The sequence below is a fragment of the Streptomyces sp. NPDC001880 genome (genome assembly GCF_053594575.1).
On sequence record NZ_JBSFET010000033.1, the window covers coordinates 1 to 56,393 of the forward strand.

A 56,393-nucleotide genomic window follows, 5' to 3' on the forward strand; every position below is an offset into this window, starting at 1 on the left:
GTCCATCGTGACGTTGGTGGCGAGGTCGCCCTTCCACCAGCCCTGCTCGTCCTGCCTGCCGAGGAGGTGCTCAACCGAGCGTTCCGCGGCCCGCCGCGCGGTGGTGAACACATCGTCCGCGGCGACGGTTGTGTCGGTCGGTTCACTGGCCGAGGCTGCGCGGGGGTTCACGGCCCCGGTGCTTCCGTCGGTCGTCGCTGTCATGGCTTCCCCTTCGTGCAGTCAGGTCCTCTGCTGTGCTGGGGTCTCCGTCGGCCGGTGCCTGATACGGGCACCGGCCGGCGACTGCGAGTCATATGAAGCAGATAGTGATCATCTCTTTCGTACGACGACGAAGTCCGCGAGCGCCGTGAGCTGCGCCCGCACGGTCTGCGGCATGTCGACGCGGTGCAGTGCCTCGATGGCGACCTCATGCTGCCGACGTGCCTCCTGGGCGGTCCAATCGCGGCCGCCCGCCTCCTCGATGAGTGCCGCACGAGCGGCGAACTCCTCTTCGGAGAAGCTGTCGAATTCACTGCTCTTGGCGTCGGCCGCGAGCAGCTCGCCCAGGCGCTCCGATGCTCGGCCGCCCGCGGCGAGCGCGGCGACGACCGGCAGGGACTTCTTGCGCTGGCGCAGGTCGCTCCAGGTCTGCTTGCCGGTGGCCTCGGGGTCGCCCCAGATTCCGAGCAGATCGTCGACGGCCTGGAAGGCGAGGCCCAGGTGGTGTCCGTACGCCTCCAGGGTGTCGGCGGTCCGGTCGTCGGCGCCGCCGAGGACCGCGCCGATGGAGCAGGCGCAGGCGAGCAGGGCGCCCGTCTTGTTGCCCTCCATCTCCAGGCACTCCTCGACGGTGACCCGCTCGCGGTGCTCGTAGGAGATGTCCTGGGCCTGCCCGTCGATGAGCTTGCGGCTGGCCACGGTCAGCCTGCGCGTCGCGCGGCCCGCCTCGGCCGTGCCGAGCTCCAGCAGGACCTCGTTGGCCAGGGCGAAGAGCGCGTCGCCGACCAGGATCGCCTGCGCGGGGCCGTGCACCTTCCAGACGGTGTCGCGGTGGCGGCGCTGTTCGTCGCCGTCCATCAGGTCGTCGTGCAGCAGCGAGAAGTTGTGCACGAGTTCCACGGCCACGGCGCCGGGGACGCCGGCCTCGGCCGCTGCGCCCGCTGCCTCCGCGGACAGCAGGGCGAGGGCCGGGCGGACGGCCTTGCCGCCGTCGCCGTCTGCGGGCTGTCCCTGGGCGTCGATCCAGCCGAAGTGGTAGGCGGCGACGGTGTCCATGGGCGGTGCGAGCCGGTCAACGGCGGCCCGGAGCACCGGCGTGGAAAGGGCCCGTCCGCGCTCCAGAAGCGCGGTGACGTCCGTGGGGTCGGCCACGGTGTCGAAAGCCGGATTCGCCGGGGTCACTGACTCTCCTCTTGTTCCGGTGGTACTGCTCATGCCGCCTCCTGCAGCGGATGTTCATGGGAGCGGCCGAGCGCCCGGAGCGCGGCGTCCGCCGCGCTGAACCCGCTGCGGACGGCACCCTCCATCGTCGCGGGCCAGCCGGTGGCCGTCCACGCCCCGGCCAGACAGAGGCCGGGAAGACGGGTACGGGCCCTCGGCCGCAGCCGGCCGACGCCGGGGGCGGGGGCGAAGGTCGCCGCACGCTCCCGGGTGACGAAGAAATCCCTGATACCGGCCCCGCGGGCGGTCGGCAACAGCCGCTCCAGCTCGGGCAGATAGCGGGCACGCAGCTCGGCGACGGGAAGGTCGATCTCCTCGTCGGCGGCGGACTGGGACACGGCGAGGTACTGCCCGGGGCCGGTGAGTCCCGAGGCGTCCGTGCGGTCGAAGACCCACTGGACCGGGGAGCCGAGCGCGGTGAAGAACGGGCGGCGCAGCACCGTGCGGTCGTAGACGACGTGCACATTGAGGATCGGCGACGTGCCGATGCCGAGCAGCCGCCCGGGCTCGTCGAGCGCACCCTCGGGCAGCAGGCCGTGGGTCTCACGCTGCGGGACGGCGAGGACGACGGCATCCGCCTCGATCCGTTCGGCGCCGGTGTCCACGGCCCAGCGGCCGTCCTCCGTACGGGTTAGGGAGGTGGCCTTCGTGCGCAGTTCGGTACGGACCGAGGCGGAGTCGAGGACCTTGCGGGCCAGCGTGTCGTGGATCTCGCCGAGGGGCACGCTCGCCCAGCCGATGTCGGCGGCGCCGGGCTCGGAGAGGAGTCCGGTCTTGAAGACCTTCGCCGCCAGGGCCAGCGAGGAGTTCGGCGCGGTGGCGTTGAGCGTGGCGACGCCGACCAGGTCCCAGAGCGCCTCGACGGTGCGCGGCGACTGGCCGTGCCGGGCGAGCCAGCTGCCGAAGTCCACGGCGTCGAGTGCGGGATCGTCGGGGTCCAGGCGGCCGAGTGCCAGTGCGGCTCGGCCCACGCCCGCCCGCTCGGCGAGCGAGAGGTGCGGATAGCCGGCCAGTCCGGCGGCGAGGTGGAAGGGCACCGGCAGCCCGTTGCGGCGCAGCCGTCCCAGCCGGGGGCCCGAGGGGCGCGCGACATCGAGAACGGGCACATCCAAACGGTTCTGCAGGGGCGCCAGGTGGGCCCCGCCGACACGGTCGAGGAACCAGCGGTAGGCGGTGCAGCAGCGCAGATAGACATGATGTCCGTTGTCGACCGTCAGTTCGCCGCGCCGGAAGGAGAAGGCGAGGCCGCCGAGTCGGGGCCTGCCTTCGAGCAGGGTCACGTCGATCCCGGCGTCGGCGAGGCGCAGCGCCGAGGTGATTCCGGCGAGGCCGCCGCCGATCACGACCGCGCGGGAGGAGCGCGGGGCGTCGTCCGTCATGCGTCCTCCTTTCGCCGGCTCACTTCAGTCTGGGACGCGTCGGCGCGGCGCGGGGTTGATCGCCGGCCGGATCGGGGCTCCGTTTTGCACATGGTGCGCGAGATGTCCTCATGGCGCATCAGGCACGCCCCCTCGTGGTGCGCCGGGAGATGTACCGGGCATCGAGACCCGACAGGCCGCGCACCGCGACATACGCCTTCTCGTGGCCCGGCAGCGAGACCCGGCGGCGCAGCACCGCCTCGGGCTCGCGCTCGATCCGGTCGAGCAGCCGGCGGTAGATCCCTGCCATGGCCGCGACACAGGCTCCGCTGCGCCGGTCCAGCATGGGCAGCAGCCGGTACCCCTCGGCGAACAGGGTGCGGGCGCGTCGCACCTCGAAGTGGACGAGGCCGGCGAAGTCGGCGCCGGGCGGTGGTACGGCCCGGTGGAAGCCGGCCGAGCAGCCGAACTTGGCGAGGTCGTCGGCGGGCAGATACGTACGCCCGTTGCCCGCGTCCTCGCGGACGTCGCGCAGGATGTTGGTCAGCTGGAGGGCGAGGCCGAGCGTGTCGGCGTACTCCGCGGCCCGGTCGGCCCCCGGGGCGCCGGGCTCGGTACCGAAGACCCCCAGGCTGAGGCGGCCGATGGCACCCGCGACACAGCGGCAGTAGACCTTGAGGTCGTCCCAGGTCTCGTAGGTCGCGCCGCGCACGTCCATCAGCACGCCGTCGATGAGCTCGTCGAGCCCGCCGAGCGGGAGCGGGAATCTGCGCGCGGCGTCGGCCAGCGCGACGGCCACCGGGTCGGTGTCGTCCTCGTCGACCGCTCCGTCCCGGATCCGGTCCAGGACGGTACGGGTGCTCTCCAGGCGGGCCCGCTTGGTGTCCGCGTCCAGCTCGCCGTCGCCGATGTCGTCGACGCGCCGGGAGAAGGCGTACAGCGCCGACATGGCCTGTCGCTTCTCGGCCGGCAGCAGCCTGATGCCGTACGCGAAGTTACGCGCCTGCTGTCCGGTGACCGCCTCGCAGTAACTGTATGCGGCCTGCACTGGTGCCGACATGTACGTCGTCTGTCCCTCCACGGTCCGGCTCACCCCTCTCTACGCGCTCTTCGCAGGACAACTCCCACCTCGCGCAGCAGGCTGGGCTTGGTGGGCTTGGGGGGTCCGGGCAGTACGTCGAACCCGGCGGCCGCGATCGCGGTGAGGGCGGCGCGCCCCCCTCCCACGAATCCGGCGAGAAGCAGCCTGAGCCTGCCGTGGACGCTACCCACCAGGGGGGTGCCTTCATTCAGCAGTTCCCGAGCGCGTTCCGCCTCGTACGCAACCAGTGAACGCACCGATGCGCTCGCCGAGGGAGCGGCGAGATCGGTTTCGTCGACGCGGAACCGCGCCATGTCGTCGGCGGGGAGATAGATCCGGTCGCGGCCGAGGTCCTCGGTGACGTCCTGGAGGTGCTCGACGATCTGGAGGGCGGTGCAGACCGCGTCCGAACGGCGGATGCGTTCGGGGCTGGCGGTCCCGGTGATCTGCAGGACCAGCCGGCCCACGGGGTTGGCGGAGAGCTCGCAGTAGGCCAGGAGCTCCTCGTACGTCCCGTAGCGGCGGACCTTCTGGTCCTGCCGGTTCGCCTCGATGAGGCCGAGGAAGGGTTCGGGGGTGAGCGCGCAGCGCCGCACCGTGGGGCACAGGGCACGCAGCAGGGGGTGGCCAGGGCCGTCGCCCGCGGTGTCGAAGACCCGGTGCAGATCGGCCTCGAAGGCGTCGAGCACGGCGAGCCGGTCGTCGGCCCGCGCGGGATCGACGCCGAGGTGGCGGGCGTCGGCGCCGCCGGGGGCGAGGTCGCCGTCGCCGATGTCGTCGACGAGGCGGGCGAAACCGTAGACGGCCATGAGGTCGTCGCGCCAGGCGCGGGGCAGGAAGAAGGGGGCTACGGGGAAGTTCTCGTCCGCGGCCTTGTCGAGGGTGCTGGGCACGACGTCATCGGGGTGCGTCTGCCGGGTACGGGTCACCAGGGACCGCCCGGCGCTGGGACGGCGTGAGCACCTCGGAGCTGGAGACTTTCCGTCATGGCCGTCACATCTCCCGTTCTACACTGCTGACCCAAAACATCCCATTCCGGACACGCCGCCCGCTCTGCCGAGTGCGGAGCGCTGCCTACGGGCCGTGCCCTGGGCGCGATCGCCCCTACTTGCCTCGAATCAGCACCGCTACAGCTTACGTTGTACAACCCTCATCCATACGGCGGGGTGTTGAGCGCGCCGCAGCAACGCTTCCCGCCCCGCCAACCTTCCTCGTACACAAAGCAATTGGCGTCATCCGTCGGGACGAGATCCGGTGCGGGACATACCGCCGGGCGTGGAGAGCGCCGGTGGTGGTCCACGATCGGGACACCACCGCGGCCCCTGCCGGAGTACCGGCAAGGGCCGCCTTGGCGTCGTGGGACCGGGAGGGCCGCTACTTGCCGGTCTCGCGCTCGTACGCCTTGAGCACCTCGTCCGTCGGGCCGTCCATCAGCAGCTCGCCCTTCTCCAGCCACAGCACCCGGTCACAGGTGTCCCTGATGGACTTGTTGCTGTGGCTGACCAGGAAGACGGTGCCGGCCTCCTTGCGGAGCTCCCTGATGCGCTTCTCGGAGCGGATCTGGAACTTGCGGTCACCGGTGGCCAGCGCCTCGTCGATCATGAGGACGTCGTGGTTCTTGGCGGCGGCGATGGAGAAGCGCAGGCGCGCGGCCATGCCGGAGGAATACGTGCGCATCGGCAGGGTGATGAAGTCGCCCTTCTCGTTGATTCCGGAGAAGTCGACGATCCCCTGGTAGCGGTCGCGGATCTCCTCGCGGGACATGCCCATCGCGAGGCCGCCGAGGACCACGTTGCGCTCGCCGGTCAGATCGCTCATCAGCGCGGCGTTCACCCCGAGCAGCGAGGGCTGCCCGTCGGTGTAGACCTTGCCGTGCTCGGTCGGCAGCAGGCCGGCGATGGCCCGCAGCAGCGTCGACTTGCCGGAACCGTTGGTCCCGATGAGGCCGATCGCCTCGCCCCGGTAGGCGGTGAAGGAGACCCCGCGGACGGCGTGCACCTTGCGCACACCGCGCGATTCGCCCTTGCCGCGGCGCAGGATCCGGCTCAGCGCCGCGGTGGCGCTGCCCTTGCCGCCTCCGGCGCCGTTGACGCGGTACACGATGTGCACATCGTCGGCGATGACGGTGGGAACGCGCCCCGGATTCTTGTCGTCAGCCACGGCCGTACCGTTCCTCTGCCTTCCAGAAGTACACGAAGCCCACGATGCCGATGAGAAGCGCCCAGGCGAGCGCCACGATCCAGACGTGCGCCGGCAGGTTCTCCGCGCCGTACCCGTCGATCAGCGCGAAGCGGATCAGGTCCATGTAGACGGCCGCCGGGTTGTACTGCAGCACGTTGGTGATCCAGTCCGGCTTGTCCTCGAGCATCACCGGGATGGAGAACATGACGCCCGAGGCGTACATCCAGGTCCGCATGACGAACGGCATCAGCTGGGCGAGGTCGGGGGTCTTGCTGCCGAGCCTGGCCATGATCAGCGCCAGACCGGTGTTGAAGACGAACTGCATGACCAGCGCCGGAAGGATCAGCAGCCAGGACAGGCTCGGGTAGCTGCCGAAGGCGACGGCCACGGCCGCGAGCACGATCATCGAGTACAGCAGCTGCTGGAGCTGCTGGAGCGAGAACGAGATCGGCAGCGAGGCACGCGGGAAGTGCAGTGCCCGGACCAGGCCCAGATTGCCGGAGATGGCCCGTACGCCCGCCATCACCGAACTCTGGGTGAAGGTGAAGACGAAGACGCCGGTCACCAGGAACGGGATGAAGACCTCCTGGGTCATTCCCCTCCGGGTGCCCAGGATCAGCCCGAAGATCAAGTAGTAGACCAGGGCGTTCAGCAGCGGTGTGGCCACCTGCCACAGCTGGCCGAGCTTCGCCTGGCTGTACTGGGCAGTCAGCTTCGCCCTGGAGAACGCCATGATGAAGTGGCGCCGGCCCCAGAGCTGCCGGATGTACTCGAAGAGCCCCGGCCGGGCGCCGCTCACCGTCAGACCGTACTTGGCGGCCAGCTCGGCCGGGCTCAGGCCGTCGTCGGCGAATGGTGGGGTGCTCAATGCCACCGCACCATCAGGGGTTGTGTCACTCACCAGATGAAACTCTCGTATTCAAGATGCGCAGCCGGTCGGGGGCGCGGCTCGGAGCGGACAGGTCCCGTGGAGAAAACGTACGTCCCATGCTCTCAGAGGTGAGCCTCTCAGATCACGGGAGGTCGGCCGAGTCTGGTCAGCCGCCACACCGTGCGCCATTTCATCGGACGGCGGGTTCCGCACGGCGTGGACCAGCCTTCCCGAAAGCCGCCGAACCAGGCCTTCAGCGCGGGGCCCGAGGGCTTGCGGAGCAGGGTCAGCAGCAGCCACACACCCGGGTAGACCGGCACCAGGGGGGCGGGCAGATTGCGGCGGGCCAGCCAGACCCGGTTGCGGGCCACCATGCGGTGGTACACCGCATGCCGCGAAGGGGCGGTCGTCGGGTGGTCGAGGACCATGTCCGCGCGGTAGTCGATCATCCAGCCGGCGTCCAGCGCCCGCCAGGCGAGATCGGTCTCCTCGTGCGCGTAGAAGAACCGGCCGGGCAGCGGCCCGACCTCGGCGAAGACCTTGGTGCGTACGGCGTTGGCGCCGCCGAGGAACGTCGTCACGCGTGAGGAGCGCATCGGATCGGAGGCACGCAGCCGCGGTACGTGGCGGCGCTGGGTGACACCGGTGTCCGGGTCGGCGATGCGGAAGCTGATGATGCCCAGTTCGGGATCGGTCTCGAAGGCCTGCCGGCACAGCTCGGCGGTGTCGGCGAGCGGCAGCAGTCCGTCGTCGTCCAGGAAGAGCAGGGCGTCCACGTCGGCGCCGGACGGGCCGAAGGCCTCGATCCCGGCATTGCGGCCGCCGGGGATGCCCAGGTTCTCGGGCAGTTCGACGGTCCGCACACCTGCGGGGACGTCCGGTACGGGGGCGCCGTTGCCGACGACCACCACCTCGATCCGGTCGCCGTCCTGCCCGGCGACCGAATCGAGGAGGGCCCGGAGCTCTTCGGGACGGTTGCCCATCGTGATGACGACCGCGCCGAGCTTCATGGGCGTGCTCACTTCAGCCTGCTCGACGCCAGGATCGACACCAGGTGCAGGAGCGTCTGGAGCAGTGCGATGCCGGCCAGCACCGCGACCATGAGGCGGCTGAAGAACAGGTCGTCACGGACTGCGTCGAGAACGGCGGCCGCCAGGACGACCAGTGACGCCTCGACCCCGAGGATCAGCCGGTGGAACTTGAGCGCGCCGGCGGCCCGGCGGGCGAGCGCCATCCCGGAGGAGCGCGGCTCCGAGGCGGCCTCCTTGACGGGCGGCAGCCCGCCCTGGTGACGGGCGACGCCGACCAGGTCGGTCTCGGCCTTGATCAGGATGGCGCCGAGGGCCGCGAGCGTGCCCAGGAAGGCCCAGAGCCAGTCGATCCGCCCGGTGCCCCACAGGTCGGCGGCGCGCAGGCCGAAGCCGACCAGCACGGCCGCGTCGCAGAGGTACGCGCCGACCCGGTCCAGATAGACCCCGCCGAGCGAGAACTGCTTCTTCCAGCGGGCCACCTCGCCGTCGACGCAGTCGAGCAGGAGGTAGAGCTGGACCATGAGCACCCCGAGCAGCGCGCCGGGGATGCCCGGGACGAGCAGGGCCGGCGCGGAGAGCACTCCGGCGACCGTCATCACGTAGGTCAGCTGGTTGGGGGTGACCTTGGTGTTCACCAGGTGCCGGTCGATGCGCAGCGAGATCTCGCGCATGTAGAGCCGACCAGCCCAGTGCTCACCGCTGCGCCGGTCCTTGACACCCGGGGGGTGCACGACCGGACGGAGTTCAGCTATGGATGGCTTTTGCATAGTCGGCGTACGCGTCCCTGATCTGGTCGGTGGACAGGTTGAGGTGTTCCAGGACGGTGAACCGCCCCGGGCGGGTCTGCGGGGCGTAGTCGACGGCCTGGACGAATTCGTCGGCGCTGAAGCCGATCTCGCCGGGCAGGACCGGCAGGCCGTGCCGGCGCAGGGTGGCCGCCATGAGCAGCGACTCCTCGCACGCGCCGCGCAGGTGCATGGCGAAGCAGGCGCCGAGGCCGACCTGCTCGCCGTGGCTGGCCGCGCGCTTGGGGTACAGCAGGTCGAAGGCGTGGTTGATCTCGTGGCAGGCGCCCGAGGCCGGCCGGGAGTCCCCGGCGACGGACATCGAGATGCCGGTCAGCACGAGGCCCTCGGCCAGCACCTTGAGGAAGGCGTCGTCGCCGATCCCGCCGGGGTGGCGGAGCACGGCCTCGCCGGCCTGGCGGGCCATGGCCGCAGCGAGTCCGTCGATCTCCTCGCCCTTGACCTCGTGGGCGAGTTCCCAGTCGGCCACGCAGGAGATGTTGGAGACCGCGTCGCCGATGCCGGAGCGCACGAAGCGAGCCGGTGCCTGGCGGACGATGTCGAGATCGATGACCACGGCGATCGGGGTGGGGACTCCGTAGGAGCCCCGGCCGTTGTCGTTGTCGAGCGTCGCGACGGGCGAGCACAGACCGTCGTGGGCGAGGTTCGTCGCCACCGCGACCATGGGCAGCCCGACCCGCGCCGCCGCGTACTTCGCCACGTCGACGATCTTGCCGCCGCCGAGGCCGACCACGGCGTCGTACCGGTTGCCCTTGATGTCGTCGGCCAGCTTGACCGCCGAGTCGAGGGTGCCGTCGCTCACGGGGTACCAGTGGGCGCCGGGCAGCGCGGGGGTCAGCCGCTCGCGCAGGGCACGCCCCGAGCCGTCGCTGATCGCCACGGCGAGCTTGCCGGAGGCGGAGATCCGCTGGTCCGCGAGGAGGCCGGCCAGGTCGTCCAGGGCGCCGCTGCGGATGTCGACGACGACCGGGGACGGAATGAGCCGGGTCAGTACTGGCACGCGATCTCACGGCCCTTCGCGAGGTCGTCGTGGTTGTCGATCTCCACCCACGTCACTTCGCCGATGGGGGCCACGTCGACGGTGAAGCCGCGGTTCACGAGCTCCTGGTAGCCGTCCTCGTAGTAGAGGTCGGGGTCGCGCTCGAAGGTCGTCTTCAGGGCGTCCGCGAGTTCCTCGGCGGCCTCGGGCTCGATGAGGGTGACGCCGATGTACTCACCGGTCGCGGTGGCCGGCTCCATCAGCTTGGTGATGCGCCGCACACCCTTGCCGTTCTCGGTGATGACCTTCATCTCCTCGTCGGCGAGGTGCTTCACCGTGTCGAGGGCGAGGATGATCTTCTGGCCGTTGCCCCGGGCGGCGAGCAGGGTCTTCTCCACGGAGACCGGGTGGACGGTGTCGCCGTTGGCCAGGATGACGCCGCGCTTGAGTACCTCGCGGGCGCACCACAGGGAGTAGGCGTTGTTCCACTCCTCGGCCTTGTCGTTGTCGATCAGGGTGAGGGTCACGCCGTACTTCGCCTCGAGTTCGGCCTTGCGGTCGTACACGGCTTCCTTGCGGTAGCCGACGACGACGGCGACCTCGGTGAGGCCTATCTCCGCGAAGTTGGCCAGCGTGAGGTCCAGAACCGTCTTCTCGCCGTCGACAGGCACGAGCGCCTTCGGAAGCGTGTCGGTGTAGGGGCGCAGACGCCGTCCTGCACCGGCTGCCAGTACGAGGCCGATCATGCGGGTTCTCCTTCGTCGTGAACGGCGGGTGCTCCGGAGGACACCCAGAAGCGGATGGACTCCACGAGCACCACCAGTGCCACCGCCACAGCGAGCGTGGTGAGTGCCACGGTGAAAGCCGGATGCTGAGTGAACACGGCGGCGAGTACGGCCACCACCAGGGTGCGGCCCTCGTGCCCACCGATCATGCGCACCAGCCACTGGGGCGGCGCGCCGGTGCCGCCGCGAATGCGGTACACCGTGTCGTAGTGATGGTAGGCGACGGCCGAGACCAGCCCGAAAGCCGCGGGAAGGGCTCCCTGGACATCGCTGCGGGCGGCCAGAACGAGGATGGTGCAGTACTCCGCCGCCCTGAATATCGGGGGTACGAGCCAGTCGAGGGCGCCCTTGAGCGGGCGGGAGACGGCCATGCCGGAAAGCATCGCGTAGACCACCGCGGCCAGGATGGTGTGCCAGCTGCCGAAGGGCTGCGAGAGCGCGGAGGCGATCATGAGCGCCCCGGCGAGCAGGGCCGTGACCGGGGGGCTCCAGCTGCCCCCGAGCCGGGGCCCGACCGCGGCGACGAACTGGGCGATCGGTCCGGAGTCGGCCAGCTCGGCGAGCGCCCGGGCGGCGCGGTCGGTGCGCTCGGCCTTACGGGTCAGGGAGCGCAGCAGCCGTCCGGCGGTGGTGTAGCAGGCGGCGAAGGCGCAGCCGATCAGCAGGGCGTAGAAGACGATCCGGGGAGTGGTCACCGCGGTCAGTACCGCGATCATCGCCCAGCGCTCACCGATCGGCAGCACTATCATCCGGCGCATCCAGATGGTCCAGCCGACGCTGTCGAGCCGGTCGGAGAGTGCTGCCGTGGGACTCGAATTGGCCACCGCGTCGTGGTTGGCCTCGTTGAACGAGAAGTCGATGACATGCCGACAGGCCTGGAGCACCATCGCGCCGAGCGCGAGCGCCCATACGTCGTCACCGCCGCGGGCGGCACCGAGCGCAAGGCCCGCGTAGTAGGCGTACTCCTTGGCCCGGTCGAAGGTCGCGTCCAGCCAGGCGCCCATCGTCGAGTACTGGAGCGAGTAGCGGGCGAGCTGCCCGTCGGTGCAGTCCAGGACGAAGGAGACGAGCAGCAGCAGCCCGGCCGCGATGTAGCCGCCGCGGGTGCCGGTCGCCGCGCTGCCGGCCGCGACCAGCGCGGTCAGCAGGGACGCGGTGGTGACCTGGTTCGGCGTGAGACCGCGGCGGGCGCACCAGCGGGCGATGTACCGGGAGTACGGGCTGATGAAGAACGTGGTGAAGAAGCCGTCGTGGGCCTTGACGGCGCTGCGCAGCCGCACCGCCTCGTCGTCGACCGCGGCGCGGGCGCTCTGTGCCGCTTCCCGTGCGGGCTCGTCGACCGGCACGGCCGCGACCAGCGAGCCCAGCTCGGGGCGCTGCACGGCGGTGCCTTCGGCGTCCATGGTGCGGGCGATACGGCCCGGCACGGTGCGGTCGGTGACCGGTGCGTCCGGCGGGCCCGTGGGTACGTCGGCGCCGACGGCCTCGGCCGTGGTGTCCAGGGCCCGGACGAGCGCGGGGCGCGCCTCCGGCTGCGCGGTGAGCGCGCCGGGCACGGTGGCGGCGGGAAAGCGCGGGTCGGTCAGTCCGAGCCGGAGGGCGTGGACATGGCCGACGAAACGGGGGTCGACCAGTGCGACGCGACGGTCCGCAGGAACGGCCGAGAGCAGCCGTGCGGCCTCGGTCACATCGGCGGCGGCCTGTACGTCGAAGCCCAGCAACCGCAGATCGTCCGCGAGCGACGATCCGGGTACCGGTGCACCGGTGAGGATGGCGGTCGACAGACGAACTCACTCCTTGGTGCTGACGGGGTCGGGGCGCGACTGTGCGGCCCGGATGCGGGCCGGCGGCACGTCGGCAGAGGCTATCGGATCAACGGAAGCACGAGTTCACTGCCCGTTTGCGCTCTGTTCGAGGTGGACCGGCATCATGCGAGGCCGCTCGCGATCATCATCGTCGATCGCCGCCTCGCCTGACAAAACGCGTCGGTGCGCTCCGCTCCCGTCCCTCGCGCCGCCACTCTGACCTGCAAGCATTTCCGCAGGTCAGAGCATATGACAACGGTGTTCAGTACCGTGTTGCCGGATACCCCCCACCCGTAGTTGACTGACAATGTCCGGGCCGACCGCGTCCGGGACCGCGAGACGACCGGGAGGCATTCCCCATGGGGGCAGGGCACGACCACGGGCACACACACGGCGGTCCGCCGCCCACCGGCACGGCGGCCGCCGCGCACAAGGGGCGGTTGCGGATCGCGCTCGGCATCACACTCACCGTGATGGTCGTGGAGATCGTCGGCGGTGTGCTCGCCGACTCGCTCGCGCTGATCGCCGACGCGGCCCACATGGCGACCGACGCGCTCGGTCTGGCCATGGCGCTGCTGGCGATCCACTTCGCCAACCGTCCGGCCGGGCTGAACCGCACCTTCGGCTACGCCCGTGCCGAGATCCTCGCCGCGCTCGCCAACTGTCTGCTGCTGCTCGGCGTGGGCGGCTTCCTGCTCTTCGAGGCCGTCGAACGCTTCATCACCCCCGCCGAGACCAGGGGCGGGCTGACGATCGCCTTCGCCGTGGCCGGCATGGTCGCCAACATGGTCTCGCTTTCACTGCTGATGCGCGGACAGAAGGACAGCCTCAATGTGCGCGGCGCCTATCTGGAGGTGCTCGCGGACACGCTCGGCTCGTTCGCGGTGCTGATCTCGGCGGGGATCATCCTGGCGACCGGCTGGCAGGCCGCCGACCCGATCGCCTCGCTGGTCATCGGCCTGATGATCGTCCCCCGGACCGTGAAGCTGCTCAGGGAGACGCTCAACGTGCTGCTGGAGTCGGCCCCCAAGGGGGTCGACATGGGCGAGGTGCGGGCCCACATCACCGCCCTGCCGGGCGTGCTGGACGTACACGACCTGCACGCCTGGACGATCACCTCGGGAATGCCGGTGCTCTCCGCCCATGTGGTGGTGCGCCAGGACATGCTCGACTCGATCGGGCACGAGAAGCTCCTTCACGAGCTGCAGGGCTGCCTGGGCGTCCACTTCGACGTGGAGCACTGCACCTTCCAGCTGGAGCCGAGCGGCCACGCCGAGCACGAGGCCAGGCTCTGTCACTGAGATCCCCGTCCGACGGGGCCGTGTAGGGTATTCGCAGAGGCGTTCGGCCTCCCCGTGCACGAGAGAGGAGTTGAGGTTGATGACCGTCGCGACGGCGCCCGCCCGGCGCAGCATCCGGTCCTTCCTCATCTCCCGGGTTCACGGCTAGCACCCCGACTCGCACCGGGTCGGCACGTTGGCCGGAGCCCTCGTACACCAAGGGTTCCCGCGTTGACCGACAACGACCGCGCCGTCCGTATCGAGGCGTTTTTCTCGCTGCACCACAACCTGCCCCGGCAGAGCCCCGGATCCGATGCCACCACCCGGCGGCTGCTGGGACTCACCGGCCCGTTGCCGCGCCGTCCGCGCGTCCTGGATCTGGGCTGCGGGCCCGGCCGCGCCGCGCTGCTCCTCGCCGCCGAGGCCGGCGCAGAGGTGACCGCCGTCGATCTCCACCGGCCGTTCCTCGACGAGTTGCGCGAGGCGGCCGAGGCCCGTGGGCTCGGCGACCGCATCCGTACGGTCCGGGCCGACATGGCAGAGCTGTCCGGCCCCGATTTCCCCGACGGGTCGTTCGACCTCGTCTGGGCCGAAGGGTCCGCGTACATCATCGGTTTCGACACCGCCCTGCGTGACTGGAAGCGGCTGCTCGCCCCGGGCGGCTGCCTGGTCGTCAGCGAGTGCGTCTGGACGACGGACGCGCCGACGGCCGAGGCGCGCGCCTTCTGGGAGCGGGAGACGTCGATTCGCCCCGTGGCGGGCAACACCGCGGCGGCCGTGGCGGCCGGCTATCACGTCCTCGGGGCGCTGGTGCAGCCCGACAGCGACTGGGACGAGTACTACGTCCCGCTCGCCGAGCGGGTCGAGGCCGCCGACGCGTCGGCCCCCGGCATGGCGTGGGCACTCGCGGCGACCTGCGAGGAGCTGGCCATGCGGCGTGACCACGGCACGGAGTACGGCTACGCCTGCTACGTGCTGCGCCCCACCGACCCCCGCTGGACGACCCGCCCGGAGACGGCGGCGGACGCGGCGGCCGTGCACGCGGTCAACGCCGCCGCCTTCCCGACGCCGGACGAGGCCGCTCTCGTCGACGCACTGCGCGCCGACCCGGCGGCCTGGCTGCCCGGCCTCTCGCAGGTCGCCACGCACGGTCCGGACGGGGACATCGCGGCGTACGCCCTGCTGACCCGGTGCCGGGTCGGGGACGCTCCTGCGCTCGCGCTGGCCCCGGTGGCGACGGCCCCGGATCATCAGCGCCGGGGCGCGGGGCAGGCGGTGGTGCGGGCGGTGCTCGACGCGGCGAGGCTGCGCGGCGAGTCACTCGTCCTGGTGCTCGGTCATCCCGAGTACTACCCGAGATTCGGTTTCGTACCGGCATCGCGGTACGGGATCCGGCCGGGCTTCGACGTCCCGGACGAGGCGATGATGGCCCTGGTGCTGGACGAATCCGTGCCGGTGTCACAGGGCACGATCCATTATCCGGCCGCCTTCGGCGTCTGACGCACCGTCCGGTCCCGCCGTGCCTCACGGTGCGACGGGACCGGACATGCCAGACCCCGAGGTGCGGGCAAGCGGCTTTTGTACGGCAGACTTGACCGGAATCGACGGGACCGGCGCACCGGGCCGGGACCATAGCGAAGGATGGGTATGCCGACCACACCAGCCACCGCGGCGCACAGCTCGTCGAACGGCACAGCAGAAGTGATCATGCTCGAACTCGTCGACGAGCACGGCACCACCATCGGTACGGCGGAGAAGCTCGCCGCCCATCAGCCGCCCGGTCAGCTGCACCGCGCTTTCTCGGTCTTCCTCTTCGACGAGCAGGGCAGGCTGCTGCTCCAGCGCCGTGCGCTCGGCAAGTACCACTCCCCCGGCGTCTGGTCGAACACCTGCTGCGGCCACCCCTACCCCGGTGAGGCACCCTTCGCCGCCGCTGCCCGGCGCACCTACGAGGAGCTGGGGATCTCGCCCTCCCTGCTGGCCGAGGCGGGCACGGTCCGCTACAACCACCCCGACCCGGCCTCCGGTCTGGTGGAGCAGGAGTTCAACCATCTCTTCGTGGGAATGGCGCAGGAGCGGCCGGCCCCGGACCCGGAGGAGGTCGGCGAGACCGCGTTCGTGACGGCCGAGGAGCTCGCCGAGCGGCATGCCCGGTCACCGTTCTCGGCCTGGTTCATGACGGTGCTGGACGCCGCGCGTCCGGCGATCAGGGAGCTGACCGGGCCGTCCGCCGGCTGGTGAGGGGCGGACGGCACCGGACGCGCCGACGGATGCGGGCGGTCAGGGCCGCGGGTTCAGCGGCAGCGCCGCCCAGATGATCTTTCCGCCGCCTGCGGTGTGCTCCACATCGCAGGCTCCGCCCGCTTCCCGGGTGATCTCCCGGACCAGCAGCAGACCGCGCCCGCCGGTCTGCGCGTAGTCGGTCTCCAGGGCCGTCGGACGGTAGGGATGGTTGTCCTCGACGGACACCCTGACCCACTCCTCCCCGACGGCCACTTCGACGGCGAGCTCCGGCGAGAGCAGCGCGGCGTGCTTCACCGCGTTCGTGACCAGCTCGGAGACGATCAGCAGCAGCCCCTCGGCGACACCCTCGTCCAGCGGCACACCCTGGCGCTTCAGCAGATCGCGCACCGCGTGCCGGGCCTGCGGTACGGAGACGTCCACGGCCGGGGCGGTGAACCGCCAGACTCCCACGTACGGCACGGGCCGGGCCGGGACACTCCCGCGGCTCTCCATAGTCCGGTACCCGCTCTCCGCTCGATGGTGACTGCACGTCGAGTACAGAGTGCGGGGCGTAGTCGGCCCCTGCCGGGCCACTGACCAGAATTCGACCTCTATCGACATGTTCTGACCGGACAGAACACGAAAGCCTCAACCATCGGACCGCTTCTGCTCGTCTCACGGGGGTGAGTCGGGAAGCTCACCGGTCACCCTCTGTTCCGAGACCTTCGAGACGATGCGACGGCCGCCCATGCCCATCACGATCAGGCCGAGCCCGTCGAAGATCAGCGCAAGGGAGAAGAAGAGGCCCAGTACGTAAAGGCTGCTGTGCGGCCAGTCGAAGAGCACCAGCAGCCCCAGCAGCAGGCCGAAGGCGCCCTGCAGCAGCGTCCAGCCGAACTGCGGGCCGCGCACCACGACGCTGCCCACGAGGCGGAACACCCCACCGGTCAGGAAGAGCAGGGCGGCGAACATGGTCAGCGCCTCCGCGGTGCCATGCGGGTGGCGGATGACGACGATGCCGGCGGCGATGTTCAGCGCGGCCACCACGACGCCCAGCCAGAAGTAGTCGGTGCCGCGGGAATCGATGGCGTGCACCAGCCCGACGATGCCGCCGATCAGCAGCAGCCAGCCGAACAGGAGCATCGAGGTCAGCGTCGCGACGCCGGTGTAGACGAGACCGACGAGGCCGGCCACGACGAGAAGGGTGCCGAGCAGGGCGAGCCAGCCGAAGCTGCGTCTCAGCCTCCTGCCCTCGGTTGCGGGATCGGCCACGGGAAGCTCCTCATAGTGCGCGGCTGGTCGGCGACCCCTTCTTGATCATAGGTTCGAACGCTGCGGATAGCATCCGGCGCATGGACCGTACGGAACCCGGACTGGAGCACGCCGTCACGGACGGCGTCGCCACCGTCGTCATCAGCAACCCCGCCAAACGCAATGCGATGACGGCCGCGATGTGGCGCGCGCTGCCCGGTCTGCTGGAGCGGCTGGCGGCCGACCCCGCGATCCGGGTGCTGGTGCTGACAGGTGCCGGGGACACCTTCTGCGCGGGTGCGGACATCTCCTCACTGCGGGACCCGGCGGGCGATCCGCAGGCGCTCGCCGTGGCGGCAGAGGAGGCGCTGGCCGCGTTCCCCAAGCCGACGCTCGCGGCGATCCGGGGCTACTGCGTGGGCGGCGGCAGCCAGCTGGCGGCCGCCTGCGATCTGCGGTTCGCGCAGGAGGGCGCGTTCTTCGGTGTCACCCCGGCCAAGCTCGGCATCGTGTACGCCGCGTCGTCGACCCGGCGACTGGTGGCGCTGACCGGCCCGGCCACGGCGAAGCATCTGCTGTTCTCCGGCGAGCTGATCGACACCGCGCGGGCCCTGCGCACCGGTCTGGTCGACGAGGTGCTGCCGGCCGGTGAGCTGGACAAGCGGGTCGAGGCATACGTGGCGACCCTGACGGCCCGCTCACAGCTGACGCAGGCGGCGGCGAAGGAGTTCGCCGCCGGGCGCGAGGACCGGGACGCGTACTGGGCGGAGCAGGCACGCGGCAGCGGCGACACCGCCGAGGGCGTCGCTGCCTTCCTTGAGCGGCGCGCGCCGCGCTTCACCTGGACGGCCTGACGGCGTGCGTATCCGGCGCCGGGGAAGCGGGAGGACCCGGCGAAGACCTCCACCGGCCCGGTGACGTCGAGGCGCTGGACGCCGTCGTAGAGGACGACGAGTACGGATCGCTGCGTCACGGCTGTCTTCCTGGTCACCCCCGCACATGACCGCAATGACGAAGAACCCGCCTTTTCTGCCATGACGAGGCCGTCGTGATTCCCTGCCGCCCGGGGCTGTCAGGCGTACCGACCGGTCGGTAGTGTGCCGTCATGAGTACTCTGCCGCCGCGCGCCGGACGCCGCTGTCACAACGCCATCAACCTGCTGCACTCGACGGTCTACTTCTCCCCCGACCTCGGCAAGGAGCTCGGGGAGTTGGGCATCGACGACTCGAACGCCGCCTACTTCGCCGCGCGCTCGGCGGCGATGGGTGCCGTCGGGCCGGGCACGGTCACCGCCGCGTTCTACAACTTCAACCACGACCTCGTGGCCCGGCATCTGCCCGCCGTCTGGTCCGTCGCGCCGCCGCAGGCGGTCCTGGACGCCCGGCTGCGCGCCGCCGACACCACCCTGCGGCGGCTGCTGGGCGAGGAGATCACCGCCTCCCCGGAACTGGCCGAGGCGGCGGACCTGGCGCTGCGCGCGGCCGAGGGCTGCGCCCGACACGCCCGGCCGCTCTACGCCGCCCATGCCGATCTCCCGGTGCCGAAGGAGCCGCATCTGGCGTACTGGCACGCCGGCACGCTGCTGCGCGAACACCGTGGCGACGGCCATATCGCCGCGCTCCTGACCGCCGGACTGGACCCGCTGGAGGCTCTGGTCAGTCACACGGCGACCGGCAAGGGGATGTCCCCGCGCTGGGTGCTCGCCACCCGCGGCTGGCACCGCGACGACTGGGACGCGGCCCGCGAGCGACTGCGCGAGCGCGGACTCCTGGACGCCGAGGGCGAGTTGACTCAGGCGGGCGTCGCGCTTCGGGCGGAGCTGGAGGAGGCCACGGACCAAATGGATGCTGCCCCGTACGAGCACCTGGGCGCGGAGGGTGTGGAGCGGCTGACCGAGCTGGCGCGCGGGTTCCTGCTCACGGTGTCGTCGGCGGGCGCGTTCCCGGCCGATCTGATCGGCAAGGACTGAGCGGCCGTCCGGCCGACAATGGGGGGGTGGCCGGGCGACACGGCGTCCGGCCACCCGGCACAATGCAGGCGAAGGGGCCAGACCCCGGAATGCACAGCCAGTAGAGCCAGTACGAGAAGGCGAGTCGGTAGAACCGTGACGACGTCCATCGAAGGCAGGATCGCCGAGGAGCTCGGCGTACGCGAACGGCAGGTGAAGGCGGCCGTCGAGCTGCTCGACGGCGGGTCGACCGTGCCGTTCATCGCGCGCTACCGCAAGGAAGCGACCGAGATGCTCGACGACGCGCAGCTGCGCACGTTGGAGGAGCGGCTGCGGTATCTGCGGGAGCTGGAGGACCGCCGGACGGCGATCCTCGACTCGGTACGCGAGCAGGGCAAGCTGGACGAGGCGCTGGAGGCGCAGATCCGGGCCGCCGACACCAAGGCCCGCCTTGAGGACATCTATCTGCCGTTCAAGCCCAAGCGGCGCACCAAGGCGCAGATCGCCCGGGAGGCCGGGCTCGAACCGCTCGCCGACGGCCTGCTCGGTGACCCTTCGGTCGAGCCGCTCGCCGCTGCCGCCTCCTTCGTGGACGCCGACAAGGGTGTCACGGACGGTGCGTCGGCGCTGGAGGGGGCCCGTGCCATCCTCACCGAACGGTTCTCCGAGGACGCCGACCTGATCGGTGAGCTGCGTGAGCGCATGTGGTCGCGGGGGCGGCTGGCTGCCAAGGTGCGCGACGGCAAGGAGGAGGCGGGCGCCAAGTTCGCCGACTACTTCGACTTCGCCGAGCCGTTCACCGCACTGCCCTCGCACCGCGTGCTCGCGATGCTCCGGGGCGAGAAGGAGGACGTGCTCGATCTGGTCCTGGAGCCGGAGGAGCCCTCCGGGACGCCCGGTCCCTCGACGTACGAGAACATGGTCGCCCGGCGCTTCGGGGTGGCCGACCGCGGCCGCCCCGGCGACAAGTGGCTCGGCGACACCGTGCGCTGGGCCTGGCGGACCCGGATCCTGGTGCACCTCGGCATCGATCTGCGACTGCGGCTGCGCACGGCGGCGGAGGACGAGGCGGTACGCGTCTTCGCGTCGAACCTGCGCGATCTGCTCCTCGCCGCCCCGGCCGGGACCCGGGCCACGCTCGGGCTCGACCCCGGTTTCCGTACGGGTGTGAAGGTCGCCGTCGTCGACGCGACGGGCAAGGTCGTGGCGACGGATGTCATCCACCCGCACGTCCCGGCGAACAAGTGGGACCAGGCGCTGGCCGCGCTGGAGCGGCTGGCGAAGGCCCACGACGTCGACCTGATCGCGATCGGCAACGGCACGGCGTCCCGCGAGACCGACAAGCTGGCCGGTGAACTCATTGACAAGCACCCGGAGTTGAAGCTCACCAAGGTGATGGTCTCCGAGGCGGGCGCGTCCGTGTACTCGGCTTCGGCCTTCGCCTCTCAGGAACTCCCCGACATGGACGTGTCGTTGCGCGGCGCCGTCTCCATCGCTCGGCGGCTGCAGGACCCGCTCGCCGAGCTGGTGAAGATCGACCCGAAGTCGATCGGTGTCGGCCAGTACCAGCACGACCTGTCCGAGGTGAAGCTGTCGCGCTCGCTGGACGCGGTCGTCGAGGACTGTGTGAACGGTGTCGGTGTCGACGTCAACACCGCCTCCGCGCCGCTGCTTTCGCGGGTGTCGGGGATCGGCTCGGGGCTCGCCGAGAACATCGTCGCGCACCGCGACGCCAACGGGCCCTTCCGGTCCCGCAAGGCCCTCAAGGATGTGGCGCGGCTGGGCCCGAAGGCGTACGAGCAGTGCGCGGGCTTCCTGCGCATCCGGGGCGACGATCCGCTGGACGCGTCGAGCGTGCACCCGGAGGCGTATCCGGTGGTGCGGGCGATGGTGAAGCGGACCGGCGGCGACGTCGCCTCGCTGATCGGCAACACGGGGGTGCTGCGGTCACTGCGGGCCGACGACTTCGTGGACGAGAAGTTCGGCCTGCCGACGGTCACCGACATCCTGAAGGAGCTGGAGAAGCCGGGGCGCGACCCGCGGCCGGCGTTCAGGACGGCCACCTTCAAGGAGGGCGTCGAGAAGATCGGCGACCTGGCGTCCGGAATGGTGCTGGAGGGTGTCGTCACCAATGTCGCGGCGTTCGGCGCGTTCGTGGACATCGGTGTGCACCAGGACGGCCTGGTGCATGTGTCGGCGATGTCGCGGACGTTCGTGAAGGACCCGAGGGACGTCGTGAAACCGGGCGACATCGTGAAGGTCAAGGTCATGGACGTCGACGTGCCGCGGAAGCGGATCTCGTTGACGCTGCGGCTGGACGACGAGGCGGCGGCCGGTACGGGCCCCCAGGGCGGCGGCCAGAAGCGTGAGCGGGGCGAGCGCGGCGGCCAGGCCGGCCGGCCGCCGCGGCAGCGTCAGGGGCAGGGCGGCCAGGACCGCGACCGGCGCGGCGGCGGCTCCGCCCGTCCGGCACCGGCGCCGGTGAACAGCGCGATGGCCGACGCCCTGCGGCGGGCCGGGCTGGCGGACCCTGACCAGGGCGGCCGCAACAGGAAGCGGTAGCAGGACCGCTGAGCGGGGAAGGGCCACGCCTGCGGCTCACTTCCGCACCCCCGGTGCCCGCCGGCCACCGACCGGTGCCGTACGGAGTCGCCGGTGCTGCGGACGCTGTCGGCAGGGGCGGCCCGGAGTCGGCACCGCGTCAGGTGGCATGCCGGCTGACGGCGGACGACGGCACCGTGCCGGATGCCGCCGGGGCCACCGCGCAGCACCACGGCACACCTGCCGGAGCCCGTTCACCGCGCGGTGGACGGGCTCCGGCAGGTGTGCCGTGGTCAGCCGACGAGTTCCAGGCCGTCCGCGACGACGCGGCCGGCGTGCAGCACCGTACGGTCGTTGCCGCGGTCCATCACGGCGGACGTCACGGTCTCGCCGTCGACCAGCAGCAGGTCTGCGGCGTCGCCCACCGAGACGCCGGGCCGGTCGGCCACCGACGTGAGGCGCGGCAGCTCCGGGTGCAGGATCGAGGCGCCACCGCGGCCGGCGACGGCCATGCAGTGCTCGATCAGCTCGTCGGCGCGGTAGCGGTTGGTGAAGGCCAGCTGCCAGGTGCGGTCCAGCATGTCCCCGTTGCCGTACGGCGACCAGAAGTCGCGCTGGCCGTCCTCGCCGAGGCCGACCCGCACACCGGCGGCCGTCAGCTCGGCGAGCGGCAGGGCCCGGTGCTGTGCGGGGGCGACGGTCGCCATCGCGATGTCCAGCTCGGCGAACTCCTCGATGAGCCGCCGTGTCGTCGCCTCGTCGACACCGCCGAGGTCGTACGCGTGCGAGAGCGTCACCCGGCCGGCCATGCCGAGGGCGCGCACCCGCTCCAGAATGAGGTCGACGCTGAACACGCCCAGCGGGCCGGGCTCGTGGAGGTGGATGTCGACCGGTGCCTGGTGGCGCTCGGCGAGGTCGAAGACGATGTCCAGATGGCGTACCGGGTCCCGGTCCAGGGTGCAGGGGTCGATGCCGCCCACCACGGCCGCACCCGTGGACAGGGCCTGGTCCATCAGCTCCGGCACGCCCTTCTCCTTGAGCAGACCGGCCTGCGGGAAGGCCATGATCTCGACCTCGCAGCGGTCGGCGTGCGCCTCCTTGGCGGCGAGCACACCCTCGAAGCGCTCCAGGCCGCAGTCCGCGTCGATCTGCGCGTAGCTGCGGACGCGGGTGGTGCCGCGCTCGATCATGCGGCCCAGGGTGTACGTGGCCCGCTCGGCGACGCTCCATTCGTCCTCGCGCCAGTGGGCCCGGTCGTTCATGGTCATGGCCCAGACACCGGGTGCGCCGGTGTGGGGGCGGAAGGGAAGCCCCATGCGGGTGGAGTCCAAGTGGCAGTGGACGTCGGAGAACGACGGCAGGGCGAGCCGTCCCCGTCCCGCCACGGTGTCGCCGTCCTCGGCACGGTTCGGGTCGTGCGGGGTGATCGCGGCTATCGCACCGTTCTCGATCTCGATGTCGCGCGGCTCGCCGCCCCAGGGGCGGACATTCGTGATCAGCATGTGAGGAGTCTCCTTGTCTCGGGCGCCGGTGCGCGGTTCTCCGGCGGCGGCCGTCCGGCCGCCGGTCAATCGGCCGGTCAGCGCGACGATCTCCGCGTGCGGAGCGGTGTCGGCGGCCGGGATCTCGTGGATGTCGCCGCGCCGGGTGGCGTACTCCCGCGACCGGAGGAGTCCGCCGCCGGTCTCCGGCGCCACCCAGGAGTCCAGGACGAGGTGGTCGACGCCGGTGAGGGCGTCCAGCTCGATGAGCCCGGGCATCACCAGCGTCTCGCCGAGGTCCGGACCCTCGTCGACCGGCCCGTCGTACCGCGTTCCGACGTACGCGATGATGTCCGCGTCCCACACGATCTCGCCGTCGTGCAACAGCGTGTGACGGCCTGGCTCAGAACTCCGTCACCCGTCCCTCCGCCACCTCGACCCGGCGTGTCGTACGCACGGCTTCCAGCATGCGCCGGTCGTGCGTGACCAGCAGCAGCGTGCCCGGGTAAGACTCCAGGGCCGATTCCAGCTGCTCGATCGCGGGCAGATCGAGGTGGTTCGTGGGCTCGTCGAGCACCAGGAGGTTGACGCCCCGGCCCTGGAGCAGGGCGAGCGCCGCCCGGGTGCGCTCACCCGGGGAGAGCGTGGTGGCGGGGCGCATCACATGGTCGGCGCGCAGGCCGAACTTGGCGAGCAGCGTGCGCACTTCGGCCGGTTCGGTGTCGGGCACGGCTACGCAGAACGCCTCCAGGAGCGATTCCGAGCCGTGGAAGAGCTTGCGGGCCTGATCGACCTCGCCGACCACCACGCCCGAGCCGAGCGCCGCATGGCCGGAGTCGAGCGGAAGGCGGCCGAGGAGCGCGGCGAGGAGGGTGGACTTGCCCGCCCCGTTGGCGCCGGTGATGGCGACCCGGTCCGCCCAGTCGATCTGCAGCGATGCCGGGCCGAAGGCGAAGTCGCCGCGCACGGCCCGAGCTTCGCGCAGGGTCGCCACGACCGAGCCGGAGCGGGGTGCGGCGGCGATCTCCATCCGCAGTTCCCATTCCTTGCGCGGTTCGTCGACGACATCGAGCCGTTCGATCATGCGCTGGGTCTGCCGGGCCTTGGCGGCCTGCTTCTCGCTCGACTCGCTGCGGAACTTGCGGCCGATCTTGTCGGAGTCCGTGGCCTTGCGGCGGGCGTTCTTGACGCCCTTGTCCATCCAGGAGCGCTGCATCTGGGCGCGCCCTTCGAGGGCGGCGCGCTTGTCGGCGTACTCCTCGTACTCCTCACGGGCGTGCCTGCGGGCGCGCTCGCGCTCCTCCAGATAAGCCGCGTATCCGCCGCCGTACAGGTTGATCTGCTGCTGGGCCAGGTCCAGTTCGAGGACCTTGGTGACCGTGCGCATCAGGAATTCGCGGTCGTGGCTGATGACAACCGTGCCCGCGCGGAGCCCCGAGACATAGCGCTCCAGGCGCTCCAGGCCGTCCAGGTCGAGATCGTTGGTGGGCTCGTCCAGCAGGAAGACGTCATAGCGGGACAGGAGAAGGGAGGCCAGGCCTGCGCGGGCGGCCTGGCCTCCGGAGAGCGCGGTCATCGGCAGGTCGAGGCCGACGGTCAGCCCGAGTTCGGCCGCGACCTCCTCGGCCCGCTCGTCCAGGTCCGCTCCGCCGAGGGCCAGCCAGCGTTCCAGTGTTTCGGAGTACCCGTCGTCCGCGCCCGGCGTCCCGTCGACGAGGCCCTGCGTCGCGGCGTCCATCGCGGCCTGGGCGTCGGCGACACCGGTGCGGCGGGCCAGGAACTCCCGCACGGTCTCCCCCGTGCGCCGTTCCGGCTCCTGTGGGAGATGCCCGACGGTGGCGGTGGGCGGGGAGAGCCTCAGCTCGCCCTCCTCCGGCCGGTCGAGTCCGGCGAGAAGCCGGAGCAGGGACGATTTCCCGGCCCCGTTGACTCCGACGAGACCGATCACGTCACCGGGCGCGACGACGAGGTCGAGTCCGGCGAAGAGTGTGCGGTCGCCGTGTCCGGCGGCGAGGTCCTTGGCGACGAGAGTGGCAGTCATCAGGGTGTCGATCCTAAGGGCTCGCAGAGAATTGACCTGTTCGCTCCGGGACTCTACGTCCCCGGCCGGCGCGATGCTCGCGCGCAGGTTGTTCATCTGCGAGCCCTGAGGGCTTACCGACCCCGACCCGCCGGTCAGGCCCTGATCGACGCCGGGGCGGGAGCGCCCTCAGCCGTCGCCCGGAGGGTCCGCCGGGGCGGAGGTGCCCGGCTGTTGCGGGTCGTTGCCCTCGTGGAGTCCGGTGGTGACCTCGCTGCCGCCCGGACCGATCCGGATCTCGAAGTCGCCGGCGTACTTCGCGTGCCCCTTGATGACCGCGGACTCGACCGCTTCCACACCGAACTGGCGCCGTACGATCAGCGGGTCCTGGCGCAGGTCCCGCATCAGCGCCACACACATGCCGATCATGACAAGGGTGAACGGCGCGGCGACCAGGATCGTCAGGTTCTGGAGTCCCGCGAGCGCGTCGCCCTTGCCATTGCCGACGAGCAGCATGATCGCGGCCACTGCGCCGGTGACCACGCCCCAGAAGACGACCACCCATCTGGCCGGGTCGAGGATGCCCTTCTGGGAGAGCGTGCCCATCACGAGGGAGGCGGCGTCGGCGCCCGAGACGAAGAAGATACTGACCAGGATCATCACCAGCAGGCTCATCACCGTGGAGATCGGGAACTGCTCCAGCACTCCGAAGAGCTGTGCCTCCTGGGTGACTGCGTTGCCGAGCTTGCCGGCCTGCTGAAGATCGATCGCCGTGCCGCCGAAGATCGCGAACCAGACCAGGCTGACCGTGCTGGGCACCAGGATGACTCCGCCGATGAACTGCCGGATCGTCCGGCCGCGGCTGATGCGGGCGATGAACATGCCGACGAACGGCGTCCAGGAGATCCACCAGGCCCAGTAGAAAACGGTCCAGTTGCCGAGCCACTCGGCCACGTCGCCCTTGCCGGTCGCCTCGGTGCGGCCGGCGAGCTGGGCGAGGTTGCCGAAGTAGGCGGCGATCGAGGTGGGCAGCAGATCGAGCACGAAGATGGTGGGACCGGCGACGAAGACGAAGACGGCGAGGATCAGGGCGAGCACCATATTGGTGTTGGAGAGCCACTGGATGCCCCTCTCCACACCGGAGACCGCCGAGGCGACGAAGGCCACGGTCAGTCCGGCGATGATCAGGACCAGGAGTCCGGTGCCGGTCTCCTCCCTCCAGTGCAGCTCGTGGAAGCCGCTGCCGATCTGGAGGGCGCCGAGTCCCAGCGACGCGGCGGAGCCGAAGAGGGTCGCGAAGATGGCGAGGATGTCGATCAGGCGGCCGAGACCGCCGTGGGCGCGCCGGGATCCGATGAGCGGCTCGAAGACGGCGCTGATCGTCTGTCTTCTGCGGCGCCGGAAGGTGCTGTACGCGATGCCCAGGCCGACCACGGCGTAGATGGCCCAGGGATGGAGCGTCCAGTGGAACAGAGTGGTGGCCATCGCCGTCTGCATCGCCTCGGCGGCGTCGGCGGGGTGGGTGCCGGGCGGCGGGCTGGTGAAGTGGGCCAGCGGCTCGCTGACCCCGTAGAACATCAGGCCGATACCCATGCCGGCGCTGAACATCATGGCTACCCAGGACACGGTCCGGAATTCGGGCTCCTCCCCCTCCTGGCCGAGGGAGATCTTGCCGTAGCGGCTGACGGCGAGCCAGAGGGCGAAGACCACGAAGCCGGAGGCGGCGAGCATGAAGGCCCAACCGCCGTTGTGGATCAGCCCGTTGAGCATGGAGCTGGAGATGTCCTCCAGCGAGTCGGTGGCGATGGCTCCCCAGACCACGAAGGCCAGAGTGAGAAGAGCGGTGACGCCGAACACCACCCGGTCCGTCGTGGGGTGCCGGTCCCGGTCCGGGTGGCCGGGGAGGTCCGCCTTCACCGGCGGCCCACCCCGGCCACCCGTTCTCTGTTCGTCCTGCGACACGAATGGCACCTTTCACGGAAGCAATTATTTCGCTCTCCGTAGGCAGTACCACACGTAGCGCTCACCTCATGGGATCAACAAGCGGTACCGGCCCGTCCTGTCCCGGGGTCCGGCGGCGAGCTCAGGAGCAGGTGCCTCGTTACGCGTGGCCGCCTCCCGGGATGCGGCGGGCGGGCCGCGGCGGCGTCACGCCCCCTGCGTCGTCCGCCCGGGGCACGGCCGTCGCGGACGCGGATCCCGTGGTGGCCCGTACGAAGGCGCCGGTGCCGCCGACGAACGGCAGCTTCGCAGCGGTGCGGGCCAGGTCGAGTGTGAGCGTGGGGGTGGAGTCGGGCGGGTCGATGAGGTTGCGGTCGGTGCCGGCGACGATCAGGGCCAGGCGGTGTCCGGCCGGGACGACATGGTCGGTGGCCGCCAGTTCGATGGTGATGGTGACGGCCCGGCCCGGGGTGAGCGGGCGGCCCTTCCCGGGGGAGGCGTACGTACCGAGGTCGGCCCAGCCGCGGCTGACCACGGTCCGGTCGACGGTGGTGGTCCGGGCCCTGGTCTCCTTGAAGCAGGAGCTGTCCCCGGTGGTGCTCGCGCCCCAGCAGCTGCGGGTGGTGAGGGTGGTGATGCCCTCGCCGGACGAGCCGTAGTCGCGGATGGTGTCGGGGCCGATGTCCACAAGGACCGCGGAGAGGTGGGCGGTCGAGGTGGTCGGGGTGGCGGTGACGGTCACCGCGGAGGATCCGGAGAGCCTGAGGCCGGCGGTGAGCGGCGCGGTGCGGAACCCGGCCTTGGCGCTCGTGGTCCGGTCCAGGGCCGCGGCCCACTGGGTCTCGCTCTGCGCCGGGTCGTCGGTGAACATCTCGGTGGCGCCGGGGCGGGCCGGCCGCAGGGACAGGGTGCCGACGCCCGGCGCGCTCCCGGCGCCGGGGCGCACGGTGGTGGGGTGCGTGGTGCGGGGCGGCCAGACCCGGTCCGTGGACCACTGGTCGGGGTGGCGTTCGATGTCGGCCATCGGTTCGCGGTCGATGCCGTTGTCGTAACCGAGGAGACAGTGGTCGAACCAGCGGTGCAGCGTGTCGACCCATTCGGCGCGCCGGTAGTCGAACGGGTCGACGTGGCCGGTCTGGGAGAGCCAGATCTTGCGCTCCACGCCCCGGTCGGCGAGCGCCTCCCACCACTGGCCGAGGTGCTTGGTACGGACGTTGAGGTCCTGCATGCCGTGGACGGCGAAGACGCTGGCGCGCACCTTGCGGGCATCCTTCACGTAGTCGCGCCCGGTCCACGGTTTCGACCAGTCGCCGGTGCGCGGTGCCCCGTCGACGAGCCGCTGCTGGACGGCGGCGCAGCGGCCGCGCGCCTCGGGGCTCTCCACGTAGCCGGAGAGCCACTCGGGGCCGCTGCCTTAGAGGGGAGCACCCTGGGCGAAGTAGTAGTCGTACCAGGAGGAGATGGCGCCGATCGGCACGATGGTCCGCAGCCCGTCCACGCCGGTCGCGGCGACACCGTTGGCGATGGTGCCGTCGTAGCTCTTGCCGATCATTGCGGTGCGGCCGTCGGACCAGCCGGCCGTGGCGCGGGCGCTGCCGGTGCGGGTGGTGTAGCCGCGGGCGCGGCCGTTCAGCCAGTCGATCACGGCTTTGGCGGACTGCACGTCCGAGCGGCCTCCGACGTCGACGCAGCCGTCGGAGCGATTGGTACCGGCCAGATCGACGGCGACGAAGGCGTAGCCGCGCGGCACGAAGTAGTTGTCGTAGTGGAGCGGGAACCGGACGGGCCGGCCGTCGGCGTCGTATGTCTTGAGCTGACTCTCGTTGCCTCGCCCGCAGCAGGAGTAGTACGGGCTGGCATCCATGATCACAGGGATCTTCCGGCCCTGCCGGGCGGGTTCGCGCGGCCTGACGATGTCGGCCGCGACGCGGTCGCTGCGCCCGTCCCCGTCGCCGTCCAGTCCGGTGTCGACCCAGACCGATTCACGGACGGCGTTCTCGTACGAGTAGACGGGCCTGCTCTCCGTCGGCCGCTCCTTGCCCGGGCTCGCGCCCTGTGCACCGGCCGGTGGGAGCAGGACGGCCGTCAGGGCGGCGACGGCCGCCACCACCAGCGACCTGTACCTCGAACGGAGGCCTCGCGCACGATTCGGCATGGGCGGAAGGTACCCCGTCCAACTCCCCGGCGGCAGAGGGCGATCAGTGGCACATACGGCGTGATCACGGCGCAAATGCGGACCGCGGCCGTGGCGGCCGAATGGCAATCGTGTGACAGCTGCGGCCATGGACACGACTGATGCCGCGGTCGCTGAATAGTGTCGTCGTGACGGTTCGACAGATCATTTGCCCCGACGACCACTTGGAGCATTCCGTGCACCGCAGACTCATCGTCCCGAGCGCACTCGCGGCCTCCCTGCTGCTGGCGATCCCGGCCTCGGCCGCCGAAGGCACCGTGGGCGCCCCGGGCATCGGCGACCCCTACTACCCGGCCAGTGGCAACGGCGGTTACGACGTGTCCCACTACGACCTGCGGCTGAAGTACCGGCCCTCGACCGATCTCCTGGAGGGCACGGCGACGATCCTCGCCACGACCACCCAGGAGCTCTCCCGCTTCAACCTGGACTTCGGGCTGGACGTCTCCGAAGTACGGGTGAACGGCAAGAAGGCCGGCCACGTGAAGAACGGCGAGCAGGAGCTGGAGATCACCCCTGCGGCCCCGCTGGCGAAGGGCAGGGCCGTCTCGGTGGTTGTGCGGTACGCCGGGAAGCCCTCCGAGGTGAAGATCAACGGCTGGACGTCCTGGGTCCGCACCCCCGACGGCGCGGTGGCCGCCCAGGAGCCGGAGTCGGCCGCCTGGTGGTTCCCCAGCAACGACCACCCGCTGGACAAGGCGACGTACGACATCTCCGTGTCCGTCCCGGACGGCACCCAGGCGATCAGCAACGGCACGCTGCAGTCACAGAGTTCGAAGCTCGGCTGGACCCGCTTCAACTGGCGTTCCAGCAAGCCGCAGGCGACGTATCTGACGACGCTGGCGGTCGGGAAGTTCGACATCACCACGGACACCACGTCGGACGGGCTGCCGGTCGTCAACGCGTACAGCAAGGACCTCGGCGCCAACGCCGGGGCGGCGCGCGCCAGCATCGAGCGGAGTGCCGAGGTCGCCGAGTGGCTGACGGAGGTCTTCGGTCCGTACCCCTTCGACGCGCTGGGCGGGTACTCCCCCAACGTGACGAGCGGCTTCGCGCTGGAGACCCAGACCCGGCCGTTCTACAGCCCGAAGCAGTTCGCGAACGGCGCGAACGTCTCGGTCGTCGTCCATGAGCTGGCGCACCAGTGGTACGGCGACAGCGTGTCCGTCAAGGGCTGGAAGGACATCTGGGTCAACGAGGGCTTCGCCCGCTACAGCCAGTGGCTGTGGTCGGAGAAGGAGGGCGAGGGAACCGCACAGGAGCTGGCGGACTACACCTACGCGCTGCACCCCGCCGACGACGCCTTCTGGAAGGTGAAGCCCGGAGACCCGGGCCCCGACAACCAGTTCGACGCGGCCGTGTACGACCGGGGCGCGCTGGCGCTCCAGGCGCTGCGCAACGAGCTGGGCGACGAGACGTTCTTCGCGCTGCTGAAGGGCTGGCCCGCGGAGCACGCGTACGGGAACGCGAGCGTGAGCGACTTCGTCGCCTATGCGGAGCGGGTCTCGGGCAAGCCGCTCGCCGCCTTCTTCGACACCTGGCTGTTCCGGCCGACGCGACCCGAGGCCCCGTCAGCGACCGGGACGCACGCCCCGCACGCGACCGGGCAGCCCGCGCGGCCCGCCTCCTGGAAGGAGATCGCGGCGACGAACTCCGTGCACGACCACCGCTGACCGGTCCGGGCACCGCGGCCCTTTTCCCCCTGGTGAGGGGCGGTGGTGCCCAGCGGCGGGCCGGCCACGCCGGCCAGGCCGACGGCGTCGGTGCTGTCCGGCCGGCCCCCGCCGTTTCCAGCCCGGTCCCGCGTGTACGAGGAGCGTCCCCTGCCCGGCCCGTCCTACGATTCCGCTCGCGATGCCCGCCCCGCACCGGAGGCCGTGGCGGCCCGAGCCGGGGTCTCCCGGGCGACGGTCTCCCGAGTGGTGAACGGCGGGGCGGGGGTGCGCGAGCCGCTCGTGGACCAGGTGCGCAAGGCGGTCGAGGAGCGCGGATACGTACCGAACCATGCCGCCCGGCCGTACGCCGTCTCCTCGCCCTGGCCCGGTTGATGGTGCCGATGTTGATGGACCGTCTCAACAGCGGGACCGGGGGCGACGAGCAGACATCGGTGATCACACCGACCGGGCCTGGTCCGCCGGGCTTCCGCCTGGCTCGATCCGCCCATCAGGCCTCCTCCCGCCGTACGGCCGCGCGATGGGCCGCGCGGGCCCTGCGTGCGTACGGCAGGTAGCGCAGCCGCTCGGGGAGCACCGGCACCACCCGCCGTACCACCCCGCAGAAGCGCCGCAGTGCGCGCTCCTGTTCGTCCGTCCACTCCAGCCCGATCGCCTCGCGTGCCTCCGGCGGCATCAGCCCGATGGTGACGAACCTCCGGAACCGGGCCAGCGGCGGCAACAGCACCGGCCACAGCACCTTCAGCAGCAGCCTGAGCGGCAGCGGCCCGCGGTCCGGCGGCGGTACGGGACGATCGGTGGCGACCAGGTCCTCGACGACCGCGGTCGCCTCGATCTCCTCGGCGAGCACCCTGCGGAAGTACGGCCAGAACTCCTCGATCGTCTGCGGCATGTCCCGGTCGTGGATGCCGAGGATCCTGCCGACCTGGAGCCACTCCCGGTACAGCGCCCGCTCCTGTGCTCCGGTGAGGGGCCGGACGAGATAGCGCGCGCCGTGCTGGTAGACCGGGAATCCGGTGGCGTGCACCCACGCGTAGTTCGCGGGCGACAGCGCATGGTAGCGGCGCCCTCGGGTGTCGGTGCCCTGGATGGTGCGGTGCAGCCGTCGCAGCCTGCGCCCTTCCTCGGCCGCCTCGTCGCCCCCGTAGACCCAGAGCTGGAGCGAGCGCAGGGACCTCTCGCCGCGCCCCCAGGGGTCCGTACGGAAGACGGAGTGCTCGTCGACGCCGGCGCCGACCGCCGGGTGGGCGACCTGGAGGGTGAGCGCGGCAGGCAGCATCAGCAGGGCCCGGATGTCGCCCGAGAGACTCCAGAGCACACCGCCGGGCGGCGGCGGTACGGGATCGGCGCTGGCCGGTTCGCTGCTCATGGGTACTCCCGACGGTCGGCGGGCACACGGCCAGGCGCCCGGCCCCCTGTGCGATCCAGTATGCGAGCGCCTGGGAAGACATGCGCACCGGCCCCTCGCTGAGCCCCGCCCCTTGCTCGGCCGTCGGTGGTGTTGACGGGACCCATGAAACAAGTCGATAGTATTTGTAACTTTGACTCTCAAGTCGGACGGTCCCTCATATGCCGTGCGTGGAAGGCGAGTTGGCCCTTCACACGGCGACAACCCACTGGAGCGGCCCCGCGGGGAGTCGGAACCCGGACAGGAGGGCGCACCATGGGCCGATACAGCCGCCTGCACGAGATACGCCGGATGGATCCGGCGCGCGACTACGCCGAGATCCTTCGGCTGATCTCTCAGTACGAGTTCCCCTGGGACTACCGGCAGGGGGTGAGTGTCGCCTTCCTCCGGGACTACGGCGTGCCCCGGATCTCCCTGCTCCTCGACCGGACCCAGGAGTTCGAACGGGCCGGGCAGAAGCGGTACGACGACACGGTGCTGATCGGGTACGAGATGGCCGCCGACGGCTTCGACTCGGAGCGCGGACGGGCGGCCGCGCGCCATCTCAACCGGATCCACGGCAAGTACAGCATCCCGGACGACGACTTCCGCTACGTTCTCGCGACCACGGTCGTGGGGCCGAAACGCTGGATCGACCGGTTCGGCTGGCGTCCCCTGTGCGCCCAGGAGGTCCAGGCGCTGGTGGAGGCCGGCCGGAAGACGGCGGCGATGATGGGCATCGAGGGGGCGCCCGACACGTACGAGGGGTTCGAGCGGCTCCTCGACTCCTACGAACAGCGGATGTTCGCGTACGACCCGGCGAACCGGCGGGTCGCGAACGCCACGTTCCGCGTGATCGCGAGCTGGTATCCGCGTCCGTTACGGCCCCTGGTGGCGAGATTCGCGCTCGGTCTGCTGGACGAGCCACTGCTGGCGGCGCTGGGCTTCCGTCCGCAGCCGCGGTGGGTGCGGGCCTCGGCGTCGGCGGCTCTGCGCCTGCGCGCACAGTGTGTCCGCAGGATGCCGGCCCGGCCACGCAGGTTTCCCGCGCGCCCGCGGCCCCGTTCGTACCCCTTCGGCTGGCGGCTCGACGACCTCGGGCCGCACTGGGCCCGCAACCGCCCGGTGGAACCGCTGCCAGACGAGAGGGACGGCCACGCCGGTGGTTCTACCCGGCGGCGAGCAGCGGCACCAGATAGCGGCGGGCGAACTCCCGCACCTGGGTGTCGTCGTCCAGCTCGAAACAGCTGACGGGGTTGAGGAGGAAGGAGACGGTGATCCGCACCATCAGTTCGGCGACCGGGGCCGGATCGCTCTCCGGACGGCACTCCGCGCGCCGGGCGTCACGCAGCCGGTCGGCCAGGTACTCGCGGATGGCGAGGAAGGCCGGTCCGCTCTCCAGGGTCAGGAACGGCAGCATCGTCTCGGGCTCCAGCCTCAGCAGACCGCCGATGAGCGGATGCTCGCGGATGTGCCGGAGAACCGCGGCGAAGCCCTCGACGAGCCGGTCCTCCGTCGTGGGCAGCGCGGCCACGGCTTCGTCCACCTCCACGACGAAGCGGCGGTACTCGCGCAGCAGGCAGGCGGAGACCAGGTTGTCCTTGTTGCCGATCCGCCGGTACACGGTCACCCGCGAGACCCTGGCGCGCTTGGCGACGTCGTCGACGGTGGAGCGGCGCAGCCCGAAGGTCATGAACTGCTCACGCGCGGCGTCCAGGATCTGCTCGCTCAGCGCATCGGAGGGCGGCGTCGCGCGGAGCGCCAGGGCCAGCCGTGTCTCGTCGGTGCTCCGTGCCGTCATGAGCCCTCTCCCGTTCCGCCGCTTCCACCCCACCATAGAAGTCGGCGCAGCCCGCTGCGCTCTCCTCCCTCCGCCTTGCGATCGCACGCACCGGACGCCCCCGACCCCGCCCTCCGGGCGGACGACGCTACTTTCGAAACACGCCCTGGCCGAAGTCGTACACCGTCACCGGTATGTCCCTACCGGTCAGCCGCTTCTCGATCAGGGGCTCGATCCGGGACCACTTCCCGCCCGCGAGCCCACAGCCGATCCGCGGCATGTGGACCGAGGCCCCCAGCTCGCGGGCCCGGCCGGCCACCGCGTCCAGCCCGGTGTCGATCGCCTCGTAACGCACCGGGACCCCGTTGCTGCCCGTGCGCATCCCCCGCTGGCCCACCAGGTTCGCCACCCAGATGTACGGGCTCACCTGCACGAACTGCACCGCGCCGAGGGCGAAGTCGTTGTCCGCGCGCTCCCGGTGCCACCGGCGGTAGGCCGCTTCGGGCTCGGGCCAGCGGCGCGAGAGCGCCAGGACGAATCCCTTGCCCCAGCCGCCCAGGTCGTTGCAGACGTGGACGATCAGCTTGACACCCTTGCCGTGGGGCGCCGTCGCATCCCCCTGTACATACATGATCTCGGACATGGCATCAGGCTAGGTGGCACCTCTGACAACCGGGCACTTTCACATCAGTGGTGAGACAGCAATACTGTTGCACCGGGATGGATCACGCGCGCAGCGGATCGCCCTCAGGGCCGGACACGAGGAGCAGATATGGCGACCGGGGCCGAGGCACCTACGCTCACCGTCGACGAGCTGGCGGCGCGCGCCGGGGTGACCGTGCGTACGGTGCGTTTCTACAGCACCCGCGGACTGCTGCCGCCCCCGGTCATCGGACCGCGCCGGGTGGGCCACTACGGGCACGAGCACCTGTCCCGGCTGGCGCTCATCGAGGAGCTCCAGCACCAGGGCATGACGCTGGCCGCGATCGAACGCTATCTGGAGCAGCTGCCGCCGGACCTGAGCGCGCACGACCTGGCGATCCACCGGGCCCTGGTGGCGTCCTGGGCACCGGACTCGGCGGAGGACGCGACGCGGGCGGAACTGGAGCGGCGCGCCGGCCGGACGCTGACCGAGCAGGACATCGCCCGGCTGGCCGCGATGGGAGTGCTGGAGCACGCGGAGCCGGTCGACGGCTGCTACCGGGTGGACCCGGGGCTGCTGCGGCTCGGGGTCGAGCTGCTCGGCGTGCCGATCGCGCACGAGACGATCCTGGCCGCCCGCACGGTTCTGCTGGAGCACTCCCGGTCCACCGCGCAGGAGCTGACCCGGCTGTTCCGGGACGAGGTGTGGGGTCCGTACCGGGAGCGGCAGTCGGACCCCGAGCACGTGGCGGCGATGAAGTCGCTGTCGGCCCATATGCAGCCGATGGTGATCCAGGCGCTGGTGACCGCGTTCCAGCGGTCGTTGAAGGAAGAGCTGCGGGCCGCGTTCACGGCGGAGTGAACGCGGCCCGCGGGGCGGGCGATCAGTCGTGGGGATCAGTCGTGGAAGGTCTCGCCCTTCTCGGCCTTCTCCACGAGCAGCGCGGGCGGCAGGAAGCGGTCGCCGTACCGCTCCGCGAGCTCCCTCGCGCGGGCGACGAAGCCGGGCAGGCCGCCCTCGTAGCCGTTGATGTACTGGAGCACGCCGCCGGTCCACGGCGGGAAGCCGATGCCCATGATGGAGCCGATGTTGGCGTCGGCGACCGAGACGAGCACGTTCTCCTCCAGACAGCGGACGCTGTCCAGAGCCTCGGAGAACAGCATCCGCTCCTTCATGTCGATGAAGGGGATGCCGGTGTCCGGCTCGGTGCGGTGCCCACCCGGGGGACGACCCCCCAAACCCCCGAAATGCTCCCGCAGTCCGGGCCAGAGGCGGGTGCGCATGCCGTTCTCGTCGTACTCGTAGAAGCCCGCGCCCCCGCTGCGTCCCGGCCGGCCGAACTCGTCGACCATCCGGTCGATGACCGCGTCCGCGGGGTGTCCGGCCCAGGTGCCACCGGCCTCCTCGACGGCCCGCCGGGTCTCGTTGCGGATCTTGCGGGGCAGGGTGAGCGTCAGCTCGTCCATCAGGGAGAGCACCTTGGCCGGGTACCCCGACTGGGCCGCGGCCTGCTCGACGGACGCGGGCTCGATGCCCTCGCCGACCATGGCGACGCCCTCGTTGATGAACTGGCCGATGACGCGCGAGGTGAAGAAGCCGCGCGAGTCGTTGACGACGATCGGGGTCTTCTTGATCCGGCGGACCAGGTCGAAGGCGCGGGCCAGGGCCTCGTCGCCGGTCTGCTCGCCCTTGATGATCTCGACCAGCGGCATCTTGTCCACGGGCGAGAAGAAGTGCAGCCCGATGAAGTCGGCCGGTCGCTCGACGCCTTCAGCGAGGACGGTGATGGGCAGGGTCGAGGTGTTGGAGCAGAGCAGCGCGTCCGGCTCGATGATGTCCTGGATCTCCTGGAACACCTTGTGCTTGAGCGCGGTGTCCTCGAAGACGGCCTCGATGACGGCGTCGCAGCCCGCCAGGTCGGCCGGGTCGCCGGTCGGGGTGATCCGGGCCAGCAGTTCGTCGCGCTCGGCCTCGGTGGTGCGGCCCCGGGAGAGTGCCTTGTCGAGGAGCTTCTCGCTGTACGCCTTGCCCTTGGCCGCGGCCTCGGTGGAGACGTCCTTGAGTACGACCTCGATGCCGGCCCGGGCACAGGAGTACGCGATGCCCGCGCCCATCATCCCGGCGCCGAGCACGGCGACCTTGTTGACCTGGCGCTCCTCGATGCCCTTGGGGCGGCTGGCACCGGAGTTGACGGCCTGGAGGTCGAAGAAGAACGCCTGGATCATGTTCTTCGCGACCTGGCCGGTGACCAGCTCGGTGAAGTAGCGGGCCTCGATGGTCAGCGCGGTCTCGAAGTCGACCTGGGAGCCCTCGACGGCGGCGGCGAGGATGTTGCGGGGCGCGGGCATCGGGGCGCCCGCGAGCTGCTTCTTCAGGTTGGACGGGAACGCCGGCAGGTTGGCGGCGAACTTCGGGTTGGACGGGGTGCCGCCGGGGATCCTGTACCCCTTGACGTCCCAGGGCTGCTGGGACTCGGGGTTGGCGTCGATGAAGGCACGGGCCTTGTCGAGCATCTCCTCCCGGGTCGCGGCGACCTCGTGCACCAGGCCGTTCTCCAGGGCGCGCCGCGGGGTGTACTGGGTGCCCTGGAGGAGGACCTTCAGCAGCGCGTCGGCGATGCCCATGAGGCGTACGGTGCGGGTGACGCCGCCGCCGGCGGGCAGCAGGCCGAGGGTGACCTCGGGCAGGCCGATCCGGGAACCGGGTGCGTCGAGGGCGACGCGGTGGTGCGAGGCGAGCGCGATCTCGTAACCGCCGCCGAGCGCGGCGCCGTTGATGGCGGCGACGACGGGCTTGCCGAGGGTCTCGATGCGACGCAGCGACTTCTTGATGGCGGTGCCGGTGTCGAAGGCCTGCTGGGCGTTCTCCGGACCGACCTTGATCATGTCCTTGAGGTCGCCGCCCGCGAAGAAGGTCTTCTTGGCGGAGGTGTAGATGATGCCGCGGATGGAGTCCTTCTCGGCCTCGGCGCGGTCGGCGACGGCCGCGATGGAGTCCTTGAACGCCTGGTTCATCGTGTTGGCGGACTGGTCGGGATCGTCGAGTACGAGGGTGACGACGCCGGTCTCGTCCTGTTCCCAGCGGATGGTCGTGCTCTCGGTCATTGCTTTTCTTCTCCGTAAGTGAGGGGCCCGGCGTGGGTGAGGGAGCGGGGCCGGGGTGCGTGGATCGCAGGGCGGCGGAGGACCGATCCATGGCGGAGCCGTGGTGAGGGACGGCAACGCCGCGAGGCGCGTGCCCACGCCCCGCGATGCCATGCCACCCGCCGCCGGCCCCTCCCGGGGTGGCCGGGGACGGTCAGAGACGCTCGATGACGGTGGCGATGCCCATGCCGCCGCCGACGCAGAGGGTGGCGAGGCCGTAGCGCTGGTCGCGGCGCTCCAGTTCGTCGATGAGGGTGCCGAGGATCATCGCGCCGGTGGCGCCGAGCGGGTGGCCGAGGGCGATGGCGCCGCCGTTGACGTTGATCCTGTCGAGCGGGAGGTCCATGTCCCGGGCGAAGCGGAGCACGACTCCGGCGAACGCCTCGTTGATCTCGACGAGGTCGATGTCGTCGATGGTCAGCCCGGCCTTGGCGAGGGCCTTGCGGGTGGCGGGCGCGGGGCCGGTGAGCATGATGGTCGGCTCGGAGCCGGAGACGGCTGCGGAGACGATCCGGGCGCGCGGCGTGAGTCCGTAGCGCTCGCCGACCTCCTTGTTGCCGATCGCGACGAGCGCGGCGCCGTCGACGATGCCGGAGGAGTTTCCCGCGTGGTGGACGTGGTCGATCTTCTCGACCCAGTGGTACTTCTGCAGCGCCACCGCGTCGAAGCCGCCCATCTCGCCGATCGCGGCGAAGGAGGGCTTGAGAGCGGCGAGCGAGTCCGCGGTGGTGCCGGGCCGCATGTGCTCGTCCTGGTCGAGCACGACGAGGCCGTTACGGTCCTTGACCGGTACCACGGAGCGCGCGAAGCGGCCGTCCTTCCACGCTTCGGCGGCGCGTTCCTGGGAGAGGGCGGCGAACTCGTCGACGTCACGGCGGGAGAAGCCCTCGATGGTGGCGATGAGGTCGGCGCCGATGCCCTGCGGGGCGAAACCGGTCTGGAAGCTGGTCATCGGGTCCATCGCCCAGGCCCCGCCGTCGGAGCCCATCGGGACCCGGGACATCGACTCGACGCCGCCCGCGAGCACGAGGTCCTCCCATCCCGAACGGACCTTGGCGGCGGCGAGGTTGACCGCTTCCAGGCCCGAGGCACAGAAGCGGTTCTCCTGGACGCCGGCGACGGTGTCCGGGAGGCCGGCCGCGATGGCGGCGATCCGGGCGATGTCGGAGCCCTGGTCGCCGAGCGGGCTGACCACGCCGAGGACGATGTCGTCGACGGCCGCCGGGTCGAGGCCGGGGAAGCGGCTGCGGAGCTCGTGGATGAGGCCGACGACGAGGTCGATCGGCTTGGTGCCGTGCAGGGCGCCATTGGCCTTGCCGCGGCCGCGCGGGGTGCGGATCGCGTCGTAGACAAACGCTTCGGTACTCAAGACAGCAGCCTTTCGGGGGGTGGTTGTGCATCAGGGGGTCAGGCAAGCAGCGAGCGGCCGATGATCTCCTTCATGATCTCGGTCGTGCCGCCGTAGATGGTCTGGATGCGGCCGTCGGTGAACGCCCTGGCGACCGGATACTCCGCCATGTAGCCGTATCCGCCGTGGAGTTGGAGGCAGCGGTCGGCGACACGCTTCTGCAGTTCGGTGGCCCACCACTTGGCCATCGAGGCGTGCACGGAGTCGAGCGTCCCGTCGGAGTGGTCGACGATGCAGCGGTCGAGGAAGGTACGGGTGACGGCGCACTCGGTGGCCATCTCGGCGATCTCGAACCTGATGTGCTGGAGCTTGGCGAGCGGCCGTCCGAAGGCCTCGCGCTCCTTCACGTACCGCGTGGTGATCTCCAGCAGGTGTTCGGCCGCGGCGATCCCGGCGACCGCTATGCCCATCCGTTCCTGCGCGAGATTGGTCATCAGGTGGATGAAGGCGCCGTCCCGCTCGCCGAGCAGGTTCGCCTTGGGGACGCGGACGTCGTTGAAGAACAGCTCGGCGGTGTCCTGGGACTTCTGGCCGATCTTGTCGAGGTTGCGACCTCGTTCGAAACCCTCCGCGCCACGCTCGACGACGATCAGCGAGAGCCCCTTCGCGCCGCCCTCGGGGGTGGTCTTCGCCACGACGACCACCAGGTCGGCGAGGATGCCGTTGGAGATGAAGGTCTTGGACCCGTTGAGGAGCCAGTGGTCGCCCCTGTCCTCGGCGGTGGTGCGGATGCCCTGGAGGTCGGAGCCCGCGCCGGGTTCGGTCATGGCGATGGCGGTGATGGTCTCGCCGCTGCAGAAGCCGGGCAGCCAGCGCCGTTTCTGCTCCTCGGTGCCGAGGCCGGTGAGATAGGGGCCGATGATGTCGTTGTGCAGCCCGAGCGCGAGGCCCGGCGCACCGGCCCGGGTGAACTCCTCGGCAAGTACGGTGCTGTACCGGAAGTCGGTGTTGCCACCGCCCCCGTACTCCTCGGGCACGGCGAGGCCCAGCAGCCCCTGCCGGCCGGCCGCGAGCCATGCCTCGCGCGAGACGATGCCGTCCATCTCCCACTGCTCGTAGTGCGGGAGGACCTCCTTGGTGAGGAAGGTGCGCACGGTCTCGCGGAACGCGTCGTGCTCTTCGGTGAAGATCTGCCGCTGCACGGGGTCCTCCTGGGGGCCGGTTCTTGACGGTGGGAAGGGACCGGGCCGGTCGGGGCCCGGCGGGGATCACGGCCTCGCGATGCCGGGTACGCCCCAGTCGGCGGCGACGGCCTCGATGTCCGCGCCGGGCCGCGCGGGCCCGCCGCGCACGGAGACGGGGGTCGCGGAGAAGCGGGGTGCGGGTGCGGGCTGGGTGAGCCCGTCGTGCTCGACGAAGGTGGAGCGGGCGGCGAGGTGCGGATGGTGCGGCGCCTCGCCGAGCGAGAGGACGGGGGCGACACAGGCGTCCGACCCTTCGAACACCTCGGTCCACTCGGCACGCGTACGGGTCCGGAACCGGTCGGCGACGACGGTGCGCAGCTCCTCCCACCGGCCGATGTCGCCGCGGTCCAGGGCTTCGTCCCCGATCCCGAGGAGCCTGCCGAACTCGTCGTAGAACCGCTGCTCCAGCGGCCCGACCGCCATGTACTGGCCGTCGGCGGTCTCGTAAGTGCCGTAGAACGGGCAGCCGCCGTCCAGGAGGTTGGTGCCGCGCCGGTCCTGCCAGCTGCCGGCCGCCAGCATTCCGTGGATCATCATGGCGAGATGGGCGGCGCCGTCGACGATCGCGGCGTCCACGACCTGGCCCCGGCCGCCGGGGGTGCGGGCGTGCTGGAGGGCGGCGAGCACGCCGACGACGAGATAGAGGGAGCCGCCCGCGTAGTCGCCGATGAGATTGGCCGGGACGGTGGGCGGCTCGCCGGGCTTGCCGATCATGGAGAGGGTGCCGGTGAGCGCGATGTAGGCGATGTCGTGACCGGCCCGTTCGGCCAGCGGTCCGTCCTGGCCCCAGCCGGTCATCCGTCCGTACACGAGCCGCGGATTGCGGGCCAGCGCGGCGTCGGGTCCGACGCCGAGGCGTTCGGCGACGCCCGGCCGGTAGCCCTCGATCAGGATGTCGGCGCGCGCGGCCAGGTCGAGCACCTTGGTGGCACCGCCCTCGGCCTTGAGGTCGACGAGCACGGAGCGCTTGTTGCGGTTGGTGAGGTCGTACGCGGGGTCGAGGCCCAGCCCCGCGCCGCCGGGCCGGTCGACCCTGACGACATCGGCACCGAGGTCGGCCAGGAGCATCGCGGCGAACGGGCCGGGTCCGATGCCGGCCAGTTCGACCACCCGCACCCCTGCCAGTGGGCCGTGCGAGCCGTGCTCTGTCGTTGCCATCAAGCCCCCAGCGGTATGACACAACTGATGTAACATCGATGATGCTAAGAACGCACCACGCTCCGCACAAGCCCTTTGGCCGAGCAAGCGCTCAGACCGACCGGCCATGGGCGGGCGGTCGGTCTTCGTTCCTTCTCCGCGGGATCCTCCCCCACCGGGGCCGCCCTGTCGCACACCGCCACGACCCCCTCCGCTAGCCTCTGCCTGCCACATCGGCACCGGCCCCCGCGGAGGCATTCGTGAACAGGCAGATCGGGGCACAACGCCCCTACGACGTTGTTCTCTTCGGCGCCACCGGCTTCGTGGGCGCCCTCACCGCCGAATATCTGGCCGCCCACGCACCCTCCGGCTGCCGCTGGGCCGTGGCCGGACGGAGCCGGGCCAAGCTGGAGCGGCTGCGCGAACGTCTCGCCGCGATCGAGCCGCGCTGCGCGGACCTCCCGCTGCTGCACGCCGACGCCGACGACGAGCACTCGCTGCGCGAACTCGCCGAATCCGCCCATGTGGTGGCCACCACGGTGGGCCCCTACGTCTGGTACGGCGAGAAGCTGGTCGCGGCCTGCGCCGAGGCGGGAACGGACTACACGGACCTCACCGGTGAGGCCGAGTTCGTGGACCGGATGTATCTGGAACACGACGCGCGGGCCCGCGAGACCGGTGCCCGGATCGTGCACGCCTGCGGTTTCGACTCCGTACCGCACGACCTCGGGGTGTACTTCACCGTCCGGCTACTGCCGCAGGGCGTGCCGCTGACCGTCGACGGCTTCGTGCGCAGCAACGCCGTGTTCTCCGGCGGTACGTTCGCCTCGGCGCTCACCGCCATGGGCCGTGGCCCGCGGCTGCTGCGCGCTGCCCGGGAACGCCGGCTGCACGAACCGCGGCTGATCGCCCGCCGGGCCCGTGCCCCGCTGGGCGCCCCGCACTTCAGCACGGAGACCGGCACCTGGGCCCTCCCGCTGCCGACGCTGGACCCGCAGGTCGTCACGCGCTCGGCGCGGGCACTCGACCGCTACGGCCCCGACTTCCGCTACCGCCACTTCGCCTCGGTGCGGCATCTGCCGATGGCCCTCGGCGGCACGGCCGCGGCCGGCGTGCTCCTGGGCGCCGCACAGATTCCGGCGGCCCGGTCCTGGCTGATGGACCGGTACGAGCCGGGCAGGGGGCCGGACGCGGAGCGCCGGCGGCGCAGCTGGTTCACCGTGCGCTTCGTCGGCACGGGTGGCGGGCACCGGGTCTTCACCGAGGTCTCGGGCGGGGATCCCGGCTATGGCGAGACGGCGAAGATGCTCGCCCAGTCCGCGCTCTGTCTCGCCCTGGACGAGCTCCCGCCGACATCGGGGCAGGTCACCACGGCCGCCGCGATGGGTGACGCGCTGCTGGAGCGACTGCGCTCGGCCGGTCTGCGCTTCCGGGTCGCCTCCGCCCGCTGAACCGAGGCCCGGGGCGGCACCCACTCGTTCGGGTGATGTACGACGCATGTCCACAACTCCTCGTTCCCCAGGGGAGCGGGCGCTGGCGCCGCTTCGCGGGTTCCTCGGCTGCGCCGCACGGATCGGCGCTTTCACTACGCTCTGCGTCCCGCAGGTCGACGCACCCGGGCATGCTCCCGATGCACGGCGCTGACCTGCGGCTATGCACACAGAGAGTCGGGGAAGAACGATGACGGACAACACTGTGGCGGGTCGCGAGGAACAGCCGGGGCGGGCACTCGCCGGGCTACTGAGGAACTGGTGGGAGTCGTCGGCGCGCGGCGGCCGCGAGAAACCCACTCAGCAGTCCCTCGCCAAGCGGCTGGGGATCGACCAGACCACCCTGTCGCGCTATCTGAATCCCGCTCACGCCTCCAACGCCCCGTGCCGGATCATCGAGCAGTTGCACTCGGCGCTGCGGGCCCCCGCCGACGACCTCGACCGGGCCCTCGCCCTGGCGCGGACGGCAGCGGCCGGGAAACGGCCGGCGACGCCGGACCCGGCACCCGTGCCCGCCGGGTCGGCCGACCACCACGATGCGGCGGCCCGTTGGTGGGACCGCTCCCCCGTCATGTTCCCGTCCCTGGCCGTCGCGTCGATTCTCCTGCTCGCGCTCGGCTGTTCCGTGTGGTGGCTGGTGCCGACCGGCGGACAGAGCGACGCCAAGGCCACGACGAACGTGTCGGACCGGCCGTCGCAAGGCACGGACTGGCCACTTGCCCGCAAGGGCAATGTGCTCTGGAAGGCCCGTACGGTGCAGCTGCTGCTGCGCGCGAACGGCTTCGACGTGAAGGTCGACGCCGACTACGGTCCGGCCACGGCTCGGGCCGTCAAGGAGTTCCAGGCCGCTCATGGCCTGACCCCGGACGGCAAGGTCGGAAAGGACACCTGGCCGTTGCTGATCGTCACGGTCGACTCGCGCACGACGAAACCCGACGCCGTCACGGCGGTGCAGTACCTGCTGCACCGCGCCGGGGTGCCGACCGACAGCACCGGTACGTACACCCTCGCGACCATGCGGTCCCTGAAGGAGTTCCAGGAGTCCCGGAACCTGCCCGTGACGGGCGTCGGGGACGAGGTCACCTGGCGCGCACTGCTCAACGCCCAGGGGCCGGATCAGCACACATAGCCGTGGGGCTCAGAGCGCCCAGGACACCAGCGTGAAAATCATCGAGACGGCCCAGACCGCTCCCGCGATCATGCCGAGTGTCATCCCCACCGCGACCCGGCGCTGAGCAAGATAGACGGTGCCGGGTCGCGTGGACGTTCGATGTTCGTTCATGCGTACCAGCTTGCCGGTCGTGATCGGCAAACGGAATCCGTACGCATACTCAGGCGGTCGCCTCCCGCAGGGCCTGCCGGCAGAGCGAGTCGGCTCTGCGGGTGGTCTCCGGCTGACGGAAGTCGCGGGCCAGCAGCAGGGTGTGGGCGCAGGCGTTGTCCAGGCTCGTCCGGTGTCCGACGGAGACGAAGACGGGTTTGACGCCGTCCTGGGTGCGCAGCGCCCGGCCCACTTCCTCCTCGCCGTCGAGCAGCGGCGCCTGGTCGCCCCGGTGCGGGCCCGGCTGCTCGTACGAAAAGGTGAACGGGTTCTTGGCGACGCCGATCACCGGGAGACCGGTGAGCACACCGAGGTGGCTGGCGAGTCCGAAGCGGCGCGGGTGTGCCCGGCCGTATCCGTCACAGATCACGAGTCCGGGGTCGACCGGGAGGGATTCGAGCGCGGCCAGCACGGTCGGGATCTCGCGGAAGGCGAGGAGGCCGGGGACGTACGGAAAGGTGATCCGGCCGACGGCGGTGGTCTCGGCGACCACGTCGAAGGTCGCCTCGTCGAGGACGACCGCCGCCGCGACGACGACATCACGCTCGTCGTCGTAGGCGACGTCGACCCCTGTGACCCGGCCGGTGCCGGGCGGCGGACCGGGTTCGTCGAGCACCACGCGGGCGCGCAGGGCGTCCTGGACGGCTCGGGCTTCGGCCTCGTCGGCCGGCATCGCAAGGTTCGTCATGGTGCGGCCGAGTCTAGGCAACCGGCACGACGGCACCTGCGGCGGACGGCCGGGCCCAGCCGTCCGCCGGGACCGTCCCGCAGCCTGGCGATCATGTTCGTACTCGAGTTGACCTGCACCGCACCGGTCGATCGCGTCGACGCGCTGCTCCAGGACCATGTCGCCTGGCTGGACACGCAGTACGCGGCCGGGGTGTTCATCGCGTCGGGCCGCAAGAATCCGCGCGACGGCGGGGTGATCCTGGCCGTGGGGGACGACCGGGAGCGGATCGAGAAGATCGTCGCGGAGGACCCGTTCACGGCACAGGGCGTGTGCGCGTACCGGATCACGGAGTTCATCGCGACGAAGACCTCGGACGAACTCGCCCCGTACCGCCGGCAACTGCCCGGATAGCGGGCCCCGTCCCCCGGAGCGGGCCACACTCCGGGGGACGAGGAACGGGCTCAGCGCCCCACGCGCGCCACTCGTCCCTTCTCGCCCGCGGCCCAGCAGCCGCCGTCCGGAGTGCAGTCGACGGTGTCGTACGAGCCGGTGTCGACCGCGCGCCAGGTGCGGCCTCCGTCCGTCGTGAGGTCGGTGCCGGTCGGGCCGACCGCCAGCGCGCCGGATCTGCTGTGCGGCAGCCAGGCGACGCCCGAGCGATAGGCGGCCGGCGGGGTGGCGGCCTGGTGCCAGGTGCGGCCGCCGTCGCCCGTCACGGCCGCGGCGTCCGGCGACGGCTCACCGGACCGGAAGTCGCCGCCGACCGCGATGCCGTGGTGGCGGTCGCGGAAGGCCAGGCCGAAGACGCCGCGGGCCGGGTCGCCGGCCGGGATCGTCGATTCGGCCGCGGTCCAGGTCAGCCCGCGGTCGGCGGAGTGCAGCACCCGTGCGGTGGCGGCGCCGCCGGTCGCCAGCCAGACGTCCCGGGGGCCCGACGAGACCAGGCACTGGCCACTGGCGGCGAATCCGGCCTCACCCGGCTGTGCCGGCGGCATGCCCTCGGTGGGCAGCACCCGCCAGCTCCGGCCGCCGTCGGCGGTGGACAGGATGCGGTACTTCCCGTCCACAGGGTCGCTCATCGCCAGTCCGTGCCTGCTGTCGAAGAAGGTGAGGCAGTCGTAGAAGGCGCGTGCGTCGGTGTTGCGGAAGGACTCCGTCCAGGTCGCTCCCCCGTCGTCCGTGCGGAACACCCGGGATGCCTCGCCCTCCCCGATGGCCAGCGCAACCGCGCGCCGGGCGTCGAAGGCCTCGATGTCGCGGAATTCCAGCGCCTCCTGCGCCGCACCGGGCGGTGACACATCGCGCCAGTGCCGGCCGCCGTCGGTGGTGCGCAGCACCGTTCCCCCGGAGCCCGCGACCCAGGCGGTGCGGCGGTCGACGGCGGCGAGACCGCGGAAGCGTGCGTCGGTTCCGGTGTCGGTGAGCGTCCAGACCGGGCGCTCACCCGGGTGGTGCCGGTCCCACGGTGCGGCCGCGGCCGCCGGTGTGGCCAGTGTCGCGGTCAGCGCCGCCGCACAGAGCCCCCATGACATCAGTCGTCTCGTCTTCCCCTTGACCCTCATGGCGCCGGAAGGTAGCCCACGAGCTGTGCCCAGTCCAGGGCGCGCCGCCGGGAAGTAGCCGTGCGAGGGGGCGGTGACACAGCTCACGCCACCTTTCGGTGCACGGATGAGGGGCTTCGGTCGTCTGTATCAGTGCCGGGAACCGTTCATCTGGCCGAGAAAGGGAGCAGGTCTTGTCCACCGTCATCCAGCAGTCCGTGCAGGCCCGCATGGTCGCATCCGCGCCGCGGATGGAGACACTTCCCGCCACCCTGCAGTACGACCCGAAGGATCCGTTCACCGTCCGCATGGCGTTCCCCGCACCGGCGACCCTGGAAGGCACCGAGGTCTCCTGGGAGTTCTCCCGCGAGCTGCTGACGGCGGGGATGGACGGGGCGGCCGGCGTCGGGGACGTACGCGTCAGGCCGTTCGGCTACGACCGTACGGTCCTGGAGTTCCATGCCGCCGAGGGAATCGCGATGGTGCACGTCCGCACGGCGGAGTTGCGCCGTTTTCTGGGGCGGGCGCAGGAAATGGTGCCGGCCGGCGACGAGCACCGGTTCCTGGATCTCGACCGCGGTCTGGCCGAACTGCTCGGCGGACCCTGCTGACCCCTCCTCTCAGACGGGCCGGCTCCGGCGAGGGGCGGCCAGGGCCCCGGGCGATCGGCGGGCGCCGGATCATCTGTGGAGCAGGGCCCAGGCCTTGCAGCCGGAGGGAGGCAGCGCGGGCGCAAGCCCCAGCCCTCGCCGTGCGCGCCGACCGCGGCGGCCGGCAGTCACATGCTGTCGCCGCGCCGCTCCCGGGATTTCTCGGACTTCACGGCCGAGCCGTGGGAGGGGTGCTGGTCGTAGAGGGCGATGCGCGGTGGGTCGAACTGCCAGTGCACCCACAGGAGCATCTCCCGGTCCGAAATGAACCGGTGGGCGGTCGCGACCAGTTCGGAGGCGGCGAGTACGACCGTCTCACGTAGCGCTGGAAGGCCGTGCCGGGTGAGGAGATCACCGACGGCTACGAGTCGGTGGTCCACGAGGCTGCGCTGCGCATGCAGTTCGCCGGTCCGAGGGTGGCGCGGGCCCAACTGGACCACATCGCCGAGCGGTCCGAACGGGTCCGGGTGATTCCGTTCGCGGCCGGCGGCTTCCCGGGCGCCGGACAGTCGTCGACGACCAGGGCAGGGCCTGCATCGGCTCCACCACGGACGCCACCACCCATGTCAGCGATTCCATGGAGGCACTGCGGGCGCTGATCTCCGCGGTGAGGTCAGGCGCGGCGGGCCATCTGCTCCGACCACGCAGCCGACCCTTTCCGCGCCCCCGCGAGCGTCAGCCCCGAGTGCGCCGACCAGTTCGGAGCGCCCGCGCACCGGGGGCCGGCCGGTTCCTGGCATGCGTACATAACGTCACATAACGGGGCATCGGAGGGGTCGGCTTGGCGGTGGGCTTACCTCAGCCTTAACCTACGGACTCGTAACCTACGTACCCGTAGGTACTTCTCCCGTTCCCAGGAGTTCCCCGTGACGATCACCGCTCCCCACCTCGGCAGCCCCAAGGCGTGGACCGACGCCCAGCTGCTGTACGCCCTGGAAGAGGTGGTGGAGAAGGAGCTCAACCGCCATCTCAAGGTCGCCAAGGACTGGATGCCCCACGAGTACGTTCCGTTCTCCGACGGACGGAACTTCCCCGGCGTCTTCGAGGACGGTGAGGCCTGGCAGGCCGACCAGTCCAAGGTCACCGACATCGGCAAGGTCGCGCTGGTGGTGAACCTGCTGACCGAGGACAACCTCCCCAGCTACCACCACGAGATCGCCTCGCTCTTCGGCCGCGACGGCGCCTGGGGCACCTGGGTGCACCGCTGGACCGCCGAGGAGGGCCGGCACGGCATCGTGATGCGTGATTACCTGCTCACCTCGCGCGCGGTCGACCCGGACAAGCTGGAGCGGTTCCGGATGGCACACATGTCGGACGGCTTCGAGTCGGACAACCGGCATTCGATGCTGCATTCCGTGGCTTACGTCGCCTTCCAGGAGCTGGCCACCCGCGTCTCGCACCGCAACACCGGCCACCAGTCGGGCGACCCGGTCTGCGACCGCATGCTGGCGCGCATCGCCACCGACGAGAACCTGCACATGGTCTTCTACCGCAACCTCCTCGGTGCGGCCTTCGAGCTCGCCCCGGACCTGACGATGCAGGCCGTGCGCGACGTCATCGTCAACTTCCGGATGCCCGGTCACGGCATGCCGGGCTTCGAGCGGGCCGCCGCGCAGATGGCGATCGGCGAGATCTACAACATGCGCATCCACCACGACGACGTGATCCAGCCCGTGCTGCGCTTCCTCAAGGTCCTCTCCATCGACGGCCTGGGCCCCGACGGCCTGAAGGCGCAGGAGGAGCTGGGTCTGTACATGGGCGGCCTGGACACGGAGGCGGCGAAGTTCGACGAGAAGCTCGCCGCCCGCAAAGCCCGGATGGCCGCGCGCGCCGGCGTCTGACGCCCCCGAAGGTCGCCTCCCCGCCGGACGGGCATGCTGTTGCCTCGTCCGGCGGCCCCTGCGGACCGACGCCCCGAACCACTCTCACAGCGTTTCGTTCAGGTCCCGCGCGTAGTGCTCGATCGCCGCCCGGTACCGGCGCACATACGGGTCCGTGCTGTCGGCCGCGAGCAGTTCCAGCAGCAGGCGCATGGCTTCGTGGTGCTCACCGGTGTTGAACAAGGCCATGGCGAGAAACGTCCGCAGCGCCCCGTCGTCCGGGAACCGCCCGGCCCCCTCGCGCAGCACCTCGACGGCCTTGTCGTACTGCCCCAGTACCCGGTACGTGCTCCCGAGGCCGAGCAGGGCGCCCCTGCGGTCCTCCTCCGACAGCCCGGTCCCGGCCAGGCATTGTTCGTAGAACGGCACCGCTTCGGCCTCGAGACCGAGCACATCGTGCGCCCAGGCCGTCTGATAGGCGATCTCCGCGTCCGCGGGGAAGACGTCCGCGAGGGAGAGCAGGCGCTGCCGCGCCTCCTCCCGGTGGCCATCGGTGCGCAGCCGCACGGCCGCCGCGAGCAAGCCGTCCCGGTCGTGATCATTCATGCGGACATCGTCCCAGGCCGGCCAGGACGCTCAGCGCGGCCGGTCCTGCGCAGCCGTTCCCGCTCCTTCTCGGAGAGCCCGCCCCATACACCGAAGCGCTCGTCGTTGGCGAGTGCGTACTCCAGGCAGGCCACGCGCCCCTCGCAGGCGTTGCAGAGCTGCTTGGCCTCACGGGTCGAGCTGCCGGGGGCGGGGAAGAAGAACTCGGGCCCCGCCTGGGCGCACAGCGCGGTCTCCTGCCAGGCGATTGCGGGGTCGTCCACGGTGTTGATCAGCATGCGCCCACAGTGCCCGGTCGCGATAAACGACTGATCAACGCCTCATCAATACGGCGCGCCGATGAGTTCCGGTCAGGTCTGCGATGCTGTCGCGCTCTTGGTCAGGGCGTATTCTGCCCCGTCCGGACCGGCGACATGCGTCGGGAACCGGCGGTCGGCCAGTTCGTCGAGTTCGACGGCGGCCTCTGCTCCCTCCCGCCGGGGCGGTCTCGACGGCCGACGCGCCCTTCACGTACACGGCGTCGACGTCTGCGCGCCGCAGCGCCGCCAGTTGGGCGGCCCACCGGCCACGGTGTCCGGCGGCGAGTACGTCGACGAACGTGGCGTCGTCCGGTGCGAGTCCGGCGGCTGCGAGCACGTCCTCGCAGCCGCGCAGGGCCATGGCCCGCCAGAAGTCGATGGCGATGTCGTGCACGGGAACGGCGAGCCGCAGCCCGCGCAGGGCCTCGACGACGCGGACCGCGGAACCGGATCCGACGATTACGGCCTGGCGTTCCTCGATCCAGGTGAGACCGATCAGCCGGGTCCGCTCCGCGCGAACGGGCTCGCAGGGCGGGTACGTTGCCGCCTTCGCAGAACAGGCCGGGCAGGGCGTGGGTGAAGTGGGCAGCGCGGTCGGCACCGGGGGCGGGCCCTGGCGGTGCCGGTCACGCCCGCTTCGCCCTGGCGGTCCGGACCGCTCCGTCCGTGATCACGGGCACGCGCACCGACTGGTTCCTGGCGCAGGCCCGCTGCTGCGCACGGGCCCTGGATGTCCTGTTGCTCTCTCCGGCCGGGCGCCGGCCGCCCACGCCCTGAGCAACCTGGACCGTCGGCGCCGCGTGGCACGATAGGAATCGTCCGGGCAGGTGCCGGGCAGGACGGCAGCCGGGCTGCGCGGACAGAGGGACGTACATGACACAGGCCGGAGCGGCGGAGGACGGGGCGCCCACGGGAAGGGCCGCCCGGGAGTTGCTGACGCGGGCCGAACTGCTGCTGGAGACGGCGCGCGCCGTGCTGGCCGACCACTGCCGCGCCGTCGACGCCGTGCACACCGCGCTGAAGCCGCTGCTCGACTCCCTCGTCCGCCGGGAGCTCGCCGCCATCCCGGCCTCCAGGCTCAAGGACGTCACCGAGGGCAGGCTGCGGATCGGCGCGGTCGAGCAGGCCGGTTTCACCACCGTCGGCCAGGTCCACGAGGCCAACCGGTACGAGCTGCGGCAGATCCCCGGGGTCGGCGCACAGACCGCTGACCAGGTGCTCGCCGCGGCCGGCCAGATCGCCCACGCGGTGCGGGACACGGTCGCGGTCCGGATAGACGTGGACGCCCCGGACGGCGCCACGACCGCGCTGGTCGTCGCCCTGCACCGGCTGGTCGCCGCCGGTCCCGACGTCCGGCGGGCGGTGGACGCGGCGGGCCGGCTCGTCGAGCGCCTCGAACGCCTGCTGGCCGCCGCAGGTCCCGCGCGCGGCCGGCTGCGCATGCTGTTCACCGGGCGGGAGGCCCGCTCCCTGGCGCTGGAGGCCGTCGCCGAGGTGCGGACCGCCGTCGCCGAGGCGGAGGGGCGCGAGCTGCCGCTGTTGTTCGGGCAGGTCTCGGTGGATCTGCTGCGGGCCCCGGAGTCGGACCTCGCGGCGTGGGTGGATTTCGAGCTGCGGCCCGCCGAGTACTACAGCCTGCTCGCCGAGTTGTCCGGCACCGGCCCGGACCGGGACGCGGCCGAGGGGTTCCTGCCGTCCGGGATGGCAGACCGGGTGCGCGGTCTGCGGCTGGACGACGCCCATCTGCGCGTCTCGCTGCGCGGCTACCAGTCGTTCGGCGCGCGGTTCGCGCTCGCGCAGAAGCGGGTGATCCTCGGTGACGAGATGGGGCTCGGCAAGACCGTCCAGGCCATCGCCGCCCTCGCGCATCTCTCGGCGCGGGGCGAGACCCACTTCCTGGTGGTCTGCCCGGCCAGCGTGCTGATCAACTGGGCACGCGAGATCCGCGCCCGCTCCACGCTGCGCACCCTGCCGGTGCACGGCCCCGAGCGACAGTCGGCCTTCGGGGAATGGCGTCGCGGCGGTGGGGTCGCCCTCACCACGTTCGACGCCCTGCACACGCTGCCGGCCGCCGCGGACTGCGGCCTGCGGCCCGGCATGCTGGTGGTCGACGAGGCCCACTACGTCAAGAACCCCGCCACCCGCCGGTCCCAGGCGGTGTCCGGCTGGACGCAGCACACCGAACGGGTGCTGTTCCTGACCGGCACGCCCATGGAGAACCGCGTCGAGGAGTTCCGCAGCCTGGTCCGTCACCTCCAGCCGGAGCTGGCCCCCTCGATACACACCACCCACGGAGCCGCCGGATCGCTCGCCTTCCGCAGGGCGGTCGCCCCGGCCTACCTGCGGCGCAACCAGGTGGACGTGCTGACCGAACTCCCGGCGCTGGTGCAGGTCGACGAGTGGGAGGAGTTCAGTCCGGGCGATCTCGGCGCCTACCGCGAGGCGGTGGGCGCCGGGCACTTCATGCGGATGCGCCGGGCCGCGTACGCCCGGCCCGGCACGTCCGCGAAGCTGAACCGGCTGCACGAGCTGGTGGCCGAGGCTGCGGACAACTGCCTGAAGGTCGTGGTGTTCTCCTACTTCCGCGAGGTGCTCCACACCGTCGGACAGGCTCTGGAATCACCCGTGTTCGGCCCGCTCTCCGGAAACCTCCCGGCCGCCCGCCGGCAACGGCTGATCGACGACTTCGGAGCCGTGGACGGTCATGCCGTGCTGCTCAGCCAGATCCAGGCGGGCGGTGTAGGGCTGAACATGCAGTCGGCGTCGGTCGTCATCATCTGCGAACCGCAGATGAAGCCGACGACGGAGCATCAGGCGGTGGCCCGCGTCCATCGGATGGGCCAGATACGGACCGTCCAGGTGCACCGGCTCCTCGCGGCCGACAGCGTCGACGAACGGATGCTGGACATTCTGGCCCGCAAGGAGCGGCTGTTCGACCTGTACGCACGGCGCAGCGATGTCGCCGAGACGACGCCGGACGCCGTGGATGTGTCGGACGGGGCTCTGGCCCGACGCATCGTCGAGGAGGAACAACTGCGCCTCGCGACCGGAACGGCCAAAACGGCCTCGCCGGCCGCGCCCACCGGGACGGACAGGACGGCCCGAGACGTGGTGCCGGAGAGCTGACGCCGTCCGGGCCGGCGGACCGGCGGCGTCGGGGCTCGCGGGCCGGCGGTGTCAGGATCCGTGTGCCGCCGGGTCGTGCGCGGCCGTGTCCTTCTGTGCGCTTCCGGACGCCGTGTCCCGTGTCGTCTTGTCCGGCGCCGTCTTGTCCGGCGCCATCTTGTTCCGAGTCGTCCTGTCCGGCGCCTTGTCCCGGGCCGTCCTGTCCGGCGCCTTGTCCCGGGCCGTCTTGTCCGGCGCCGTCTTGCCCGGCGCCGTCTTGCCCGGCGCCGTCATGTCGTGCGGCTCGTACCCCGGCACCGTGCCGTCCGGCTTGGCGACCAGCAGCAGTCCGGCCATGCCCATGTCGGAATGGCTCTGCACATGGCAGTGGTACATCCAGGCGCCCGCGCCCACGTGTTCGCCCGCGACGACCTGGAAGCCGAAGGAGTCCGCCGGGCCGACGATCTTCGTGTCGATGACCCTGCTCGGGTCGTCGGGGCCGGTGAGCAGGCCGGTCCGGTTGTCCGCCCAGCGATGACCGTGGATGTGGAACGTGTGGTAGTACTCACCGTGCGTGATCATGACCACTTCGAGCCGGTCCCCCACCGTGGCCTCGAAGTTCGGGCTCTCGTGGGCCGGCTTGTTGTTGATCGTCATGTCGTTGAAGACGATCGTGATCGTCTTGTCCGGCAGGATGTCACCCATACGCCGGACGATCAGCGGACCGTAGAGGCCCTTGCGGATGCCTCCGGTGCCGTGGTCCGTGCCGACGACATGGTCGTGGTAGTGCCAGTAGCCCGCACTCCCCGGCTGCCAGGTGCCGTCCTTGCGCCGGCCGGGGGCGTGGGTGCGCCAGGTGTAGGTACGGGTCCCGCCCGGTTCGACGATGCTCTTGTTCATCCGGGTGCCGTCGCTGGCGATGTCGTAGTCGACGCCGTGCGCATGGAGGCTGACCGGCACATCGGCCGTGTTCTCGAACTCGATGTGCAGGGTGTCTCCCTCGTTGATCTCGATGAGCGGCCCCGGCACCGACGCCTTGCCCTTCTCCAGCCCGTACCCCATCTGACCGTCCGCCAGCTTCTCGGCGTACAGCTTGAGATGGCGGACCGCACCGCCCGCCGGGGCGGTAGCCAGTGCAAGCTCCGCCGAGCTGGCCTCGATCGAACCGAGGGACAACGATGTCAGGCCGGTCGCGGCCGCCACTCCGCCGCCGACCAGCATCCGCCGGTTGAAGCTCCTTCTGTCCATGCCGAACTCCCCACTGCACCAAGGAATTTGGAGCGCCGACTCGCCCCGGACAAGGCCCACACCGTAGCCGGAGGAACGCAGTTTATCCACAGTCAGGACAAAGTTCGTGGAATTGCCGCCATAGCTATTGGCGGGCCGCGAAAAGAGGTCTACCTTCATGCGCTGTTGCAGTGACCAAAGAGGGGTGGGTGACCACATGCAGCGCACACCACATCACAGGTCCAGATCGCGACGCGGACTCGCGGCGGGCCTCGCGACCGGCGCACTGACCGCTTCCCTGCTCGGCGCCAACACGGCTGCGGCCAGGCCCTTTCCGGAGCCGCCCGGATCCTCGGCGACAACGTTGTCCCTGCCGTCGCCGCCGGGCGGCTCCGACGTCAAGGTGCTGGTGTTCCACGCCTCGGCCACCGAGGAGTCCCCGACGGTCGACGCCGGGATCGCGGCGATCGAGAGGATCGGGCTCACCGGTCCGGAGACCGGCCGGTTCAGGACCGTCGCCACCGACGACCCCACGGTCTTCACCAACGGCAAAAAGCTCGGCAGGTACAACGCCGTGGTCTTCCTGACCGGCGGCGGCGATGTCCTCGACCCGGAGCAGGAGGCCGGTCTGGAGGCGTACATGGAGGCCGGCGGCGGCTTCCTCGGCATCCATGACGCCGCGCGCACCGAGCCGTACTCGGACTGGTTCACCGGCCTGGTCGGCGCCCGCCCGGCGGCGGACGGCCCGGCCTCCGTACAGCGCGCGACGGTCGAGATCGGCGACCGTCAGCATCCGGCGACGAAGAACCTCCCGCTGGAGTGGAAGCGACCCGACAAGTGGCTGAACTGGACGAAGAATCCGTCCGGCGACGTGCACACCGTGGCGCGCGTCCGCGAGATCACCTACAAGCCGGGGGCGAGTGCCAACGGCTGGGACCACCCGGTCTCCTGGTGCCGCGACTACGACGGCGGACGGTCCTTCTACACGGCTATGGGCGGTACGGTCGACAGCTTCGCGGAGACCGACTTCCGTGACCATCTGCGCGGCGCGCTGAACTGGACGACCCGGATCTCGCAGGCCGACTGCAAGGCCACCATCAACGCCAACTACAAGGCCGAACGGGTCACCCAGCCCAACCAGCCGGGCCGGAACGACCAGATCGGCGAGCCGCACGGCCTGGTCGCCGCCCCCGACGGACGCGTGCTGTACATCGGGCGCGGCGGCGCCGACGGCAGCAGGCCGGTCGTCACCGACTGGAACGACCCGGACATCGGCAAGGGGCTGGGGCAGATCCATGTCTACGACCCGAAGACCAAGAAGGTCACCCTCGCCGGCGAGCTGACGGTCTTCGGCAACAAGGGCGGTGGGGACGAACTGGTCAAGGTCGAGGAGGGGCTGCTCGGCATCGAGCTGGACCCGGACTTCGAGAAGAACGGCTGGGTGTATCTGCACTACACCCCGCACTCGAAGCTGGACCGCGACAAGCAGATGGCGGTGCGTCAGGTCTCGCGCTTCACCATGGACCTGTCCACGAACAAACTGGATCTTTCCTCGGAGAAGGTGCTGCTGCACTGGCCCGTCCAGGTCCACAGCTGCTGCCACGCGGGGGGCGGGATGGCCTGGGACTCCAAGGGCAATCTGTACATCGCGACCGGTGACAACAACTCCTCCGGCTTCAGCGACGGTTACTCGGGGAACAACCCGCAGCCGAACTACAAGGGCGTCTCGTTCGCCGACGCCCGCCGCACCGCGGGCAACACGAACAACCTCAACGGGAAGATCCTGCGGATCCACCCGGAGGACGACGGCACCTACACGCTGCCCGAGGGCAATCTCTTCACCGGCGAGGAGCCCGACGAGGGCGGCGGCAGGACCCGCGGCGAGATCTATGTGATGGGTGTGCGCAACCCGGCCCGGATCTCCGTCGACAAGTCGACCGACACGCTGTACGCGGGCTGGGTCGGCCCCGACGCGGGCTCGCCCTCCACCACCTGGGGCCCGGCCAAGTACGACACGTTCGCCGCGATCACGAAGGCGGGCAACCACGGCTGGCCGTACTGCATGGGCAACAAGCAGCCCTACCGGGACCGCAGTCTGCCGGACCCGTCCAAGC

Annotated in this window: 47 protein-coding genes and 5 pseudogenes (1 of these 52 running past the window's edge); 18 read left to right on the plus strand and 34 right to left on the minus strand. The window is 70.9% G+C overall.

What is annotated here, in order from left to right; genetic code table 11:
• The 12 genes and pseudogenes from ACWCQ6_RS19470 to ACWCQ6_RS19525 form a co-directional block, all read right to left on the minus strand.
• A pseudogene (locus ACWCQ6_RS19470) lies at window positions 1-204 on the minus strand (squalene--hopene cyclase); the annotation flags it as partial.
• Between the two features lie 108 nt (window positions 205-312).
• Window positions 313-1,416: a polyprenyl synthetase family protein gene (locus ACWCQ6_RS19475; protein WP_451090719.1), complete on the minus strand. Its 1,104-nt coding sequence runs from the start codon at window positions 1,414-1,416 to the stop codon at window positions 313-315.
• Window positions 1,413-2,801, minus strand: a complete 1,389-nt coding sequence (hpnE, locus tag ACWCQ6_RS19480; protein ID WP_451090720.1) for a hydroxysqualene dehydroxylase HpnE — start codon at window positions 2,799-2,801, stop codon at window positions 1,413-1,415. The genes ACWCQ6_RS19475 and hpnE overlap by 4 nt, the downstream gene beginning before the upstream one ends.
• Before the next feature lie 118 nt (window positions 2,802-2,919).
• Window positions 2,920-3,840 (minus strand): presqualene diphosphate synthase HpnD, encoded by a 921-nt coding sequence (gene hpnD / locus ACWCQ6_RS19485; RefSeq protein ID WP_451090722.1) that lies wholly within the window; start codon window positions 3,838-3,840, stop codon window positions 2,920-2,922.
• Between the two features lie 29 nt (window positions 3,841-3,869).
• On the minus strand, window positions 3,870-4,790 hold the full coding sequence (hpnC, locus tag ACWCQ6_RS19490) for a squalene synthase HpnC (protein WP_451090724.1): 921 nt from the start codon (window positions 4,788-4,790) through the stop codon (window positions 3,870-3,872).
• A 445-nt stretch (window positions 4,791-5,235) separates the two neighbouring features.
• Window positions 5,236-6,021: an ABC transporter ATP-binding protein gene (locus tag ACWCQ6_RS19495; RefSeq protein WP_451090726.1), complete on the minus strand. Its 786-nt coding sequence runs from the start codon at window positions 6,019-6,021 to the stop codon at window positions 5,236-5,238.
• Entirely contained in the window at window positions 6,014-6,943 is a 930-nt protein-coding gene (locus ACWCQ6_RS19500; RefSeq protein ID WP_451090728.1) for an ABC transporter permease, read from the minus strand. Before ACWCQ6_RS19500 ends, ACWCQ6_RS19495 begins: the two co-directional genes overlap by 8 nt.
• 107 nt (window positions 6,944-7,050) lie before the next feature.
• Window positions 7,051-7,923, minus strand: a complete 873-nt coding sequence (locus tag ACWCQ6_RS19505) for a glycosyltransferase family 2 protein (protein WP_451090821.1) — start codon at window positions 7,921-7,923, stop codon at window positions 7,051-7,053.
• 8 nt (window positions 7,924-7,931) lie between these two features.
• Window positions 7,932-8,711 (minus strand): CDP-alcohol phosphatidyltransferase family protein, encoded by a 780-nt coding sequence (locus ACWCQ6_RS19510; protein WP_451090730.1) that lies wholly within the window; start codon window positions 8,709-8,711, stop codon window positions 7,932-7,934.
• Window positions 8,689-9,750, minus strand: coding sequence for an iron-containing alcohol dehydrogenase family protein (locus ACWCQ6_RS19515; RefSeq protein ID WP_451090732.1), 1,062 nt, complete (start codon window positions 9,748-9,750; stop codon window positions 8,689-8,691). The genes ACWCQ6_RS19510 and ACWCQ6_RS19515 overlap by 23 nt, the downstream gene beginning before the upstream one ends.
• Window positions 9,738-10,475, minus strand: coding sequence for a phosphocholine cytidylyltransferase family protein (locus ACWCQ6_RS19520; RefSeq protein WP_451090734.1), 738 nt, complete (start codon window positions 10,473-10,475; stop codon window positions 9,738-9,740). Before ACWCQ6_RS19520 ends, ACWCQ6_RS19515 begins: the two co-directional genes overlap by 13 nt.
• Entirely contained in the window at window positions 10,472-12,241 is a 1,770-nt protein-coding gene (locus tag ACWCQ6_RS19525; protein WP_451090823.1) for a DUF5941 domain-containing protein, read from the minus strand. Before ACWCQ6_RS19525 ends, ACWCQ6_RS19520 begins: the two co-directional genes overlap by 4 nt.
• A 437-nt stretch (window positions 12,242-12,678) precedes the next feature.
• Here ACWCQ6_RS19525 and ACWCQ6_RS19530 point away from each other — a divergent pair, with 437 nt between their 5' ends.
• From ACWCQ6_RS19530 to idi, 3 genes are all read left to right on the plus strand, one after another.
• Window positions 12,679-13,620, plus strand: a complete 942-nt coding sequence (locus ACWCQ6_RS19530) for a cation diffusion facilitator family transporter (RefSeq protein WP_451090736.1) — start codon at window positions 12,679-12,681, stop codon at window positions 13,618-13,620.
• A gap of 210 nt (window positions 13,621-13,830) precedes the next feature.
• Window positions 13,831-15,099: a bifunctional class I SAM-dependent methyltransferase/N-acetyltransferase gene (locus ACWCQ6_RS19535; protein ID WP_451090738.1), complete on the plus strand. Its 1,269-nt coding sequence runs from the start codon at window positions 13,831-13,833 to the stop codon at window positions 15,097-15,099.
• 147 nt (window positions 15,100-15,246) lie between these two features.
• Window positions 15,247-15,840 (plus strand): isopentenyl-diphosphate Delta-isomerase, encoded by a 594-nt coding sequence (gene idi / locus ACWCQ6_RS19540; protein ID WP_451090740.1) that lies wholly within the window; start codon window positions 15,247-15,249, stop codon window positions 15,838-15,840.
• Between the two features lie 39 nt (window positions 15,841-15,879).
• On the opposite strand, the gene ACWCQ6_RS19545 is transcribed toward idi, so the two are convergent.
• The gene (locus ACWCQ6_RS19545; protein WP_451090742.1) at window positions 15,880-16,335 is read right to left on the minus strand and encodes an ATP-binding protein; all 456 of its coding nucleotides are present in this window, start codon (window positions 16,333-16,335) and stop codon (window positions 15,880-15,882) included.
• A gap of 162 nt (window positions 16,336-16,497) precedes the next feature.
• Window positions 16,498-17,094, minus strand: a complete 597-nt coding sequence (locus ACWCQ6_RS19550; RefSeq protein WP_451090744.1) for an HdeD family acid-resistance protein — start codon at window positions 17,092-17,094, stop codon at window positions 16,498-16,500.
• A gap of 80 nt (window positions 17,095-17,174) precedes the next feature.
• Between ACWCQ6_RS19550 and ACWCQ6_RS19555 the strand changes: the two genes are divergently transcribed.
• A complete protein-coding gene (locus tag ACWCQ6_RS19555) occupies window positions 17,175-17,927 on the plus strand; it encodes an enoyl-CoA hydratase/isomerase family protein (RefSeq protein WP_451090746.1) in 753 nt (250 codons plus the stop codon).
• On the opposite strand, the pseudogene ACWCQ6_RS19560 reads toward ACWCQ6_RS19555, so the two are convergent.
• Window positions 17,921-18,046, minus strand: a pseudogene (locus ACWCQ6_RS19560) (GlxA family transcriptional regulator); the annotation flags it as partial. The gene ACWCQ6_RS19555 and the pseudogene ACWCQ6_RS19560 sit on opposite strands and share 7 nt — an antisense overlap.
• A gap of 132 nt (window positions 18,047-18,178) precedes the next feature.
• On the opposite strand from ACWCQ6_RS19560, the gene ACWCQ6_RS19565 reads away from it, so the two are divergent.
• Window positions 18,179-19,042, plus strand: coding sequence for an SCO6745 family protein (locus ACWCQ6_RS19565; RefSeq protein ID WP_451090748.1), 864 nt, complete (start codon window positions 18,179-18,181; stop codon window positions 19,040-19,042).
• Between the two features lie 135 nt (window positions 19,043-19,177).
• Window positions 19,178-21,583, plus strand: a complete 2,406-nt coding sequence (locus ACWCQ6_RS19570) for a Tex family protein (protein WP_451090750.1) — start codon at window positions 19,178-19,180, stop codon at window positions 21,581-21,583.
• Between the two features lie 272 nt (window positions 21,584-21,855).
• Here the strand turns inward: ACWCQ6_RS19570 and ACWCQ6_RS19575 are convergent, their stop codons facing one another.
• From ACWCQ6_RS19575 to ACWCQ6_RS19590, 4 genes and pseudogenes are all read right to left on the minus strand, one after another.
• Window positions 21,856-23,064 carry an amidohydrolase gene (locus ACWCQ6_RS19575; protein ID WP_451090825.1) on the minus strand — a complete coding sequence of 403 codons (1,209 nt, stop codon included), beginning with the start codon at window positions 23,062-23,064 and terminating at the stop codon, window positions 21,856-21,858.
• A gap of 382 nt (window positions 23,065-23,446) precedes the next feature.
• Window positions 23,447-25,084, minus strand: a complete 1,638-nt coding sequence (locus ACWCQ6_RS19580; RefSeq protein WP_451090752.1) for an ABC-F family ATP-binding cassette domain-containing protein — start codon at window positions 25,082-25,084, stop codon at window positions 23,447-23,449.
• A 168-nt stretch (window positions 25,085-25,252) separates the two neighbouring features.
• Complete coding sequence (locus ACWCQ6_RS19585; protein ID WP_451090754.1) at window positions 25,253-27,025, minus strand: BCCT family transporter; 1,773 nt, start codon at window positions 27,023-27,025, stop codon at window positions 25,253-25,255.
• Window positions 27,026-27,164: 139 nt separating this feature from the next.
• A pseudogene (locus tag ACWCQ6_RS19590) lies at window positions 27,165-29,159 on the minus strand (Xaa-Pro dipeptidyl-peptidase).
• A gap of 215 nt (window positions 29,160-29,374) precedes the next feature.
• On the opposite strand from ACWCQ6_RS19590, the gene ACWCQ6_RS19595 reads away from it, so the two are divergent.
• On the plus strand, window positions 29,375-30,868 hold the full coding sequence (locus tag ACWCQ6_RS19595; RefSeq protein WP_451090827.1) for a M1 family metallopeptidase: 1,494 nt from the start codon (window positions 29,375-29,377) through the stop codon (window positions 30,866-30,868).
• A gap of 150 nt (window positions 30,869-31,018) precedes the next feature.
• Window positions 31,019-31,210: pseudogene (locus tag ACWCQ6_RS19600) on the plus strand (LacI family DNA-binding transcriptional regulator); the annotation flags it as partial.
• Between the two features lie 148 nt (window positions 31,211-31,358).
• Here ACWCQ6_RS19600 and ACWCQ6_RS19605 read toward each other — a convergent pair.
• Window positions 31,359-32,237, minus strand: a complete 879-nt coding sequence (locus ACWCQ6_RS19605; protein ID WP_451090756.1) for an oxygenase MpaB family protein — start codon at window positions 32,235-32,237, stop codon at window positions 31,359-31,361.
• Between the two features lie 294 nt (window positions 32,238-32,531).
• On the opposite strand from ACWCQ6_RS19605, the gene ACWCQ6_RS19610 reads away from it, so the two are divergent.
• Window positions 32,532-33,506, plus strand: a complete 975-nt coding sequence (locus ACWCQ6_RS19610) for an oxygenase MpaB family protein (protein ID WP_451090758.1) — start codon at window positions 32,532-32,534, stop codon at window positions 33,504-33,506.
• On the opposite strand, the gene ACWCQ6_RS19615 is transcribed toward ACWCQ6_RS19610, so the two are convergent.
• Together ACWCQ6_RS19615 and ACWCQ6_RS19620 are read right to left on the minus strand one after the other, a co-directional pair.
• The gene (locus ACWCQ6_RS19615; protein ID WP_451090760.1) at window positions 33,424-34,056 is read right to left on the minus strand and encodes a TetR/AcrR family transcriptional regulator; all 633 of its coding nucleotides are present in this window, start codon (window positions 34,054-34,056) and stop codon (window positions 33,424-33,426) included. The two genes, ACWCQ6_RS19610 and ACWCQ6_RS19615, sit on opposite strands and share 83 nt — an antisense overlap.
• A gap of 127 nt (window positions 34,057-34,183) precedes the next feature.
• Complete coding sequence (locus ACWCQ6_RS19620; RefSeq protein ID WP_451090762.1) at window positions 34,184-34,678, minus strand: macro domain-containing protein; 495 nt, start codon at window positions 34,676-34,678, stop codon at window positions 34,184-34,186.
• A gap of 129 nt (window positions 34,679-34,807) precedes the next feature.
• Here ACWCQ6_RS19620 and ACWCQ6_RS19625 point away from each other — a divergent pair, with 129 nt between their 5' ends.
• Window positions 34,808-35,539, plus strand: coding sequence for a MerR family transcriptional regulator (locus ACWCQ6_RS19625; protein WP_451090764.1), 732 nt, complete (start codon window positions 34,808-34,810; stop codon window positions 35,537-35,539).
• Between the two features lie 35 nt (window positions 35,540-35,574).
• Here ACWCQ6_RS19625 and ACWCQ6_RS19630 read toward each other — a convergent pair whose 3' ends face one another.
• The 4 genes from ACWCQ6_RS19630 to ACWCQ6_RS19645 all read right to left on the minus strand — a co-directional run bounded on the left by ACWCQ6_RS19630 (window position 35,575) and on the right by ACWCQ6_RS19645 (window position 41,571).
• Window positions 35,575-37,782 carry a 3-hydroxyacyl-CoA dehydrogenase NAD-binding domain-containing protein gene (locus ACWCQ6_RS19630; RefSeq protein WP_451090766.1) on the minus strand — a complete coding sequence of 736 codons (2,208 nt, stop codon included), beginning with the start codon at window positions 37,780-37,782 and terminating at the stop codon, window positions 35,575-35,577.
• Between the two features lie 193 nt (window positions 37,783-37,975).
• Entirely contained in the window at window positions 37,976-39,190 is a 1,215-nt protein-coding gene (locus ACWCQ6_RS19635) for an acetyl-CoA C-acetyltransferase (RefSeq protein ID WP_451090768.1), read from the minus strand.
• A 38-nt stretch (window positions 39,191-39,228) separates the two neighbouring features.
• Window positions 39,229-40,371 carry an acyl-CoA dehydrogenase family protein gene (locus tag ACWCQ6_RS19640; protein WP_451090770.1) on the minus strand — a complete coding sequence of 381 codons (1,143 nt, stop codon included), beginning with the start codon at window positions 40,369-40,371 and terminating at the stop codon, window positions 39,229-39,231.
• A 66-nt stretch (window positions 40,372-40,437) separates the two neighbouring features.
• The gene (locus ACWCQ6_RS19645) at window positions 40,438-41,571 is read right to left on the minus strand and encodes a CaiB/BaiF CoA transferase family protein (RefSeq protein WP_451090829.1); all 1,134 of its coding nucleotides are present in this window, start codon (window positions 41,569-41,571) and stop codon (window positions 40,438-40,440) included.
• A 239-nt stretch (window positions 41,572-41,810) separates the two neighbouring features.
• Between ACWCQ6_RS19645 and ACWCQ6_RS19650 the strand changes: the two genes are divergently transcribed.
• Together ACWCQ6_RS19650 and ACWCQ6_RS19655 are read left to right on the plus strand one after the other, a co-directional pair.
• On the plus strand, window positions 41,811-43,001 hold the full coding sequence (locus ACWCQ6_RS19650) for a saccharopine dehydrogenase family protein (RefSeq protein ID WP_451090772.1): 1,191 nt from the start codon (window positions 41,811-41,813) through the stop codon (window positions 42,999-43,001).
• A 229-nt stretch (window positions 43,002-43,230) separates the two neighbouring features.
• Entirely contained in the window at window positions 43,231-44,169 is a 939-nt protein-coding gene (locus tag ACWCQ6_RS19655) for a peptidoglycan-binding protein (RefSeq protein WP_451090774.1), read from the plus strand.
• Between the two features lie 9 nt (window positions 44,170-44,178).
• On the opposite strand, the gene mmpA is transcribed toward ACWCQ6_RS19655, so the two are convergent.
• A complete protein-coding gene (gene mmpA, locus ACWCQ6_RS19660) occupies window positions 44,179-44,322 on the minus strand; it encodes a morphogenic membrane protein MmpA (RefSeq protein ID WP_451090776.1) in 144 nt (47 codons plus the stop codon).
• Between the two features lie 49 nt (window positions 44,323-44,371).
• A complete protein-coding gene (locus ACWCQ6_RS19665; RefSeq protein ID WP_451090778.1) occupies window positions 44,372-45,049 on the minus strand; it encodes an endonuclease V in 678 nt (225 codons plus the stop codon).
• 93 nt (window positions 45,050-45,142) lie between these two features.
• Here ACWCQ6_RS19665 and ACWCQ6_RS19670 point away from each other — a divergent pair, with 93 nt between their 5' ends.
• Window positions 45,143-45,442 carry a YciI family protein gene (locus tag ACWCQ6_RS19670; protein ID WP_451090780.1) on the plus strand — a complete coding sequence of 100 codons (300 nt, stop codon included), beginning with the start codon at window positions 45,143-45,145 and terminating at the stop codon, window positions 45,440-45,442.
• A gap of 50 nt (window positions 45,443-45,492) precedes the next feature.
• On the opposite strand, the gene ACWCQ6_RS19675 is transcribed toward ACWCQ6_RS19670, so the two are convergent.
• Window positions 45,493-46,593, minus strand: a complete 1,101-nt coding sequence (locus tag ACWCQ6_RS19675; RefSeq protein ID WP_451090782.1) for a WD40/YVTN/BNR-like repeat-containing protein — start codon at window positions 46,591-46,593, stop codon at window positions 45,493-45,495.
• A gap of 173 nt (window positions 46,594-46,766) precedes the next feature.
• Here ACWCQ6_RS19675 and ACWCQ6_RS19680 point away from each other — a divergent pair, with 173 nt between their 5' ends.
• Window positions 46,767-47,183: an SsgA family sporulation/cell division regulator gene (locus ACWCQ6_RS19680; protein ID WP_451090784.1), complete on the plus strand. Its 417-nt coding sequence runs from the start codon at window positions 46,767-46,769 to the stop codon at window positions 47,181-47,183.
• A gap of 167 nt (window positions 47,184-47,350) precedes the next feature.
• Here the strand turns inward: ACWCQ6_RS19680 and ACWCQ6_RS19685 are convergent, their stop codons facing one another.
• Window positions 47,351-47,602, minus strand: a complete 252-nt coding sequence (locus tag ACWCQ6_RS19685) for a hypothetical protein (protein WP_451090786.1) — start codon at window positions 47,600-47,602, stop codon at window positions 47,351-47,353.
• Between the two features lie 15 nt (window positions 47,603-47,617).
• Here ACWCQ6_RS19685 and ACWCQ6_RS19690 point away from each other — a divergent pair, with 15 nt between their 5' ends.
• Window positions 47,618-47,821, plus strand: coding sequence for a Scr1 family TA system antitoxin-like transcriptional regulator (locus ACWCQ6_RS19690; RefSeq protein ID WP_451090788.1), 204 nt, complete (start codon window positions 47,618-47,620; stop codon window positions 47,819-47,821).
• A gap of 267 nt (window positions 47,822-48,088) precedes the next feature.
• Complete coding sequence (locus ACWCQ6_RS19695) at window positions 48,089-49,063, plus strand: acyl-ACP desaturase (RefSeq protein WP_451090790.1); 975 nt, start codon at window positions 48,089-48,091, stop codon at window positions 49,061-49,063.
• 84 nt (window positions 49,064-49,147) lie between these two features.
• Here ACWCQ6_RS19695 and ACWCQ6_RS19700 read toward each other — a convergent pair whose 3' ends face one another.
• The 3 genes and pseudogenes from ACWCQ6_RS19700 to ACWCQ6_RS19710 all read right to left on the minus strand — a co-directional run.
• Complete coding sequence (locus ACWCQ6_RS19700; protein WP_451090792.1) at window positions 49,148-49,648, minus strand: tetratricopeptide repeat protein; 501 nt, start codon at window positions 49,646-49,648, stop codon at window positions 49,148-49,150.
• The gene (locus ACWCQ6_RS19705) at window positions 49,645-49,926 is read right to left on the minus strand and encodes a WhiB family transcriptional regulator (protein WP_451090794.1); all 282 of its coding nucleotides are present in this window, start codon (window positions 49,924-49,926) and stop codon (window positions 49,645-49,647) included. Before ACWCQ6_RS19705 ends, ACWCQ6_RS19700 begins: the two co-directional genes overlap by 4 nt.
• Before the next feature lie 144 nt (window positions 49,927-50,070).
• Window positions 50,071-50,552, minus strand: a pseudogene (locus tag ACWCQ6_RS19710) (ABC transporter substrate-binding protein); the annotation flags it as partial.
• 268 nt (window positions 50,553-50,820) lie between these two features.
• Here ACWCQ6_RS19710 and ACWCQ6_RS19715 point away from each other — a divergent pair.
• Complete coding sequence (locus ACWCQ6_RS19715; RefSeq protein WP_451090796.1) at window positions 50,821-53,073, plus strand: DEAD/DEAH box helicase; 2,253 nt, start codon at window positions 50,821-50,823, stop codon at window positions 53,071-53,073.
• A 51-nt stretch (window positions 53,074-53,124) separates the two neighbouring features.
• Here the strand turns inward: ACWCQ6_RS19715 and ACWCQ6_RS19720 are convergent, their stop codons facing one another.
• On the minus strand, window positions 53,125-54,300 hold the full coding sequence (locus ACWCQ6_RS19720) for a multicopper oxidase domain-containing protein (RefSeq protein WP_451090798.1): 1,176 nt from the start codon (window positions 54,298-54,300) through the stop codon (window positions 53,125-53,127).
• A gap of 196 nt (window positions 54,301-54,496) precedes the next feature.
• Here ACWCQ6_RS19720 and ACWCQ6_RS19725 point away from each other — a divergent pair, with 196 nt between their 5' ends.
• Window positions 54,497-56,393: the 5' portion of a ThuA domain-containing protein gene (locus ACWCQ6_RS19725; protein ID WP_451090800.1), read on the plus strand. The gene runs 596 nt beyond the window's last position; 1,897 of the gene's 2,493 nt are visible here — the first part of the coding sequence; it begins with the start codon at window positions 54,497-54,499; the stop codon falls past the right edge of the window.

What these genes read in the sequence shown, in the direction of transcription:
- ACWCQ6_RS19475 (WP_451090719.1), bottom strand. Translation starts at nt 1,416, where the DNA reads ATGAGCAGTACCACCGGAACAAGAGGAGAGTCAGTGACCCCGGCGAAT.
- hpnE (WP_451090720.1), bottom strand. Translation starts at nt 2,801, where the DNA reads ATGACGGACGACGCCCCGCGCTCCTCCCGCGCGGTCGTGATCGGCGGC.
- hpnD (WP_451090722.1), bottom strand. Translation starts at nt 3,840, where the DNA reads ATGTCGGCACCAGTGCAGGCCGCATACAGTTACTGCGAGGCGGTCACC.
- ACWCQ6_RS19505 (WP_451090821.1), bottom strand. Translation starts at nt 7,923, where the DNA reads ATGAAGCTCGGCGCGGTCGTCATCACGATGGGCAACCGTCCCGAAGAG.
- ACWCQ6_RS19510 (WP_451090730.1), bottom strand. Translation starts at nt 8,711, where the DNA reads ATGCAAAAGCCATCCATAGCTGAACTCCGTCCGGTCGTGCACCCCCCG.
- ACWCQ6_RS19520 (WP_451090734.1), bottom strand. Translation starts at nt 10,475, where the DNA reads ATGATCGGCCTCGTACTGGCAGCCGGTGCAGGACGGCGTCTGCGCCCC.
- ACWCQ6_RS19530 (WP_451090736.1), top strand. Translation starts at nt 12,679, where the DNA reads ATGGGGGCAGGGCACGACCACGGGCACACACACGGCGGTCCGCCGCCC.
- idi (WP_451090740.1), top strand. Translation starts at nt 15,247, where the DNA reads ATGCCGACCACACCAGCCACCGCGGCGCACAGCTCGTCGAACGGCACA.
- ACWCQ6_RS19545 (WP_451090742.1), bottom strand. Translation starts at nt 16,335, where the DNA reads ATGGAGAGCCGCGGGAGTGTCCCGGCCCGGCCCGTGCCGTACGTGGGA.
- ACWCQ6_RS19555 (WP_451090746.1), top strand. Translation starts at nt 17,175, where the DNA reads ATGGACCGTACGGAACCCGGACTGGAGCACGCCGTCACGGACGGCGTC.
- ACWCQ6_RS19565 (WP_451090748.1), top strand. Translation starts at nt 18,179, where the DNA reads ATGAGTACTCTGCCGCCGCGCGCCGGACGCCGCTGTCACAACGCCATC.
- ACWCQ6_RS19575 (WP_451090825.1), bottom strand. Translation starts at nt 23,064, where the DNA reads ATGCTGATCACGAATGTCCGCCCCTGGGGCGGCGAGCCGCGCGACATC.
- ACWCQ6_RS19580 (WP_451090752.1), bottom strand. Translation starts at nt 25,084, where the DNA reads ATGACTGCCACTCTCGTCGCCAAGGACCTCGCCGCCGGACACGGCGAC.
- ACWCQ6_RS19605 (WP_451090756.1), bottom strand. Translation starts at nt 32,237, where the DNA reads ATGAGCAGCGAACCGGCCAGCGCCGATCCCGTACCGCCGCCGCCCGGC.
- ACWCQ6_RS19610 (WP_451090758.1), top strand. Translation starts at nt 32,532, where the DNA reads ATGGGCCGATACAGCCGCCTGCACGAGATACGCCGGATGGATCCGGCG.
- ACWCQ6_RS19615 (WP_451090760.1), bottom strand. Translation starts at nt 34,056, where the DNA reads ATGACGGCACGGAGCACCGACGAGACACGGCTGGCCCTGGCGCTCCGC.
- ACWCQ6_RS19620 (WP_451090762.1), bottom strand. Translation starts at nt 34,678, where the DNA reads ATGTCCGAGATCATGTATGTACAGGGGGATGCGACGGCGCCCCACGGC.
- ACWCQ6_RS19625 (WP_451090764.1), top strand. Translation starts at nt 34,808, where the DNA reads ATGGCGACCGGGGCCGAGGCACCTACGCTCACCGTCGACGAGCTGGCG.
- ACWCQ6_RS19630 (WP_451090766.1), bottom strand. Translation starts at nt 37,782, where the DNA reads ATGACCGAGAGCACGACCATCCGCTGGGAACAGGACGAGACCGGCGTC.
- ACWCQ6_RS19645 (WP_451090829.1), bottom strand. Translation starts at nt 41,571, where the DNA reads ATGGCAACGACAGAGCACGGCTCGCACGGCCCACTGGCAGGGGTGCGG.
- ACWCQ6_RS19655 (WP_451090774.1), top strand. Translation starts at nt 43,231, where the DNA reads ATGACGGACAACACTGTGGCGGGTCGCGAGGAACAGCCGGGGCGGGCA.
- mmpA (WP_451090776.1), bottom strand. Translation starts at nt 44,322, where the DNA reads ATGAACGAACATCGAACGTCCACGCGACCCGGCACCGTCTATCTTGCT.
- ACWCQ6_RS19665 (WP_451090778.1), bottom strand. Translation starts at nt 45,049, where the DNA reads ATGACGAACCTTGCGATGCCGGCCGACGAGGCCGAAGCCCGAGCCGTC.
- ACWCQ6_RS19670 (WP_451090780.1), top strand. Translation starts at nt 45,143, where the DNA reads ATGTTCGTACTCGAGTTGACCTGCACCGCACCGGTCGATCGCGTCGAC.
- ACWCQ6_RS19675 (WP_451090782.1), bottom strand. Translation starts at nt 46,593, where the DNA reads ATGAGGGTCAAGGGGAAGACGAGACGACTGATGTCATGGGGGCTCTGT.
- ACWCQ6_RS19690 (WP_451090788.1), top strand. Translation starts at nt 47,618, where the DNA reads ATGCAGTTCGCCGGTCCGAGGGTGGCGCGGGCCCAACTGGACCACATC.
- ACWCQ6_RS19700 (WP_451090792.1), bottom strand. Translation starts at nt 49,648, where the DNA reads ATGAATGATCACGACCGGGACGGCTTGCTCGCGGCGGCCGTGCGGCTG.
- ACWCQ6_RS19705 (WP_451090794.1), bottom strand. Translation starts at nt 49,926, where the DNA reads ATGCTGATCAACACCGTGGACGACCCCGCAATCGCCTGGCAGGAGACC.
- ACWCQ6_RS19715 (WP_451090796.1), top strand. Translation starts at nt 50,821, where the DNA reads ATGACACAGGCCGGAGCGGCGGAGGACGGGGCGCCCACGGGAAGGGCC.
- ACWCQ6_RS19720 (WP_451090798.1), bottom strand. Translation starts at nt 54,300, where the DNA reads ATGGACAGAAGGAGCTTCAACCGGCGGATGCTGGTCGGCGGCGGAGTG.